The following is a 57671-nucleotide window of genomic DNA, read 5'->3' as shown; positions in this document are numbered from 1 at the left end:
GGACCGGCGGCACCGGGCGGTCGTCGCCATCTCCGCGAGTGAGCTGGACGCCGGGGCGCGGGAGAAGATCCGGGCGGCGCACGGGGGGCTGGTCGCGATGATCGTCGAGGCGCTCGGGGAGATGGGGCACGAGCAGCCTCGGCTGGCGGCGATGTTGCTGCAGGGGGTTGTGGATGCGGCGGTGCGGAGGATCGAGCTGGGGGCGGAGGAGCCGGCGGCGGTGACCGAGGCGGCTGTGGGGATGGCTCTGCGGGGCGTGAAGGGCTGACCTCGGCTGTCGCCGGGTGTGGTGGGTTTCGCCTGCCCGTGCCTGCGGGGTGCCGCTGCGAGATGACGGCCGCTGCCGGAGGCACGGCTGCCCTCGGCTACCGCGGAACCGGTACCCCCAGCACCGGCAACAGCCTCGGTGGCGCCCCGTGCACAAGCCACGGTGGGAGCAGGGACAACGGGTTCACATAGGTTTCGCCTCGCAGCAGGCCCCAGTGGACGCAGGAAGTCGCGCAGTGGGAAGCCGTTGGGCCGACGGTCCCCACCACATCCCCCGCTCTCAGCTCGTCGCCCTTCTTCACCGACGGGGTCACCGGCTCGTACGTCGTTCGCAGGTCCGTTCCCTTCAGTGCCACCGAGACCACCCCCACGCCCGCCACCCGGCCCGCGAAGGACACACGGCCCGGGGCGACCGTGCGTACGGGGGAACCGGGCGGCGCGGACAGGTCAACGCCGCGATGGCCGGGGCCGTACGGCGTGGACGGGGGCTCCCAGCCGCGCAGCACCAGGGGGCGGACGCCCACCGGCCAGATGCGGGCGAGGGGCGGGATCGGGGGCTGGGGAGCCGGTGCGGGGGGTGGGGGAGGGGTGTCCGCCCAGGCCCACGGGGGCGGCAGGGCCGCCCCCGCCAGACCGAGAAACAGCCCCGCCGACAGCAGGGCGTATCGCATCACTCGTCGCATGTGAAAACCCTCCCGTACCCCGTCGATCATGGCCGGAGACTGTGGACCGCACCCCGGTTGTGGACAGGGGCGTCACCTGCTGCCTCGCCGGTCCCGTACACTTCTTCTGGCGATCCGGGTCACCGGGTCGACTTCGCACGCCCCGACACCGGGCCGGTCAAGCGGTCGGTGTCAGCGCCTCTCGGTCCTAGCGGCAAGGCGCGTCGCGGGCGTCAGGCGCGGGAGCCGTCCGGCATCCGCGGCACAACCGAGAACCAAGGAGAATACGGCCATGGCCGTCGTCACGATGCGGGAGCTGCTGGAGAGCGGCGTCCACTTCGGTCACCAGACCCGTCGCTGGAACCCGAAGATGAAGCGCTTCATCTTCACCGAGCGCAACGGCATCTACATCATCGACCTGCTCCAGTCGCTGTCGTACATCGACCGCGCCTACGAGTTCGTCAAGGAGACCGTCGCCCACGGCGGCACGGTCATGTTCGTCGGCACCAAGAAGCAGGCGCAGGAGGCCATCGCCGAGCAGGCCACCCGCGTCGGCATGCCCTACGTCAACCAGCGCTGGCTGGGCGGCATGCTCACCAACTTCTCGACCGTCTACAAGCGTCTGCAGCGCCTCAAGGAGCTCGAGCAGATCGACTTCGAGGACGTCGCCGCGTCCGGTCTGACCAAGAAGGAGCTTCTCGTGCTCTCGCGCGAGAAGGCCAAGCTGGAGAAGACCCTCGGTGGTATCCGCGAGATGCAGAAGGTGCCGAGCGCCGTCTGGATCGTGGACACCAAGAAGGAGCACATCGCGGTCGGCGAGGCCCGGAAGCTGAACATCCCGGTCGTCGCCATCCTCGACACCAACTGCGACCCCGACGAGGTCGACTACAAGATCCCGGGCAACGACGACGCGATCCGCTCCGTCACCCTGCTCACCCGTGTGATCGCCGACGCCGTCGCCGAGGGCCTCATCGCCCGTTCCGGCGTGGCCGCCGGTGAGAAGGGCGAGAAGGCCGCGGGCGAGCCGCTCGCCGAGTGGGAGCGCGACCTGCTCGAGGGTGAGAAGAAGGCTGACGAGGCTCCGGCCGCCGCCGAGGCCCCTGCCGCCGAGGCTCCGGCTGCCGAGGCCGCTCCGGCCGAGGAGAAGCCCGCCGAGGGCGAGCAGGCCTGACGCACGCGTTGACGGCGGGGGCGGTACGGCATCCCATCGCGCCACCGGCGCGGTTAAGTCCGCCCCCGCTGTTCACCCGTAGGTCGGCACGACGGATGTGTTCCGCGGCTACATGTGGCATGCAAGACCGTGCTGACCTGAAGATCTTCCAGACTTCGAGAAAGACTCACAGACTCATGGCGAACTACACCGCCGCCGACGTCAAGAAGCTCCGTGAGCTCACCGGCGCCGGCATGATGGACTGCAAGAAGGCGCTGGACGAGGCCGAGGGCAACGTCGACAAGGCCGTCGAAGCGCTGCGCATCAAGGGCCAGAAGGGCGTCGCCAAGCGCGAGGGCCGCTCCGCCGAGAACGGCGCCGTGGTCTCCGTCATCGCCGACGACAACTCCTCCGGCGTCCTGGTCGAGCTGAAGTGCGAGACGGACTTCGTCGCCAAGGGTGAGAAGTTCCAGGCCGTCGCCGCCGCGATCGCCGAGCACGTCGCCAAGACCTCCCCGGCCGACATCGAGGCCCTGCTCGCCTCCGAGATCGAGGCCGGCAAGACCGTCCAGGCGTACGTGGACGAGGCCAACGCCAACCTCGGCGAGAAGATCGTCCTGGACCGCTTCGCGCAGTTCGCCGATGGCTACGTGCTCGCCTACATGCACCGCACCATGCCCGACCTGCCGCCGCAGATCGGTGTCCTGGTCGAGCTGGACAAGCCGAACGCCGAGGTCGCCAAGGGCATCGCCCAGCACATCGCCGCCTTCGCGCCGAAGTACCTCTCCAAGGAGGACGTGCCGGCCGAGGTCGTCGAGTCCGAGCGCCGCGTCGCCGAGGAGACCACCCGCGCCGAGGGCAAGCCCGAGGCCGCCCTGCCGAAGATCGTCGAGGGTCGCCTCAACGGCTTCTTCAAGGACGCCACGCTGCTCGGCCAGCCCTACGCGCTGGACAACAAGAAGTCGGTCCAGAAGGTGCTGGACGAGGCCGGTGTCACCCTGAAGCGCTTCTCGCGCATCAAGGTCGGCATCTGAGTCCGGACCACGATCGACTCGCGACCCACACCGAGATCCCGGAACAATCCCCGGTGAAATCCCGATAGGGTCGTAAGCAGTCGTCCGCGTACACCGCCACACCCCGGCGTGCGGCGGACGGCAGCAGATCTGACGAGGAGGCCATTGCCGCGCATGGGAGCGAAAAGCGACCCCATCGGCAATGGCCTTCTTCGTATGTGCAACACGTGAAAGAGGCGGGATCTTCCATGACCACCAAGGCCCAGAAGAGCGACGACGGCAAAGTACGCGGCCGGTTTCTGCTGAAGCTGTCCGGAGAGGCCTTCTCCGGCGGCGGGGGCCTGGGCGTGGACCCGGACGTGGTGCACAAGATCGCCCGCGAGATCGCGGCCGTCGTCCGGGACGGCGCGCAGATCGCGGTCGTCATCGGCGGCGGCAACTTCTTCCGCGGCGCCGAGCTGCAGCAGCGCGGCATGGACCGCGCCCGCTCCGACTACATGGGCATGCTCGGCACCGTGATGAACTGTCTCGCCCTCCAGGACTTCCTGGAGAAGGAGGGCATCCAGTCCCGGGTGCAGACCGCCATCACCATGGGGCAGGTCGCCGAGCCGTACATCCCGCTGCGCGCCGTGCGCCACCTGGAGAAGGGCCGTGTGGTCATCTTCGGCGCCGGTATGGGCATGCCGTACTTCTCCACCGACACCACCGCCGCCCAGCGCGCCCTGGAGATCGACGCCGAGGCGCTGCTCATGGGCAAGAACGGCGTGGACGGGGTGTACGACTCCGACCCCAAGACCAACCCGGACGCCGTCAAGTTCGACGCCCTCGGCTACGGCGAGGTCATCACCCGCGACCTGAAGGTCGCCGACGCCACCGCCATCACACTGTGCCGCGACAACAAGCTCCCGATCCTCGTCTTCGAGCTTCTCGCGGAGGGCAATATCGCCCGCGCCGTCAAGGGTGAGAAGATCGGCACGCTGGTGGGCGACCAGGGCAGCCGGGACTGACCGGCACACCCCCGTCGCCCGGGGTACGCCACCTGTCCGGGGGACGGACGGGACGCGCCCTGGCCGGGGGATGGACAATGTCCTGCCGGTCGGGAACCGTGCAGGAAGAAGACGCGACGCAGCCGGCCGCCGCCCGATAGAGGAACCGCAGCCGGGCCTTACTCAAGACACGCAGGAGCAAGTGGTGATCGAAGAGACCCTCCTCGAGGCCGAGGAGAAGATGGAGAAGGCCGTCGTGGTCGCCAAGGAGGACTTCGCCGCGATCCGCACCGGCCGTGCGCACCCGGCGATGTTCAACAAGATCGTGGCCGACTACTACGGTGCCCTGACGCCGATCAACCAGCTGGCCTCGTTCTCCGTGCCGGAGCCGCGCATGGCGGTCGTGACGCCCTTCGACAAGAGCGCGCTGCGCAACATCGAGCAGGCGATCCGCGACTCCGACCTGGGCGTCAACCCCAGCAACGACGGCAACATCATCCGGGTGACGTTCCCCGAGCTGACGGAGGAGCGCCGCCGCGAGTACATCAAGGTCGCCAAGCACAAGGCCGAGGACTCCCGGGTCTCCATCCGCTCCGTGCGCCGCAAGGCCAAGGACGCCATCGACAAGCTCGTCAAGGACGGCGAGGTCGGCGAGGACGAGGGCCGCCGTGCGGAGAAGGAGCTGGACGACACCACCGCGAAGTACGTCGCGCAGGTGGACGAGCTCCTGAAGCACAAGGAAGCGGAACTGCTCGAAGTCTGATGAGCGACTCTTCCTGGGGGGCGCCGCCACCGGCGGGGCCGGCCGGCTACTGGGGGCCCACCGAGGGCGGGCCTGTCCAGGGCGCCGCCCCGGCGGGTCCCGCGTACGATGCGCCTCAGGCGCAGCACACTCGCCCCATGCCCATCGTGCCCGACGAACCCGCGTATGGCGGAGACCAGGACGGCGACCGGGGAGCCGCCCGGCTGAGCGGCCCCTTGTTCCAGGACGAGTTCCGCCCCCGGCCCCCGCAGGCCCGGACCGCCCAGGCCGAGAACCAGAATCCGGAGCCCATGCCCGACGCCCACCAGCCGGCGCCAGCGCCGCAGAAGAAGAGCGCGGGCCGTGACCTGAGCGCGGCCATAGGGGTCGGGGTCGGGCTCGGTGTGGTGATCATCGCGTCGCTGTTCGTCAGGAAGGCCGTGTTCGTCGGGGTGATCGCGGTCGCCGTCGTCGTCGGCCTGTGGGAGCTGACCAGCAGGCTGCGGGAGCGCAAGCAGATCAAGGCGCCGCTGGTGCCGCTCGCGGTCGGCGGTGCGGGGATGGTGGTCGCCGGGTACGTCCGTGGCGCCGAGGGTGCCTGGGTCGCCATGGCCCTCACCGCCCTGGCCGCGCTGGTCTGGCGGATGACCGAGTCGCCGGAGGGCTATCTCAGGGACGTCACGGCGGGTGTCTTCGCGGCGTTCTACGTGCCGTTCCTGGCCACCTTCGTCGCGATGATGCTGACCGCGCAGGACGGTCCCTGGCGCGTCCTGACCTTCCTGCTCCTCACGGTCGTCAGCGACACGGGCGCGTACGCGGTCGGCTGGCGCTTCGGCAAGCACAAACTGGCCCCGCGGATCAGCCCCGGCAAGACCCGCGAGGGCCTGCTGGGCGCGGTGCTGTTCGCGATGGCCGGGGGCGCGCTGTGCATGCAGTTCCTGATCAGCCACGGCACCTGGTGGCAGGGCCTGCTGCTGGGTCTCGCGGTCGCGGGCAGCGCCACGCTGGGCGACCTCGGCGAGTCCATGATCAAGCGCGACCTGGGCATCAAGGACATGGGCACCTTGCTCCCGGGCCACGGCGGCATCATGGACCGGCTGGATTCACTGCTGCCGACGGCTCCCGTGGTGTGGCTTCTTCTGGTGGTTTTCGTCGGCTCGGGCTGAGTCTGCTGCCGTACGGCTTACGGGCCCTCGTCCTCGCTGGAGGGTGGGGGCCCGTTGTGGTGCGTACGGATGTCAGACCGTGGCAGTGATGCGGATCGCGGCGATGTCGAACTGGAGGCGGACCGTCTCGCTCACCATGGACCCGCCCTGAGCCAGCCGGGCGTCATAGGTAAGTCCCCAGTCGGAGCGGTTGATGGTGGTGGTGCCGTCGAAGCCGACCCGCTCGTCACCGAACGCGTCGGTCACATGACCGATGTAGGTGAGTTCCAGGTCCACCGGGCGGGTGGTGTCCTTGATGGTGAGATCGCCGGTCATCCGGTAGACGTCCTGGCTCGCGAGCTGCACGGTCGTGCTCGTGAACGTCATCCGCGGATGGGCGGCGGCGTCCAGGAACTGCCGGCCGACCAGGTGGGCGTCGCGCTGCTCGACGCCGGTGTCGACGCTGGCGGTGTACAGCACCAGGTCGGCCCGGGAGCGGGTCGGGTCGCGGCCGTCGAAGTGGAGGCGGCTCTCGTACTGCGTGAAGGCGCCGCGCACGGTCGTCACCATCGCGTGTCGCACGGAGAACCCGATCCTGCTGTGCGCGGGATCGATCAGCCAGTCGCCGGTGAGGCCCGCCAGCTCGGGATCGGGCAGGACGGCGGTGGCGCCGGCGCGGGCACTGGTCGCCGGGGCGGCGGTCGCCACGGGAGCGGCGGACGGCTGCGCGCGCCGGTGGAAGGAGTTGCGGCCGAAAAGGTTCATGGCTCATCTGGTTACGTCAGAGCCAGGAGGCGGGACAAGGCCCGACCAGGAAACCCGACCGTTCGTCAGCAGAACTTCACAGGCCGCCCGGCCCGTGAACGGGCGAAGCGGCCGGCTCAGGGGCCCAGCGGCGATGCGAAGGCGGCAGCGGGCCCGCGTGGGCTTCCGGCGCAGCCGACCGCGAGGGGCACCCGATTGGATCTGCGACACCGGTAAGGCCATGCCTAAGCCCGGAGAACTGGCAATGATCTGGCGGGACCGAGCGCCTACCTGCGTGTTTGACGCGGGAACGGCACTGGGTCACGCTGTCGGGCCGTCTCTGGGCCGTCAAATTCACTGGGGTCTCGACAGGGCGTCTGTCCGAGCGAGCCGACTTACTGATCCCTCGTTCATGTATTTGGGCCCCGGTCGACCGACACCGCGTCGATCACTCCAGGTCCTCCCACGTCCAGGGGGCGGCAGGCTGTCCGTCGGGCTCCCGCCCGAACCTGTATCGCTTCTCGTGATCACTGAGTTCGACGAATCGATCGATGTGACCTGCGGCAGGCAGACGTTCGATGAGCGTGCTGATCTGTTCCTCCGCGCCGACTGCCTGTAGAGCGTTCAGTAGCCAATTGACGGTGTTCGTGCCGTTGAGGACGACGTGGGTGGCGGGGTCGCGCGCCAGGAGTGCAGCGATCTGATCGTCTGCGCCGACCTTCACCAGCATTTCCAGGAGTTGGGCGACGCCGTCGGCGTTGTCGAGAGGGAGGTGGATGACAGCTCGCTCGGCCAACGTGGCGACCTGTTCGTCAGCCTGTGCGTTGTGCAGTTCTTCCAACAGCCTTGGCACAGTGGGCGGGTTGCCTATTTCAATATCGGCGTGGGTGGCGAGGTCGCGGGCCAGCAGCTTTGCAACCTGTTCCTCCGCTCCGACTTCCCGCAGTACCTGCAGCAGTACGGCCAAACCCCCGTTAAGCGCGACGTGGGTGGCGGGGTCGCGGACCAGCAGTCTGGTGACTTGCTCGTCTGCTGCCGTCAACTGGAATATCGACAGCAGCTGGCCAACGGCGTTCGCATCATCCATGGTGACATGGGTGGCGGGGTCGCGGGCCAGGAGTGCAGCGATCTGTTCGTCTGCTCCAGCCTCCCGCAGTTCCCACAGCAGTGTGGCCACTTGTTGCGCATCGTCGATGGCGACGTGGGTGGCAGGGTCGCGGGCGAGCAGCGCACTGATGAGTTCCTCTGCCTCAGATTCGTTCAGTTCGTTCAGCAAGCTGGCCACAGCAACGGGGTCGTCGAGAGCTACGTCGACATGGGGGGCTGGGGAACGGGTGAGCAGCGCTGTCACCTGCTTGTCCGCTCCAACCTGCCGAAGGGACTCCAGCAACGAGGGCACAGCGAATGGGTTGTCGAGAGGGATGTTGACGTGGGCCACGGGGTCGCGGGCCAGCAGTGCAGCGATCTGTTCGTCTGCTCCAGCCTGCCGCAGTTGCCACAGCAGCTCGGCCACCCCGCCCGGGTCGTCTAGAGCCGCGTATGCAGCGGCTCGCTCGGCCAGGGCCGTAACCTGTTCATCTGCCTCTGCCTCCCGTAGTCCCTTCAGCAGCCAAGCCACCGAGTCCAGGTCATTGAGAGCGATGTGGGTGGCGGGGTCGCGGGCCAGCAGTGCAGCGATCTGTTCGTCTGCCTCCACTTCCCGCAACTTGCTCAGCAGCGTGGCCACTTGGTCCGCATCGTCGATGGCGACGTGGGTGGCGGGGTCGCGGGCCAGCAGTGCGGTGATCTGTTCGTCTGCCTCCACTTCCCGCAACTTGCTCAGCAGCCTGGCCACTTGTTGCCCATCGTCGAGGGCGACGCGGGTGGCGGCTTGCTCGGCCAAGGCGGTTAGCTGTTCGTCCGCAGGACCCCCGTGAAATCTGCCGAGTAGCTTGATCACATGACCCGGGTCGTCAAAAGCGATGTTGACTGTGACCCATTGGGCCGGGCGGCGGTCATCGGGATGCAGGGTGTGGAGATGAGCGACGAGCGTGGGAGAGGCGTCTTGGGCGCCGTGGGTGATGGCGTGTTTGTGGAGCTGGGCGGCGTCGCGATAGAGGCCGCGCTGCCAGGCTGCGTTGCCGAGTGCTGTGAGGTCAGCGGGGTGGGCGTGGGAGGCGGCTGCGGTCCAGAAGGCGATGGGAGGGATGTCGTCGACGCGGTGGCGGCGGCCGTACTGGTCGAGGTAGTCAGCCAGCCGGTACAGCGTTGCGTGCCCGGATTCGGGCTGGCGCCCGGCAGTGAGGGTGCCCATGCGACGGTTGCGTTGGTTGGGAGGTGTACCGGCTTTGACGGGGATAAGGATTCCGGGGATGCCGTTGCATGCGGTGGCGGTGTACTCCAAGGCCTGTTGCAGCCAGTCGTCGCTGGTCTGATCCCACTCTAGGTCGGTGAGGTAACCAGGCGCGGCCTCTGCCAGCAGTGCCAATGGCAGCCGAGGGCCGGCGCCGAGACGACGGGCGTCCATGGCAGCCTGGACGAGTGCCTTGGTTGCAGGAGGGGCTTCGTGGTACCGGTCCAATAGGACCGGTACCCCGGCCAGGTACTGGGTGATCTGACCGTTGCGAGCGTTCTCGGCCGCCTCGCCGAGTCGGGGATCGAGATTGGCGTTGTCTGCCAGCTCGGCAAGGTCGTCGCCGGTGAATCCATCCGGCACTTTGATCTTGTGCCCGTCCAACAACTCTCGTGCGTGGGCATGCAGGTCCGGCTTGGTACGCGTAGTCAGCGTGCTCCAGTGCTCCGGCCACAAGGTAGCCAGCACGAGGATCGGCCCTCGCCCCGGCTCGCGTAGGAGATTCCGCAGCCCCGCGGCAACTTGCTCTCCGAGCCTGTCAGGCGCCAAGTAGAACTGGGCCTCGTTAAGCCAGACCACTGTATGTGGAGCGATGTTGGGTAGTTCAGCTAGGGCAGCGTCGGGTCGGGAGGGATCGATGGGGTGCCACAGCCGCCAGGGCTCATCTTGAGCGCGTAGCGTCTTCAGTGTTTCCCAGCAGGCTCGCGTCTTGCCGGTCGAGGACCCGCCCACCAGCACCGCGATCCGGCTCTCACCAGCGGCAGCCTGCGCCACTACCTTGGCCAGCCGGTAGTCGTGCTCGCGCGGAACGTATGGCGGAAGCATTGGCAGACCCGCAACCGAAGAGTCGATGGCGTGGTGTACTTCAAGATGAAAGGGGTCGGATATCGCGCCCAACGGTTGGCCCGGTCGCATACGCTCCAGCACCGCACGGCCCTGCTGAGCTGCCACCGCTGCGCTTGTCCCGTGCGCGCGCAGTTGAGCCTCGGCTTGGTACAGGAGACGCCACCGCTGCGCACTCAGGAGCTCCGTAGCCGTTGGGGCGTCGGCTAGCCCTGCGTGCTCAGCCTGTAACTGCACTGCCCGTACCAAGTCCAGCAGTAATTCGACCCGCTGGGGAAACCGGACGGCGCGCAACCAGTCCCCGATCGTGGTCGGGCTGACCCCGACGGCTTCAGCCAACGCACGGTCCGACGGTTGACGTTGCAGTTGGTTGTTTCGAAACGCGGCCAACTTGGCGATTTGCCCAGCGAATTCAGATGTGCCCGCAGCTGTCGGTTCTGTCATCACCACACGCTTTGCCACTCGCAGCTCAGGAGGGAGTGTCCAGCATGCCCCGTGGACATTGGGTGGACAAGAACGTCAGTCGAGCCGGGATCCGTAGCGACCTATCTGCGCAGCTTGGTGGTACGTGTCCAATCCGAGAGGGACTCCTCTTGGACGGCTACTTGGACAGGCAGCTTCGGACTCGTCGCGCACGGCCTGCCCTAGGCCGTCCTTGATCACGGGAGTCCACGTGATGAACCAAGTCCAGTTCCTGTCCCTACTGCTTGCCCTCTCTGTGGCTCTCAATATCGCGATCACAGCGGGCCTACTTGCTTACCGATCCGGCGCTAGCATGCCGAACGCACTCCTCACGGGCGCGGGCGCCGCAGCCAGCAGCCTTGGTGTCTACTTCGCCGCCCTCGCCGCATACAAATAGCGCATCACGACTTGCGCGGAGTTATCCCTGTGGGCCCCATTTTATGGGGCCCGCAGGCGTGCCACGGGTCTGTCAAACGAGCGGTGTAACTGGGTAGTTGATGGTTACTGGCGGGCCGCGGAGAGTCGGCCGTCGAAGGTGATGTCGAAGGCGTTCAGTGCGGTCTTCCAGCGCATGGTCCAGCGGGCCTGGCCCTTGCCGGTGGGATCGAGCGACGTGATCGCCATGTAGACGCACTTCAGGGCGGCCTGCTCGTTCGGGAAGTGCCCGCGGGCCTTGACTGCTCGCCGGATCCGCGCGTTGACGGACTCAATCGCGTTGGTGGTGCAGACGATCCGGCGGATCTCGGTATCGAACCGCAGGAACGGAGTGAACTCCTCCCACGCGTTCTCCCACAGTTTCACGATCGCCGGATACTTCCCGCCCCAGGCATCGGCGAACCCCGCGAACCGGTCCAGGGCAGCCTCCTCGGTCTGAGCGGTGTAGACGGGCTTGAGGAGCTTGGCGATCTTGTCCCAGTCCTGACGGGCGGCATAGCGGAAGGAGTTCCGCAACAGGTGGACCACGCAGGTCTGCACGATGGTGCGGGGCCAGACCGTCTCCACCGCCTCGGGCAGGCCCTTGAGCCCGTCGCAGACCAGCATCAGCACGTCGTTGACGCCGCGGTTCTTGATTTCGTTGAGGATGTGCAGCCAGTGCTTGGCGCCCTCGCCGCCGTCGCCGGCCCACAGGCCCAGGGTCTCGCGTCGGCCCTCCGCCGTGACGGCCAGGGCCACGTAGATGGGCCGATTGGCAACCGCGCCGTCGCGGATCTTGGTTCTGTCGACGATCTTGTGATCCGAGGGGTCGAGGCTCACCGTGCGAGCAGGACGCGTTTGCGAAGCAGATCGAGACTGGCCCTGCCGAACATCTGGCGCTTCAGCATCTTGAGTCGGTTGATGTTGCCCTCGACGGCGCCGGAACTGTGCGGCAGAGAGAGCCCGTTGCGGACGGCGTCAAAGTCGCGGCGGAGGTTGCGGGCGAAGCCCGCAAGCGGAGCCAGACTGTCCCGTTCGACGTCGGTGATCCAGTCTTCGAGGCGGTCGCCGTGGCGGCCGGTCATCATCGCGGCGAACTTCCTGATGTGAAGAGTGAGCCGGTCGAGTTCGGGATCGCGCTCACGCAGTCGGTGCAGCTTGTCGGCGTGCTCGTCCCGTAGGTGCTCGGGGTGGGTCATGTTCCAGGAGGTGACTTCGCGGACCGATGGAGGCTTCGGTCCCGGATCGGGTGCGTGTCCGCGCCCGGTCCGGTAGCGCCGCAGATGCCGCTGGACGGCCAGCTCTCCGCCTGGATAGCCGAGTTGTCTGATCTCGCGGTAGAGCTGGGCGGCGTTCCTGACGCCCTCGTTCCAGCGCCGGTGCAAGTAGCCGACGTATGGGTCCACGACATGCGCTCGTTGGAGGTTCTTGGCCACGACATCGTCGGCGGAACGGGCGTTGACCAGTTTGCGGACGGTTGCCTGGTGCAGCCCGACCTTCCGGCCGATCGCCGCCTTCGACATCCCCTGATGCCACAGGTCGTGGACGGCTGCGTGCTGCGCACGCAGCCGGATCACGATCTTCAGCTCTTTCGGCGGCTGGACCACCTCGGGCTCCACCTCCACGTGATCGGGGCTGGATGCCGAGCCGGGAGGCACTTCGGCCAGGCGGGAGCTATGGGCGTTGACCGTCTTCTCGACCGCCTGGCCGAGGTTGGCCCACAGGTGATAGCGATCCGCGACCTGTTGGGCCTGCGGCGCCCCGACCCGAGCGCCCTCCCCGTATCCGCTGGAACGGTCCCGGCAAATGACCGTCACCTCGGGGTGATCGCGGAGCCATGCGGCCAGGTCGTCACCTTCGCGGCCGTCGTAGAGGTGCAGCGGCCGGTGGGTGGCCATGTCGATCAATACCGTGCCGTAGTGGCGGCCCTTGCGGAAGGCGAAGTCGTCGACGCCGAGGATATCCACCTTGCCGATCTCCGGCTCAGGCAAGGACCTGACCAGCCGCAACAGCGTGTCCTTGCCTATGGTGAGGCCGACCGCGGCTGCCAGCCGGGCTCCTGCCCGGCCGGCCAGGGCCAGCCCGATCTGCGTCAACACCTCGCGCAGCAGGGGAGTATGCCGACTGTGCGGGGTGGTCAGTCCCGAGACCTGCTCGGCGAACGTCACTGCCGTGCAGGCAGGGTTCTCGCAGCGGAAACGGCGCACGCATAACTCGATCACGACACCGAGCCCGCCCACAGCGACATCACGCAGCCTGCGTACGTACCGACCGTGCACCCGGGCCGAGCTCTGACCGCACCGACACGATCCAGTCGTCGCCCGCACCCGCGTTCTCAGCACTACCTGGTCCGGTCGCCGCTCAACCTCCTCTATCAGCAACGTGGACAGGGACGGAAACAGCTCCAGGAGCACATCACGAGGGCACGCGATGCATGATCGCGAACAGCCGAAGCGACGTGCTCAGCCGTCCGGATCACAAGATCGTCGACAGAACCCGGATCTTCACGTGGATGGCGTCGATGAAGACCACCGGGTAGACGGCGTCGAGGGGGCGGCTTTGCCATTCGGCCATGCCCTCGAGGACCTTGTCGGTGATGGTGGAGATGGTCTGCCGGGAGACCTCGGCGCCGTAGACCTCCGCCAGGTGGGCCTGGACCTCTCCGGTGGTCAGGCCCTTCGCGGCCAGTGAGATCACCATCTCGTCGACGCCGGTCAGGCGCTTCTGCCGCTTCTTGACGATCTTCGGCTCGAAGGAGCCGTCCCGGTCGCGGGGCACGGCTATCTCTACCGGTCCCACGTCGGTCAGCACGGTCTTGGAGCGTTTGCCGTTACGGGAGTTGCCACCGTCTTTGCCCGCAGGGTCGTGCTTGTCATAGCCGAGGTGATCGGTGATCTCGCCTTCGAGGGCGGACTCCAAGAGCCTCTTGGTCAGCTGCTGCAGCAGCCCGCCCTCGCCGGTCAGCTGCAGACCCTCGGCCTGGGCCTGGGCCCGGCTCACCAGCTCGTCGATCAGCTTGTCGTCCACGGCGTTCACAGCCGCTGCCGACTCGTCGACCTCGTGCTCGGCCACGTTCTCACTGGTCATCGATGCATCTTCCATGATCGGGAGTTACACCGAACGATTTACAGTCCCGGGAATCGTGGCCTACCAACTCAGCTTCTTCTGCCGCTCTGGAGAAGACAGAGGCGACGAGGCGCTTGATCGCCTGCTGGACTACCTGCTGGAGAGCGGCGACCGCCTGGTGGGCGAGTGGTTGGGGCCGTTCGGGGATTCGGTGGCCGCGTTCAGGCTCGGTACTGGTTCCAGCGACAGCGACAGGCCAGTCGCGGACTTGCTGACCCTGGAAGTACACGTGGGCGTAGCAGAGATCGCAGAGTCTGTGATCACTGCATCGCCTAATGACGAGCAGGGCATCTGGGGATGCGACCTGCTAGCCACCGTCACCCTCAGCGGGGACAACCCCGACTGGGCGCTGCTGCACCGCATTTGGGCCGCCGTGGTGAGCCTGTGGGAGGCGGTTCCTTGGGACGAGTCCTCCGGGTTCGAGATCGCTGCCGGCATGCCGCAGCTCTGAGCTCCTACCAAGATCACGGCCAGTTGCGGCGCAGGTCAGCAACGCCCCAGGCCAGACACCATCCGCATACGCGATCTCCAGACTGGTGCTGAAGCACCCGGCCCACGGCGCTTGACTGGGTCATTAAGACTCCACCGGCCGCGTGGTCACCCGCGCCGCACCGGTCCACCCCACGCCTCACCTGCGCAATCGACACCGTGGGATAGGTGATGAGGTATGAGAGGGCGGTACGTGACGTATTGTCACATCTGTCGTCTCCGGAGCGTGCAGGAACGCGGCATCCGCACTTACCGGAGGGCTCGGTCGTGTTGGGGTGTCCCCGAAATGGGCGCAGATCCTCGATCTTCACTGCGTTGGAGGTATCGACGCGTCTCTGGCGGACCCAATAGCATGCGGCGCTCAATTCAACCGCGATCAAGCAAGGAGGGGGCGCGGGATGCTACTGACGTGTCGGAAGTGTCGGCAGCGTGAAGTTGCTTTTGACGGGATCAAAGGGCTGTGTCCGGTCTGTCAGCAGGAGAGCGACTTGTCGAAGCCGCCTCAGCGTCGCGGGCGCAACGCCAAGGCGGCGTTGCTGATCCAGTCCAAGGTGAGTCCGGGGAGGGTTTCGATGACGGGCCCACTACTCACGGTACTGGCTGCAGCCGCGGTGGCCATCGTCAGCGAGGTCGTGCGGTTCTCCGCCGAGCGCACGCGGGCCCACCAATGGGCCTTGGCCGCCGCTAACGACGGCTACGACCGGCAGGCTTTGCACAGCGCACTCCAAACGATCAACACCACGAACATGTTGCGCTTCGCAGCCTTCATGGCAGTTCTGTACGCCTACCAGCGGTGGGCGCGCGCCGGCCACGCGAACGCCATGTCACGCACCGACATCGGGCTGGGATGGACCAGGGCCCTGCCCGGCGGCCGCGGAGTCGTCTGGACCTACGGCGCGTGGCTCCTGTCGGTTTTCGCCGCGCTCTACCTCTCATTCGTGACCAACTCCAACCTTCAAACGCCCGGCGACTACGAGACCGCGGCGAACGTCGACGCCATCTACAGCCTGGTCCGAATAGCCCTGGCCGTCCTACTGAGCATGTTCGTCGTGCAGTTGACCCTTGGACTGAACAAGCTGCTGGCCACGCCACAGACCATGGACGTGGCCGACCGGCCCGTCGAGCTGCAGACCATCGACGAGGAGTAACGTGCCACGCCTGGCCACAGCGCCGAGGGGAGGGCGACCTGCGATGCCCCAGTTATCCGCAAAGGTGCAGTCCCCTGAAGGGATCTGCACCCAACCGCAATAGCAAAACGGGCATCAGCTCGCGTGCCGCCCTCTGAGTGTGGTGGGCGGATCTGTCAAGAGGGGCCCGGATGCCTGACATCAACGGCTGACATCAACAAGCGCGGACACCGGCGACCGACGCCGAACCTGACCGGACGATCAGCCGAGGACTTCAGCGGGTTGACCGATGTCGCCGACTCCCCGTGATCGACCTGACAAGGATGACGGCTGACCTCAAAGCCTGGCCGGCACCGTGTGCCGCCCTCACTGATGGGCGGCACACGGGCAGCTCGCCTGGCTGATCGAGACTCCGCCGACTGGTAGCTCAGCGGCGCAATTGGCAGGTAGTGTAATAGGTCTTATGGACAGCTGAACGCCAACCGGAGGCGGATATGTCTGAGATTTCCCGTAAGCCCCCTAGGGATGTGCTAAGGCGACTCCGTCAAGAAGTCGGATTCTGCTGCCCAGTAGAAGGTTGCGGTTCTCCGTATTTGACATGGCACCACTTTGACCCGCCGTGGCGGGCCGAGAAGCATCATCGCCCAGAAGGAATGGTAGCCCTCTGTCGAGAGCATGCAGACAAGGCCGATAACGGAGCATTTACCGATGATCAGGTTCGCACTCTAAAACGCGAAGGAAAGTCTCGGGCTTCTGTTGTACGGGGTCGCTTTGACTGGATGAGACACAAGATCTTGATGGTCGCTGCCGACAATTTCAGCTACGAGTGCTACACGGCACTTGAGATCGGAGGAGTCAAGTCTATTTGGTTCGAAAGGGACGAGGACGGTTACCTCCTATTGAATGTGAAGATGCCAACCCTGGCACGCCGTCCTCGGGCCGAGATTGAGCAAAACGTCTGGACTGTTACGCCTGGCGCCGACGAAGTAATCTGCCCACCAAACGGACGAATAGTCGAAGTTAACCATTCAAATGGTGACCGGTTCCGGGTCGAGTTCTTCACATTGGAAAATAGTGAAAAATTTGCCAGCCGATACCCTCATATGGTCAACTGTAAGGACATGCCGGAGTACCCGCTGACGGCTGTGGAAGTCTATGAAACCGTCGCGGGGACGGGTCTATCACTTACGCCGTATGGAATTTCAATGGGCGGAGGCCACATTGGAGGGAATTACTTTCAATGCCTTGCTGGACCCGCAATCAGTATCGACTTGGGTCCTGAACAGGGAAGTCGCCTCTTTCGTCGATGACGAGGACGGCGAGGCAGTGCACCGTGTCACTGTCTCACGCATTGCGTGAGAACGGTGCCTCCAGGAGTTGTTCAATGGCTTGCCAGAGCCTAGTGAATTTTCCCCTCCCTCTCAAAACTGGCACTCGGAAATTTTCGCCGATCCGGGACGGCTCCTCTTCGCTAGATGACTTGCTGCTGCCCCTGCTGTGGCTGATCAAGTTGCTGCTCTCGCATTCGCTGCTCGGCGCGCAATCCTTCTACGGTGGTTGCGAATAGTTCCAGGTTCCTTTCATCCTCAGTCATGTTGTACGGAGCAATTCCCAGCTCAAGAGCGTTAGCGTGCTGCTCGATACTGTCGGCCGTCTGCTGAAGGTTGAAAGCACGCTCTCGGGGTTTGAAGTAACCAGCTGCAGCAGTAATCACAGTCACGATGGAACCAAGGCCGATGAGAGCACCCTTTGCGGGCTGGGGCGGGTCATACCAAGCAGTAACAGCTGAAACAGCCGATGAGCTAACGAAGAGGAGCCATTGCATCAGGAGATGCACACGGCGATAATGCCGCGACTCTTCACGCAATCGAGATATCTCCCCCGGCAGTCTTTCCTTATAGGAAGACTGCCGATCCATTGGTGGAGGGGTACGCCGCCTGGCTTCGAGAATATGACGCTCTTCAGCCAAGGAAAGTTCGAGCTTGAGCTCTCGGACCGAGGTCTGTCGATCTCTCCATACGTCGCTGAAGTCGCTATGGAACTCAACTAGCGCCTGTGCGACAAAAGCCACGCCTAGTAGAAATGCCATACCGCCAAGGATTCCGTTGAGTGCACTTGGCATACTCGAATGCAGCCATAGAAGCATCTTCAAACCAGCCCACGCCAAGAGCACGGCAATGGCTAGAGGTGGAGTTCCGTACAGACCGATCACTTGAAGGCGGCGGTTCTTGATACGTTGCTTGAGATCTGCAATTTCACGACGATGCTGGATTAGCACGTCCGTGGTCATTGAGCCCGTGTTGGTGATGCCTGACTGCACCATCTTTCCGCCCTGTCGCCCCTACTTCACTCACAGCCCATTGCTGAACAAGACCATCTCCAGTAGATCTTACGGATGCCTTGAGCCCACGGAGCAAGATTGGGGCAACTTCCCAGTGAGCCTGGGGCGGCCGCCGTTCCTGGAGGTGCCAGCCGCGCACGCGGTGCGGAAGAGTTGGGCGGCAACCATCACAGCCGTGCCTTTGGAGGCCCGGATCACGGAGGAGGTCATTGGTCGCCAGCACTTCGGGGTGTTCAGACGTACCGATGGCGTTCCGGACGCCATAGCGCTCGCGTAGATCACATCCATGCCGCAGGGGACGGATCTACCGGCCCTCGGGGCCTTCGTCAGTGGTGAGGTCTGACACGCCGAAAACCCACCAGGTCAGAGTGGGCCTCGATGAGTGGCAGGCAGACCACGAGTGATCACCCTTGGGCCGTCTCTGGGCCGTCCGACGCCGCTCAGTGGCGACCGTTGATCCCTACTAACGACAGTCGTAGCGAGCCGCAGCCGCAGGTCACCCGATTGGATCTGCGACACTGGTACAGCCATGCCTAAGCCCGGAGAACTTACTTTCGTCGCACCGCGCGGAGCCAAGAAGCCGCCGCGGCACCTTGCCGATCTCTCGCCCGCCGAGCGCAAGGACGCGGTGGCCGAGATCGGGGAGAAGCCGTTCCGTGCCAAGCAGCTCTCGCAGCACTACTTCGCGCGGTACGCGCACGACCCGGAGCAGTGGACCGACATCCCCGCCGGGTCGCGCGGGAAGCTGCAGGAGGCGCTGTTCCCGGAGCTGATGACCGTCGTACGGCATCTGTCCACCGACCAGGGGACCACGCGCAAGACGCTGTGGCGGCTGTTCGACGGGACGCTCGTCGAGTCCGTGCTGATGCGGTATCCGGACCGGGTCACCATGTGCATCAGCTCGCAGGCCGGATGCGGGATGAACTGTCCCTTCTGCGCCACCGGGCAGGCCGGGCTGGACCGGAATCTGTCCACCGCTGAGATCGTGCACCAGATCGTCGACGGGATGCGCGCGCTGCGGGACGGCGAGGTGCCCGGCGGGCACGCGCGGCTGTCCAACATCGTCTTCATGGGCATGGGCGAGCCGCTCGCCAACTACAACCGAGTCGTGGGAGCCGTCCGGGCACTCACCGACCCCGCCCCCGACGGGCTCGGGCTCTCGCAGCGCGGGATCACTGTCTCGACCGTCGGGCTGGTGCCGGCCATCCACCGGTTCGCCGACGAGGGCTTCAAGTGCCGGCTCGCGATCTCCCTGCACGCCCCCGACGACGAGCTGCGCGACACCCTCGTCCCCGTGAACACGCGGTGGAAGGTGCGCGAGGTGCTGGACGCCGGGTTCGAGTACGTCGAGAAGAGCGGGCGCCGGCTGTCCATCGAGTACGCGCTGATCCGCGACATCAATGACCAGGCGTGGCGCGGTGACCGGCTCGGGCGGCTGCTCAAGGGCAAGCCCGTGCACGTCAATCTCATTCCGCTGAACCCGACGCCGGGCTCGAAGTGGACGGCCTCGCGGCCCGAGGACGAGAAGGCCTTCGTCGAAGCCATCGCCGCGCACGGCGTGCCCGTCACCATCCGGGACACCCGTGGGCAGGAGATCGACGGAGCCTGTGGTCAGCTCGCGGCCACCGAGCGGTAATCTGACCCGGTCCGGATATCTTCATAACTTCATATTCCGACAGGGGAGCGCCACAGCGCTGAGAGTGCGGCAATCGGGCCGCAGACCCTCTGAACCTCGCCCAGGTCATTCTGGGTAGGAAGTTCGGTCATCGCTCAAGCTGTCGTGCCCTGCCCGGGGTCCCGGGCGGGGCCGCGTTCTTCCTGGCCAACCCCCAGGAGGACATACCAGTGCACAAGAAGACCCTCGTGGCCGCTGCGGTCGGCCTCGGACTCATCAGCCTGTCCGCATGCGGTACCAGCGAGACGAAGTCGTCGTCCGCGGACTCCAAGACCGTCACCCTCGTCAGCCACGACTCATGGGCCGTCTCCAAGAGCGTGCTCGACGACTTCGAGAAGCAGAGCGGGTACAAGGTCCACGTCCTCAAGGACGGCGACGCAGGGCAGGCCGTCAACAAGGCGATCCTCACTAAGGACAACCCGCAGGGCGACGTCTTCTTCGGCGTCGACAACACCCTGCTGTCCCGCGCCCTCGACAACGGCCTCTTCGAGTCGTACACCGCCAAGGGCCTCGACAAGGTCGGCGCCGCCTACCAACTCGACCAGGCACAGCACCGGGTCACGCCCGTCGACTACGGCGACATCTGCGTCAACTACGACAAGGCCTACTTCGGCAAGCACAAGCTGACCCCGCCGCAGTCCTTCGCCGACCTGGCCAAGCCCGAGTACAAGAACCTCCTCGTCACGGAGAACGCCGCCACCTCCTCGCCCGGCCTCGGCTTCCTGCTGGGCAGCGCCGCGCAGTTCGGCGACCAGGGCTGGCAGGACTACTGGAAGAAGCTCAAGGCCAACGGCGTCAAGGTCGTCGACGGCTGGGAGCAGGCCTACTACCAGGAATTCTCCGGCTCCTCCGAGGGCAGGAAGGCCGGCGGTGACCGGCCGCTGGTGGTGTCGTACGCCTCCTCGCCGCCCGCCGAGGTGATCTACGCCAAGAAGCGGCCCAGCACCGCCCCGACCGGCGTGGCGAACGGCACCTGCTTCCGGCAGATCGAGTTCGCCGGACTGCTCAGCAACGCCAAGAACCCCAAGGGTGCCAAGGCGTTCATCGACTTCCTGGTTTCCAGGGAGTTCCAGGAGGACATGCCGCTGAACATGTACGTCTACCCGGTGCTGAAGGGCGCCAAGGTGCCCGCCGAGTTCACCGCGTACGGCCCGGCCGCCCAGCATCCCGAGACCATGGCCCCCGGCAAGATCGCCGCCAACCGCGACCAGTGGGTCAAGTCGTGGACCTCGCTCGTACTGAAGTAGCGCCCCGCAAGGGCCGTACGGGGAACGCGGCGCGGCTCGGGCTGATGGCCCTGCCCGTCGCGTTCTTCGCGCTGTTCTTCGCCTGGCCCGTGGCCGCGATCGTCGCGCGCGGACTGAAGGTGGACGGCGCCTGGCAGTTCGGGCGGATCACGGACGTGCTCACACAGCCGGACATCCGGCACGTGCTGTGGTTCACCACCTGGCAGGCGCTCGCCTCCACCGCGCTCACCCTGCTGCTCGCACTGCCCGCCGCCCATGTCTTCGCCCGCCTGGACTTCCCGGGCAAACAGCTGCTGCGGGCCGTGGTCACCGTGCCGTTCGTGCTGCCGACGGTCGTCGTCGGCACCGCCTTCCTGGCGCTGGTCGGCCGGGGCGGCCTGCTGGACGAGGTGGGGGGCGTACGGCTGGACACCACGGTGTGGGCGATCCTGCTGGCGCACGTCTTCTTCAACTACGCGGTCGTCGTACGGACCGTCGGCGGGCTGTGGGCCCAGCTCGACCCCCGGCAGGAGGAGGCCGCCCGGATGCTGGGCGCCTCGCCGTTCCACGCCTGGCGGAAGGTGACCCTGCCCGCGCTGGCGCCCGCCGTGGCCGCCGCCGCGCTGATGGTGTTCCTGTTCACCTTCACCTCCTTCGGCGTCGTCCAGATCCTCGGCGGCCCCGCCTTCTCCACGCTCGAAGTGGAGATCTACCGGCAGACCTCCGAGGTCTTCGACCTCTCCACGGCCGCCGTCCTGACCCTCGTCCAGTTCGTCGCCGTCGGCGCGATCCTCGCCGTGCACGCCTGGACGGTACGGCGCCGGGAGACTCCCCTGCGGCTCGTCGCCTCCGAGGTGACCGCCCGCCGCCCGCGCGGCGCCGGCCAATGGGCCCTGCTGGCCGGTGTCCTCGCCACCATCGCGCTGCTCCTCGTCCTGCCGCTCGCCGTTCTCGTCCGCCGCTCGCTCGACGCGCCCGGCTTCGGCTACTATCGCGCATTGATGAACGCCGACGGCGGTACGTTCCTGGTGGCGCCGATCCACGCGGTGTGGACCTCGCTGCAGTACGCCGTCGCTGCCACCGTCATCGCCGTGGTGATCGGAGGTCTCGCCGCCGCCGCGCTGGCCCGCCGGGATGCGGGACGTCTGGTGCGGGGCTTCGACGCGCTGCTGATGCTGCCGCTCGGCGTGTCCGCCGTGACCGTCGGCTTCGGCTTCCTGATCGCGCTCGACAAGCCGCCACTGGACCTCAGACAGTCCTGGATTCTCGTCCCGCTCGCACAGGCACTGGTGGGCGCCCCCTTCGTCGTACGCACCATGCTGCCCGTCCTGCGTGCCGTGGACGGACGGCTGCGGGAGGCGGCGGCCGTGCTCGGGGCCTCGCCGTGGCGGGTGTGGCGGGAGGTGGATCTGCCGCTGGTGCGGCGGGCGCTGCTGGTCGCTGCCGGGTTCGCGTTCGCCGTCTCGCTCGGCGAGTTCGGGGCCACCGTGTTCATCGCCCGGCCCGACAACCCGACGCTACCGGTCGCCGTGGCCCGGCTGCTCAGCCGTCCCGGCGATCTCAACTACGGCCAGGCGATGGCCCTCTCGACCATTCTGATGGTGGTGTGCGCCGCCGCACTGCTGATCCTGGAGCGGCTGCGCACCGACCGGACGGGGGAGTTCTGATGCTGCTCAGTCTCGCTGCCGCGACCGTGCGCTTCGGCGGGCGGGCCGTACTCGACGCGGTCGACCTCGACGTCGCCGAGCACGAGGTGGTGTGCGTCCTCGGGCCCAGCGGCAGCGGGAAGTCGACCCTGCTGCGGGCGGTCGCCGGGCTTCAGCCCCTGTCCGGCGGACGGGTCGTGCTCGACGGCCGGGACCAGACGGGCGTACCCGCGCACAAGCGGGGCGTCGGCCTGATGTTCCAGGACCACCAGCTCTTCCCGCAGCGGGACGTCGGCGCGAACGTGGCGTTCGGGCCGCGGATGCAGGGCGCCGCCAAGGGCGAACGGGACACGCAGGTCGGGCAGTTGCTGGAACTGGTCGGACTGCCGGGAGCCGCCCGGCGGGCCGTGGCCGGGCTGTCCGGTGGCGAGCAGCAGCGCGTGGCCCTCGCCCGCGCGCTCGCGCCCGAGCCCCGGCTGCTGATGCTGGACGAGCCGCTCGGCCAGCTCGACCGCTCGTTGCGGGAACGCCTGGTGGTCGAACTGCGGGAGCTGTTCGGCCGGTTGGGGACGACCGTGCTCGCCGTGACCCACGACCAGGGCGAGGCGTTCGCGCTGGCCGACCGGGTGGTGGTGATGCGGGACGGGCGGATCGCGCAGTCCGGCACGCCGCTGGAGGTGTGGCAGCGCCCGGCCGACGCGTTCGTGGCCCGCTTCCTCGGCTTCGACAACGTGGTCGAGGCGACCGTCGCCGGTGCGGCCGCCGACAGCCCCTGGGGAAAGCTCCCGGTGCCCGACGGCTCCCCGCAGGGCGCGCGCACCCTGCTGGTCCGGCCCGCCGGGGTACGGCTCGTGGCGGCCGACGCCGGCCTGCCCTGCACGGTGGCCGCCCGCACCTTCAAGGGCACCCATGTGGCCGTCCACCTCCGGCCCGGCGACGACGGGCCGCGCCTGGAGGCGGCCTGTGCGCTGCGGGACGCGCCGGAGGCCGGGGACGCGGTGGGCGTGGAGTTCGACGCGGCCGAAATCGTCGTGCTGGACTGATCATCCGGCCCCTAGGGTGAGGTCATGACGTTGCTCGCGCATGACCGTTACTGTGACGAAATCGCCCGCCAGGTAGAGCAGTTGAGAGCCGTGGTGACCTCCCGAGCCGACCTCTCCGCGACCGTGCCGACGTGCCCGGACTGGTCGCTGGAGGATCTCGTACGGCATATGGGTGGCGCCCTGCGCTGGGTCGATGCCCTGGTGCGGAGCCGGGCGCGGGAGAACATCCCGCCCGAGCGGATCCCGCTGCACGAGGGCCCCGAGAAGCGGGGTGACGCGGCCGCTCTGGACCAGTGGCTCGCTCAGACCGGGGACCTGGTCGTCGGCGCGCTGCGCGAGGCCGGGCCGGACACCGAGGTGTGGGCCTGGGCCGGGGTGGCGAACGCGGGGTTCTGGGCGCGCCGGATGACCCACGAGATCACCGTGCACCGCGCCGACGCCACGCTCGCCGCCGGGCTGCCGTACGAGCTCGCGCCGGACGTCGCCGCGGACGCGCTGGACGAGTGGCTTCAACTGGTGGAGTGGGTGCAGCGGAACATGCCGAAGGACCCGGCGCGGGACCTGAGCCGGCCGGGCAGCAGCATCCACCTGCACGCCACCGACACCGACCCGGCGCTGAACGCCGAGTGGCTGGTCGAGCTGGGCGAGGAGGCGATCGTCTGGCGGCGCGGGCACGAGAAGGCCACGGTCGCCCTGCGCGGCCCGGTCGCCTCCGTGCTGCTCGCCTTCTACGGCCGGCTGCCCCTGGACAGCCCCGGACTGGAGATCCTGGGCGAGCGGGAGCTGCTGGAGTTCTGGCTGGACCGGGCGAAGTTCGGCTGAGCGAGCCTCCGTACGGCCGTACGACTGTACGGCCGTGAGGCCACAGGGGCGTACGGCCGCGGCCCGTCCCCTGGGGATAGGGGGACGGGCCGCGGTGGAGCTGTTGTTACAGAGGCGAGGCGTCAGCCGTTGCCGCGGGTCCCACGACGGCGCATGCCGAAGAAGACCGCGCCACCGCCGACGGCGACCAGCGCACCCGCGATGCCGGCGATCAGACCGGTGTTGGAGTCGGCACCGGTCTCGGCGAGGTTCGAGCTGCCGGCCGCCGGGGACGGCGCGTTGCTCGGTGCCGCGCTCGCCGGGGCGGAGCTGGACGCGGAGGCCGACGGGGTCGGGGACTCGGCCGGGGCGGACTTCGACGGCGACGGCTTCGGCGTCGAGGAGGCCGGCGGGGTCGGGCTGCCGGTCTTGCAGCTTACGGCCGGGCTGCTGAGGATGGGCGTGATGTCCCTGTCGAGGATGGTGGTCGCCTTGACGTGGACGCGGTAGGTCGCGTTCGGCTGCCAGTTCTCCTGGAAGGTGACCTGGGCGCCCTCGGCCGAGCCCTTGACCTCCTGCTCGCCGATCTGCTTCTCGACCCCGCCCGCATTCTGGCGGAACACGGTGATGGTGGCAGGAGTGCCTGAGAGGTCGGTGTCGGTGACGACGATGATGCCCTTCTGGCCGTCGCACTTGGCTTCGGCGGAGAAGTCACTGATGTTGCACGCGAGCGCGGAGCCGGCCACTCCCAGCACGACCGCGGCAGAAGCGGACACAACACCCAGAGCGCGCACGGAACGGCGTACGCCACGGTGAGTTATGGACAACGTTTGTCCTTTACAGAGTGCATAACTGCGGGGGGCTGTGGAGGAGTTGAGGCACCGGATGAGGTGAGTGCCCCAGCACCCCCAGGAGGCTCACAGGTCTATAAGCGCTCCATAAGCAGTGTCAATGCATATGCCGCGAGCGGCCGTTGGCTTTACCTTCTTATTAACCACCGAGATGTTTGATCACGTTGGTGACGGAGGGCGGAACGAGGGTGCCCTGGCGAGGAGTTGGAGCGCGTCCTCCAGCATCCCGTCGTCGAGGGTCAGCCCTGGATCGCGGACGGGTCCATCCACATGACCTCCCAGGTGTGGCCGTCGAGGTCGTCGAAGGCGCGGCCGTACATGAAGCCGTGGTCCTGGGTCTGGCCGGTGGCCGTGCCGCCCGCCGCGATCGCCTTGTCGACCAGCTCGTCCACCTTCTCGCGGCTCTCGGCGCTCAGACAGACGAGCACCTCGCTGGTCGTGGTGGCGTCGGCGATCTCTTTCTTGGTGAAGGTCGAGTAGAACGGCTTGGTGAGCAGCATCGCGACGATGGTGTCGCTGATCACCACGGAGGCCGCGTTCTCGTCGCTGAACTGCGGGTTGATCGTGTAGCCGAGTTCCGTGAAGAACTTCTTCGAGGCGTCGAGGTCGTTCACGGGCAGGTTCACGAAGATCATCTGCTGGTACATGAGGGTCTCTCCCTGGTGATGCGTGCCGGGGTCAGCATGTTCGATGGGTAGACCGGGGGTCCCGGGAGAACTCATCGGTCGCCGGGAACTCTTTTTTCTCAGCGGACCTCAGCGGATCTCGGCGGTTCTCAGCGGTCCACGGGGAGGGCCGACAGGGCGGCGACGACGAGGGTGAGCGAGCCGAACAGCGCCAGCAGGGCCACCGCGCGGAGGGTTGCGGCCGTACGCAGCGTCCAGGCCGGAGCGCCGAGCCGGAGCAGCGCGGCGGTCGTGTCGGCCCGGCACTGGCGGGTCTCCACGGCCGCGGTGAGCACGGTGGCGACCGTGCAGCCGGTGACCAGCGTCGCGCCGAGGGCGGTCAGCGGGCCGAACGACGGTGCGGAGCCGGCGTACAGCGTGGTCATGGCGTAACCGGCGGACGTGACCGCGCTGACGACGCCCAGGGGGCGGCCGATGCGGGTGGCTTCCGTCATGAGGACCCGGCCGGCGAGGAGGCGGAGGGCGCCGGGGCGGGTGCACTGCAGGAAGCGGCCGCACAGGTGGGTGAGGCCGGGCGAGGCGAGGACCAGGCCGGCGGCGGTGACGAGCCAGCCGGTGAGTACGGCGATGTTCGAGCGGCCGGCGTAGGACTGGACGGTGAGGCCGGTGGTGAGGAGAGCGATGCCCCAGGGGAGGCCGGCTGGTGCGTCATGCGGGCGCCGGTGGGTGACGTCGGTCCAGTCGGCGTCCGGGGTCGGCGGCTCGGGGCCGGATTCGCCGCTCGGCGCTTTCCCGTCGCCGTCTGTCTCTGAGCCGGGAGCCGCTGTCTCTGAGTCGGGAGCCGCTGTCTTTGAGCCGGGAGCCGCCCCGGCGGCACGACCGCCCGCGGACGGACGACTGTCCTGCCCGCCGTCCTGGGCCGCTCGCTCGTCGTCGCCTGCGGACTCCCGGTCCGCTGCGGCCTCTCGGTCGGCCGTGGGCCTGCGGCCGGAGCGGGCGCCGAAGCGGCCGTACGCTCCGAAGGTCTCCCGTGCCGACGGGTGGCCGTACGCGCCGAAGCGGCCGTACATGCGCAGGATCGGGGTGGGGCGCGGGTCTTTCGGGCGCAGGGCCACGGCCACGGTCGTCGAGGCGACGGCCGGGAGGAGGGCCAGCAGGGTCATGGCAGCCGGGACGGGGAGGGACTGATCGGCTGCCAGGAAGTCCGCGGCCGCGCCGTCGAAGGGCATGCCCGTGAGGTCGCCGCGCAGATGCAGGAAGACAAGCAGGGCGAGCAGCGAGCCCAGGGTGCAGGACAGGGCCGTGGTGAGCGCGCAGACCGCCATCAGGCGCGCCGGACCGACGCCCACGGCGGACAGGCCGGGGCGCGGCCGGGTGCCGGGGTCGGTACGGGCGACGGCGAGCGCGAAGTACACCGTGGCGGCGAACGGCACCACACTCCAGGCGAGCCGCAGCGCGGCGGCGTCCGCCCGCTCCGGGTGGTGGAGGGCGTAGCCGAGGCAGGCCAGCATCAGGAAGCCGGTGCCGGCGGCCGCCACGGCGACCAGCAGGCGGCGCAGCTGGACGGCGGGCCTGGCCGCACGGGTCAGACGGAGAGCGAGCACGCGGCCCGGCCTTCCGTGTCGGGGGCGTCGGGCAGCAGCACGGTGCGCATGCTGCGGCCGTCCAGCAGGCCGATGGCGCGGTCGGCGAGGGCGGCGGCCTGGGGGTCGAGCGAGGCGAGGACCATGGTGATGCCGTGCGAGCGGGTGGCCGAGGTGAGCGTCCGCAGCACATGGGTGCGGTCGGAGCGGTGCAGTGGTGCCGTCGGCTCGTCGGCGAAGAGGACCATGGGGGCCGGGGCCAGCGCCCGGGCGATCGAGACGCGCTGCCGTTCGGCCTGGTGGAGGGCGTGCGGGCGGTTGCGGGCCTTGTCGCCGACGTCGAGCCGTTCCAGCCACTCCAGCGCGGCGACCTTCGCCCTGCGGCGGCCGGCGCCGCGCAGCATCAGCGGGAGTGCGACGTTCTCCCAGGCGTTCAGCTCGGGGACCAGGACCGGCGCGGGGTCGATCCAGCCGAAGCGGTCCCGGCGCAGCCGCTCGCGGCGCATCGGGCCCAGGGTGTGCAAGGGCGTGCTGTTGAACCACACCTCGCCCTCGCGCACCGGCACCAGACCGGACAGACAGCGCAGCAGCGTCGTCTTCCCGCTGCCGCGCGGGCCGATGACGGCGAGGATCTCGCCCTCGCGTACGGCGAGCGAGACCCCGGCGAGTCCGGGCGACCCGTCGGGGTGCCTGAAGTGCAGCGCGCGTGCCCAGAGCACGTCGTTGTCCGGCGGGGCCTCCATGGTCGTACACCTCGGTTCTGATCCGCTATTCCCGTGTTCGTTCCCTCGTGCGGGGGAACGAACGCTGGGCTGATCGGTCACTGGAACGCTAGGCAGCCATTACCGGAGGGCCGGACAGCACACGGCCCCGGGCCGCCGTTCTCACTCGAGCGGGGGCACCCGGGGCCGGCGTTGATCATCCGGAAGGATCAAAGGATCATCCGAACGTGATCAGAGCTTCGTCCACGCCTCCGTGAGGGTGGCGCGCAGGATCTGCTCGATCTCGTCGAAGGTCTCCTGGTTGGAGATCAGCGGCGGGGCGAGCTGGACGACCGGGTCGCCGCGGTCGTCGGCACGGCAGTACAGGCCGTTCTCGTAGAGCGCCTTGGAGAGGAAGCCGTACAGGACGCGCTCGGTCTCCTCCTCGTTGAAGGACTCCTTGGTGTTCTTGTCCTTCACCAGCTCGATGCCGTAGAAGAAGCCGTTGCCGCGGACGTCGCCGACGATCGGCAGGTCGTGCAGCTTCTGCAGCGTCTGCAGGAAGGCGCCCTCGTTGTCCAGCACGTGCTGGTTGATGTTCTCGCGCTCGAACAGGTCGAGGTTGGCGAGACCCACGGCCGCGGAGACCGGGTGGCCGCCGAAGGTGTAGCCGTGCAGGAAGGTGTTGTCGCCCTTGTAGAAGGGCTCGGCGAGCTTGTCGGAGATGATGCAGGCGCCGATCGGGGAGTAGCCCGAGGTCATGCCCTTGGCGCAGGTGATCATGTCCGGGACGTAGCCGAACTTGTCGCAGGCGAACATCGTGCCCAGGCGGCCGAAGGCGCAGATGACCTCGTCCGACACGAGCAGCACGTCGTACTGGTCGCAGATCTCGCGCACGCGCTGGAAGTAGCCGGGCGGCGGCGGGAAGCAGCCGCCGGCGTTCTGCACCGGCTCCAGGAAGACCGCGGCGACGGTGTCCGGGCCCTCGAAGAGGATCTGCTGCTCGATCTGGTCGGCGGCCCAGCGGCCGAAGGCCTCCGGGTCGTCGCCGAAGATCGGGGCGCGGTAGATGTTGGTGTTCGGCACCTTGTGCGCGCCCGGGACGAGCGGCTCGAACGGCGCCTTCAGACCGGGCAGACCCGTGATGGACAGGGCGCCCTGCGGGGTGCCGTGGTAGGCGACCGCACGCGAGATGACCTTGTACTTGGTCGGCTTGCCCTGCAGCTTGAAGTACTGCTTGGCGAGCTTCCAGGCGGTCTCGACGGCCTCGCCGCCGCCGGTGGTGAAGAAGACCTTGTTCAGGTCGCCCGGGGCGTAGTCGGCGAGGCGCTCGGCCAGCTCGACGGCCTTCGGGTGGGCGTAGGACCACACCGGGAAGAAGGCCAGCTCCTGCGCCTGCTTGAACGCGGTCTCGGCGAGTTCCGTACGGCCGTGACCGGCCTGGACCACGAACAGACCCGCGAGACCGTCGAGGTAGCGCTTGCCCTTGTCGTCGTAGATGTAGGTGCCCTCACCCCGGACGATGGTCGGGACCGGGGAGTTCTCGTACGAGGACATGCGGGTGAAGTGCATCCACAGGTGGTCGTACGCGGTGCGGCTGAGGTCCTTGGTGCTCACGGTTATCGGGTCCTCACGGTTATCGGGTTCCCCACATGTAGGTCTGCTTCTTCAGCTTCAGGTAGACGAAGCTTTCGGTTGAGCGCACGCCGGGCAGGGACCGGATGCGTTTGTTGATGACGTCCAGCAGGTGGTCGTCGTCCTCGCAGACGATCTCGGCGAGGATGTCGAACGAGCCCGCGGTCATCACCACGTACTCGACTTCCGACATGCCGGTCAGCGCGTCCGCGATCGACTCGACATCGCCCTCGACGTTGATCCCGACCATCGCCTGCCGGCGGAAGCCCACGGTGAGCGGGTCCGTGACGGCGACGATCTGCATCACGCCCTGGTCCAGCAGCTTCTGGACGCGCTGGCGCACGGCCGCCTCCGAAAGGCCGACGGCCTTGCCGATCGCGGCGTACGGCCTGCGGCCGTCCTCCTGGAGCTGCTGAATGATGGCGAGGGAGACGGCATCCAGCTGGGGGGTGCCGTTCCTGGACTCGCGGGACGAGTCCCTCTGGTCTGCGCTTCGACTGGCCACGGCCTCACTGTGCACGAGGTCTCGACAGTTTCGCAACCCCTCAGCGATGAAATTCGTTGTTTACGGCTCCGAAGCTTGCGGATTTCGCAGAACTGATGGCCATGGGGGTGTTGAAAACGTGGGCCTGACGACTAGGGTGGGTGTCTCAGCAATCGGACAGCGAGTACCTGATCAGGAGGCCGGCAGTGAGCACCGAGCTGCGTCGTCTGCGCAACTACATCGACGGTGAGTTCCGGGACGCCGCCGACGGACGGACCACCGAGGTGGTCAACCCCGCGACGGGCGAGGCGTACGCGACCGCGCCGCTGTCCGGACAGGCGGACGTCGACGCCGCGATGGCGGCCGCCGCTGCGGCCTTCCCGGCCTGGCGCGACACCACTCCCGCCGAGCGCCAGAAGGCCCTGCTCAAGATCGCCGACGCGTTCGAGGAGCGCGCCGAGGACCTGATCGCGGCCGAGGTGGAGAACACGGGCAAGCCCACCGGGCTCACCCGCTCCGAGGAGATCCCGCCGATGGTCGACCAGATCCGCTTCTTCGCGGGCGCGGCGCGGCTGCTGGAGGGCCGCTCGGCCGGCGAGTACATGGAGGGGATGACCTCGATCATCCGCCGTGAGCCGGTCGGCGTCTGCGCCCAGGTCGCCCCCTGGAACTACCCGATGATGATGGCCGTATGGAAGTTCGCCCCGGCCATCGCCGCGGGCAACACGGTCGTCCTGAAGCCCTCGGACACCACCCCGGCCTCCACCGTCCTCATCGCCGACATCATCGGCTCGATCCTCCCCAAGGGCGTCTTCAACGTCGTCTGCGGCGACCGCGACACGGGCCGCCTCATGGTCGAGCACTCCGTGCCGGCGATGGCGTCGATCACCGGATCGGTGCGCGCGGGCATGTCGGTGGCCGAGTCGGCGTCGAAGGACGTCAAGCGGGTCCACCTGGAGCTGGGCGGCAAGGCCCCGGTCGTCGTCTTCGAGGACACCGACATCGCCAAGGCCGTCGAGGACATCTCCGTCGCGGGCTTCTTCAACGCCGGCCAGGACTGTACGGCCGCGACCCGCGTCCTCGTCCAGGAGTCCATCCACGACGAGTTCGTGGCCGCGCTCGCCAAGGCGGCGTCCGAGACGAAGACCGGCCAGCCGGACGACGAGGACGTCCTGTACGGCCCGCTGAACAACCCGAACCAGCTCAAGCAGGTCTCCGGCTTCATCGACCGCCTCCCCGCCCACGCCAAGGTCCAGGCGGGCGGCCACCAGGTCGGTGACAAGGGCTACTTCTACGCCCCGACCGTCGTCTCCGGCCTGAAGCAGGACGACGAGATCATCCAGAACGAGGTCTTCGGCCCGGTCATCACCGTCCAGTCCTTCACGGACGAGGACCAGGCCGTCGAGTGGGCCAACGGCGTCGAGTACGCCCTCGCGTCCTCGGTGTGGACCAAGGACCACGCCCGCGCGATGCGCATGTCCAAGAAGCTCGACTTCGGCTGTGTGTGGATCAACACCCACATCCCGCTGGTCGCCGAGATGCCCCACGGCGGCTTCAAGAAGTCCGGCTACGGCAAGGACCTGTCGGCGTACGGCTTCGAGGACTACACGCGGATCAAGCATGTGATGACGTCGCTGGGCGAGTGACGCTCCGCGGGGGCCGGCCGCTTTTCGGGTGCGGGTGTGGGGGGCTGGTCGCGTAGTTCCCCGCGCCCCTGGGCCGGCTGGTCGACAAGGTGTCCGGCAGGCCCCGCCTTGCTCGACGCAGCGTCGATTGCCCCTTTGCCCGGCGGGACGACATGCTTCCGGGGTGTCTCAGACTCCTTCCCGTAAGCCCCTGTTGTCCCGCCGTTCCCTCCTGCGCGCCCTAGGCGGCACCGCCGCGTTCGGCGCGCTGGCCGGCTGCGGGGTGCCCGCCGCCTATGTGGCGCCCGGCGACCGGGCCGTCGCCGACGAGTCCACGGCCGACAAGAAGCTGACCTGGGCGAACTGGCCGCTGTACATCGACACCGACGACAAGAACCCGAACCGGCGGCCGACGGTGGATACGTTCGAGAAGCGCACCGGGATACGGGTGGACTACGTCGAGGAGATCAACGACAACGACGAGTTCTTCGGCAAGATCAGCCCCGCGCTGATGAACCACCAGTCGACCGGCCGCGACCTGATCGTCATCAGCGACTGGATGTGCGCGCGGTTCGTACGGCTCGGCTGGGTGCAGAAGATGGACCGGGCCCATCAGCCCAACGTGGCGAAGTACCTCGACCCGCTGCTCCGCTCACCGGCCTTCGACAAGGGCCGCCTCTTCACGGTCCCCTGGCAGTCGGGCATCACTGGCATCGCCTACAACCGCAAGAAGCTGGGCCGCGAGATCCGCCATGTGAAGGACCTCTGGGCAAGCGACTTGAAGGGCCGCGTGACCCTTCTCTCCGGCCTGGACGAGTCGTTCGCGCTGCTCATGCAGGGCAACGGCGTGGACATCACCAAGTGGACGGCGGACGACTTCCACAACGTCTGCGACGAGGTGGAGCGCGAGGTCCAGCGCGGCCAGATCCGCCGCTTCACCGGCAACGACTACACCAAGGACCTGGTCAGCGGCGACGTCCTCGCCTGCCAGGCCTACTCCGGCGACGTCATCCAGCTTCAGGCGGACAATCCGGACATCCGCTTCCTCGTGCCCGAGGAGGGCGCCGAGCTGTGGTCGGACTCCCTGATGATCCCCAACCGGGCCCGTCACAAGGCCAACGCCGAGCGCCTGATCGACTACTACTACGACCCTGGGACCGCCGCGAAGCTCGCCGCCTGGGTCAACTACGTCTGCCCGGTCCCCGCAGCGAAGGAGGTCCTGGCGGCCTCGAAGGATAAGGACACCGCGGCCCTGGCCGACAACCCCCTGATCTTCCCGGACTCCGGCATGCGCAAGCGCCTCGCCATCGCCCGGGACATCACCTCCACGGAACGGGTGGAGTTCGCCAAGCGCTGGAACAAGATCGTGGGGCTGTGACGCCGCTGCCTGCCTCGTCGAGGCCTGGCAGAAGGCGCCCGCCTTATCGCGGGTGGCCCTGATGCCCCAGAAGGCTGCGACCCTGATGCCCCAGAAGGCTGCGACAAGGGTTACTACGTCCGCCCTACCGTGTTCGCTGACGTGACTGCCGAGATGGACATCGCTCGCCAGGAGATCTTCGGCCCCGTACTCTCGTTTATGAAATGCGAGGACGAGGGGGACGCCTTGCGTATCGCCAATGACTCCCAGTACGGCCTCACGGGTCCGTCTGGGCGGCCGAGAAGCAGGCAATAGCCTTTGCACGCTCGATGGCATGTGGTCGAGTGACGGTCATCGGCGGTGCGTACAACCCGCTCGCTCCGTTCGGCGGCTACAAGCAGTCGGGCGTCGGACGAGAACTCGGCGCGCACGGTCTCATGGAATTTCTGCAAGCAACGTCGCTCCAGCTGTGACCTCGCGTCGCGATCAGGCCGACCGCGCAATGTGAGCGCTGAACGAGCCGACGAGGGGTGAAGCGTAGGCCCGAGCCACTTCCAGCAGGAATTCGGTCTCCTCCGCGAGATCGTCACCACCGATTGCCGTGAGGCCGATCGACTGTGCCTCGGGGGGACGCCCAGCCAGTCGAGCGCTGCAAGCCTCCTTGAGCAGACAGGCCACGAGCGCCGCCTTGGCCCTGTCGGGAGTGAGCGCCGCCGAGGTGCCGATGTGCCCGCGCGCGAGTTGTGCCAACTGCGGCGTGATGTAATCGCGCAGCACGAGAACCGCGTCCCGTATCTCTATGATCTTCCGATACTCGGTAAGCCGCCATGATCCTCGGGGCCACAGCAGCTCCACCAGTCGTGGGCGAGGCTTCGCCAGGGCTATGTGGGGGACGGCGTCCACCAGTTCCCGCCACAGTGGCCACAGGTGCCAGCACGTTCTGGCCTTGGTCGCCGCCCTGAACGTCGGTATGGCCAGAGCCGCAGCCCGGAGGAGTCCGTGGAGGCCCATGAGGATCGGCAGCAGCCCAGGGAGGTGAGAGCTGTAGCCGATCAGAAGGAGCAGGTATCCCGACCAGAAGGCTCCGGAGAAGGCCGTACCCAGCGCGAAGAGCGCCAGCATCGTCTTGAGCGGCTGGCTGGCACCGTGCCGGCCATGTCTGAGGAGGAGCCAGACGCACACCGTGTCCGCGGTGAGATGTGTCGCCACTGTGATCCACCAGAAGACAGCGGTGGGAGTGGGCCCAGCCGGGCTGGTGACCAGGTGCCTGCCGTGCGGGCCCGATGTGAGGTCGATGAACGACAGAACGGTCATGACGCCGGTCGCCGACGTGTACAGAAGGCGCCTGGACCATCGCTTGGCGGTGGCCACCATGGCGAAGTCGAGCACGGCGGCCGAAGAGAGCACTCCGCAGAGATTCGCTGCCAGATCCACGAGATGTGTCGGGCCGAACACATCGCGGACCGCACCCGAAATGTCCTGGAGATTCAGTGTCATGGCCAGGCCGGCCGTGGTGACTGCCAGCCACAGGATTCGTTGTTCGTACGAACGGATCGCCGCTGGGGCACGCAGCACTACGCAGATCCAGATGGCGAGCGCTCCGGCGGCTTGGAGCGAGAGGCCCAGCCCCGACGGTCGGAGGAGCAGAGTCAAGCGTCCACCCCTAGTGCCTCCGAGAGCTTGCGCAGCACCTCCGTCTGCTGGTCGTCCTCGGTCCGAAGGACGACGGTCTTGATCAGGCTGGCCAGCATTTCGGCTTCCTGCTCCTGGCGACTGATGTAGTTGGTGCGTGCCAGCAGTCGACGCACCGTCTCGGGATCCAGGTCGGTGAACAGGTGTTGGAGCGGGCCCGTCCCGTGGCTCGGGCCGATGTGGTGATGGTCGAGCAACATGTGCGCGATCTCGTGGAGAATGATGTGCTCCCGATGGAACCTGGTCGTCCGCGCCTCCGAGAAGATGTGGTCTTCCGTGTCGGTGGCCATCCATATGCCGCAAGCGCCACCGGAGGTCACCTGGGGAGGCAGAGGGTGCAGATACAAGGCGCGCCCTCGCTGCCGGGCCAGGTGTTCGCAGAGTTCCTCCACTGAAAGCTCTCGGGGAAGGCGTAATCGGTCCATCAGAAGCCGGCAGTGTCGACGCAGCCTTCTGTAGGTGAATGGCATATGAGTTCCTGCGGTTGGCGATTCGCTGGAGGCGGGCGGTGGGGACGCCTGGGCCGGAGCACATGACCGTCCTGCGCACTGAGTTGTCCGGTGAGCCCGTCCGAATGAGGAGGGTTACGCATCGGACGTCCCAGTCCGTTCGTCCCACTCCTCGATGGGCGAGAGGTTCTGCAGTTTTCGCGCTTCGGCCACCATGGCGAGCAGGGCGTCCAGGCTTTCGCCGGACAGTCCGTCGGCCCTCAGCGCCAGGTTGCGCACTCGGGTGTCGCGCAGCGCGGCGGCCAGCTTGAGCTGCGAGCTCACTCGCTCCGCCACGTCCTCGTTGAAGAAGTACGCCGGTGGGACGCCGAAGAACTCAGCCAGGACGGAGAGTTGTTCGAGGGTCACATTGCGCTTCTTGCCCGTGGCCAGTTCCCACAGGTAGGTGCCGGAGATCGCCCCACCCGTGGTTTCCCTGATCTCCTGGGCGAGCTTGGTGTACCCCGGGCGTTTGCGCTCGTCAGGGTAGAAGGCGGCGATGAGCTCGTTGAGGCGGACGTCGATCTTGCCCAGCAACGGTCGGGCGGCCTGGTCTGGGGTGTCATCGCCGCTGGTCATCCGCCGTCCTCGTCAGAGAGATGTCTGCTCGGCGGACTACCCGCCTGCGTGGATCGAAGCCTACCCGTCCAGGTGACCCGCCATCCGCTGTTGTTGACAGAAGCGCATGATTTCAGCTTACGATCGCATCACCAGCCGTCCGCTATAGCGGATGGCTGGTGCAACTCGACGCGATGTCACCGACCTTGGGGGGACCTTGCCCAGCCAAGCGATGCAGAAGGAAACCGCCCGGTCCGTGAGTGACGGTCTCACGGACCTGCCGTTCGGGCCCTACTTCGCGACACCGTGCGGAATTCTGGCTCCGCTCCTGGCCAGACTCGAAGGGCGTGACGACTACATGGTCATCGCCCGCGAGGACAATGCCGTCGGCGAAGCGGCAGGTGCGGCGCTCTGCGGGGCCAAGCCCGTCGTCCTCATGCAGAACTCCGGCTTCGGGAACTCGGTCAACGCACTGGCCTCCCTGGTCGCCCCGTACCGGATACCCATGCTGCTGATCGTGAGTATGCGCGGTACGCATGCGGACCCCACTCCGGAGAACGCAGGCATGGGGAAGCTCACCGAGCCCATCCTCCAGGGACTCGGCATCGGCTACCAGACCCTGGAGGCCGACCACGTCAACGATCAGCTGCTCGAAGCCCTGCGTGTCCTGGACGAGAAGCACGAGCCTTACGCCCTGCTCGTCAGGCCCGACTTCTTCGGGTGGTCCGCATGAACTCCTTCACCAAGACGCAAGCCATCACGGAGATCGTCCGATGCACACCGGGCTTACCCGTCGTCTTCACCACCGGGTACGCCTCACGAATCGGTGCGGGTGTCGCCGACCGTCCCCAGCACTTCTACATGACGGGGTCCATGGGGCTGGCCCTTTCCGTGGGGACCGGCGTCGCGGCCACGGTGGGCACACCGACCGTGGTCGTCGACGGTGACGGCAGTGTTCTCATGAACCCCGTCGGGCTCATATCGGTGGGGACCCGTCGCGAACTGCCCTTGGCGCACATCGTCCTCGACGACGGTCAGTACGCCTCCACAGGTGGGCAGGGCACGCCGAAGGCGGCATTCGACTTCGCCGCCCTGGCGCGCACCACTGGATACCGATCCGTGCACACCGTCACCGGCGTCGGGCAGCTGACCAGCCTGCTGGACGAATTCCTGGACCAGCCCGCAGGCCCCCGATTCGTCCATTGTGTCCTCCGGGGGATCGACTCCCCGCCGCCCGCCCGCATCTCGCAGCCACTGCCCGAACACGCGCGACGGTTCACGGAAGGCGTCGTCGGCCATCGCTCAACAGTGCCCAGGTGACCGACGTTTCGCTCGCTGATCGACCCCATGGAAGCGGATGGCATGAGACTGGCAATAGTAGGGGGTGGCGGCGCGGCGACAGCCCTGCTGGCCGCGCTCACCCGGGAACAGTTACCCGATATCGACGTCACGGTCTTCGAGTCCGCCAAGGACATCGGACCCGGCCGGGCCTATCACCCGGATTCGGACAGCGCACTTCTCAACGTCCCGGTGGGCCGCATGTCCCTGCTGCCCGACATGCCCGGTGACTTTCTCGAGTGGGTCACGACACAGGTTGCTGCGAACGGCACCGCGATCCGTGCGGCCGGACCACAGGACTTCCTGCCTCGTCGTCTGTTCGGTGAGTACCTGGCAGCGAGAGCAGACGACATCGTCGGCAGAATGGCAGACCACGGCCGACCGGTACGCGTCGTCACAGCCGCGGTGACGCGGGCGAGCATCGGCCCCGAGAGCATCTGTCTGCACACGGATGACGGGCGGCAGTTCGACGGCCAGGACCGGCTTGTGCTGTGCGTCGGCACGGGCGGGCCGGTCGACGTCCATGGGCTCGACGGACACGCCGGATACATCCAAGACCCCTACCCGCTCTGGGACCGTCTGGCTGCGGTGCCGAAGACCGCTCATGTCCTCGTGCTCGGAACGGGTCTGACCGCCGTGGACACCGTGCTCTTCCTCTTGGAGAACGGTCACCGCGGCGGTATCACCATGGCCTCACGCACCGGCCTGCTGCCGGCCGTACGCACCAACGTCCCGCCACCGCGATTGCGGCATCTGTCCCGGGAGGCGATGAGCGGAGCGCTGGCCACCGATCCCGTGATGACCTGCGCACGTCTGATGGCACTGGTGAGCAAGGAGATACGGGCGGCTGGCGCCGAACCGGGCAGGGCCATGGCCGACGCCGATCCGTCCGAGCCCTTCGCCTGCAGACTCAAGCGACAACTGCGCCAGGCCCGGGACGGACTCGGGGTGTGGCAGAGCATCGTCGTACAAGGGACGCTCGATTCCATCGAACAGATCTGGCACGCCATGCCCGGCCCGGAACGCCAGCTGTTCCTGTCCCACTGGCATCAGCGCTATCACAGCCTGCTCAGCCCCATGCCGCCACGGACTGCCGCCCGCCTGCTGGCCGCTGCCGAGGAAGGGCGATTGCACGTACGGCGCGGAGTGAGCGGCGTACATGAACGCCAAGACGCGTTACCCCGCTTCTCCGTATCCACCGCCGAGGGCCGTATGACAGCCGATGTCGTGGTGAACACCATCCGGCCGAACGCGGCGGCCGTGCCGGAGACGGCCGTACCGCTGGTGGACAGCCTGGTGCGGTCGGGCGCCGCGCGGATGCACCGCTTCGGAGGGCTCGACGTCGACCCCGGCACCAATCGCCTCATCACCGCGCCCGGACTTGAGGAACCCCGGGCCTATGCCTTGGGTCACCTGACGGCCGGCGTCCACTACTACACCAGCTCCATGCTCATGATCGGCCGGCGAGCCCGCGTCATCGCAGACCAATTCCTCGCCGAACTCACCCCTTGAACCGATCCGGCCGACTCAGTCGCATCTGAACCGATCAGAAAGGCAGGTCCCTTCGCGTGAGCTCTCAGATCTTCACCGAAAAGATCAAGACCACCGACTCGCACAGCCTCATCGTCCGGTACTACGCGGGAGTGAAGGAAGCTTCTCTCCGACTGCTGGGACAGTCTGCCACCAGCGGATTCGCCCCGGACTTCGACTACCCGCAACTGACCGACACCTGGGAGGAGTTCTTCGACGTCGCGCGGGCCGGCTGGGATCCGCTGGGCAGCCACGCGGGGCGACGCATCACACTGCTCGACCTGATGAAGAACCCCGGGACGCGCACGACCAAGACCACCGCCTCGTTACTCATGGTCGCCCGTGCCGTGCACCACATCGATCTCACCGGCGACTCGGTAATGATCTTTACGCCGTCCTCCGGCAACAAGGCCAACGCGCTGCGCGACGCTGTCGCCCGCGCCCTGGAGCTGGAACTCGCTACCCCCGACAAGCTGCGCATCGTCACTTTGACCCCCTCGTCCACGCTGTACAAGTTCCGCCGGAGCATCCTCACCGACGACGCCGAGCTGCGCTCCCGCAACCCGATCCTGGTCTACGACGGCCCCGAGGCCGGAGATGTCAAGCAGATCGGCACGGACTTCGCCCAGGCCTCGGCAGGACGCGACGAACGTGTCTGGTACTCGCTCGACATCGGCAACTACAAGGTCGCCGACGCATGCCGGGCCTTCTACGAGCGCGAGTTCGCCGACCCTGAGCCGGGCAAGCGTCGCCTGCACGCGCACGCCGTCTCCAGCGCATACGGACTCCTGGGCTATCAGCACGGGCTGAACACCATGGCCGACTTGGGAATCCCGTACCACCAGCCCGGCTTCCTCCTTGTGCAGCACCTCGCCACCAGCGACATGGTGCGCCACCACCTCCAGGCGAAGACCGGCGAACTTCCCCGGCTGAACTGGAAGTTGAACGACACCGACGGGATCTTCGAGCAGTACGAATCCGCTCACTTCCCGCAGGCGACGTGGGAGACCCAGGAAAACCTGGAACCGACGTTCTACACCCACAACCCACCGACAGCTCCCGAGATGACGTCCCTCATCGCCCGGCACGGGGGTTCCGGCATCGTCGTCTCCCTGCTCGAGTGCGTCCGACGCTACGGCGAGGTGCGGCGGCTGGTGAACGCCGGTGCGCAGTCGCTGCCCGTCGACCCGCGCCAACTCGGCGAGTGGTCCTTGGTGATGGGAATGACCGGGGTGCTGAACGGGCTTGAGCGCGGCCTCGCGGACGGATTCGACGAAGTCGTGCTGCACGGATCCGGAATGTACCTGGCCGACGCGAAAGGCTCTCCCGACCGCAGCCAGGTCACGACGGTACGCAACGCCGCCGATGTGGCCGCGGCCGTCTACTGAGCCTCGCCTCAGGCGCATGCTCCGGCCCAGAACCCCCCAACACCCCCGAGGACGGAAAGGACCACCCTGTGCGGCTCGGAGTGATCATTCTCCCGGAGCATCCCTGGCCCGAAGCCGGTCGCCTGTGGAAGCGGGCCGAGGATCTCGGTTTCGATCACGCCTGGACCTATGACCATCTGTCATGGCGCTCGTTGCGGGACAGCTCCTGGTACGACTCCATGACGACCCTCACCGCGGCGGCCTGCCACACCCACCGCATACGTCTCGGAGCTCTCGTGGTCACCCCGGACTTCCGGCACCCGGTCACCACGGCGAAGCAGATCATGAGCATCGACCAGGTCAGCAACGGCCGTTTGATCGTGGGCCTGGGCGCCGGAGCGGGTGGCCCGGACAGCAGCGTCCTCGGCTGGCCCGAGCCGACACGCGCCGAACGCACCGCTCGCTTCGAGGAGTTCGTCGCACTGAGCGACACGCTGCTCAGGCAACCGCGCACGACCTGGCGGGGGCGGCACTTCGAGGCCCATGACGCCCGCAACATCCCGGGCTGTCTGCAGCGGCCGCGGGTCCCCTTCGCCATCGCCGCCGCAGGGCCGAGAGGGATGCGGCTGGCCGCGCGCTTCGCGGAGGCATGGGTGACCATCGGCCTGGCGGCCCCGGGCGAGCACACGGAGAGCGCACAGTTCAAGGCCCTCGCGACGCAGGCCGCCGCGCTGGAGGAGAACTGCCGGGAGGTCGGCCGGAACCCCGCGGACCTTCGCCGCATCGTCCATCTGAGCCGTGTCGCACCCGATCCCTATGCCTCTGCGGAGCGCTTCGCCGACCTCCTCGGCCGGTGCGCCGAACTCGGTTTCACCGACGCCGTCGTGGGTCATCCCCGGCCGTCGGGGATCTTCGCCGGCGATCCCGACCGCTTCGAACGCGCCGTCAGCGACTACGCACACCTTCACGAGGGAAACTGAACAGAGAGTGATGACATGACCGACACCCCGTTGTCCCCCACCGAACGGAGCACCGTACTGCGCCACAGCGAACGGGCACGGGCGGACAGGCAGGCACTGTACGACGTACTCGACGCGGGCCTGGTGTGTCACCTCGGGTTCGTGGTGGACGGATGCCCGGTGGTGCTGCCCACCCTCTACGGCCGTGAGGGCGACACCCTGTACATGCACGCGTCGAGCGGAGCACGCAGCTCCCGCCTCTTCGCTGAAGGGGCCGACGTCTGCGTGACGGTGACGCATGTGGACGGCGTCGTCTACGGACGCTCGGTGTTCCACCACTCCGTGAACTATCGCTCGGCAGTCGTGCACGGAAGGGCGCGGACGATGCCGAGTGAGGACGCCAAACGGCACGGGATGAAGGTGCTGGCCGAGCACGTGGCCCCCGGCGCGTGGGACTACGCACGACGACCCGACGCAAAGGAACTGGCTGCTGTCGCCGTCACGGCACTCGATCTGACCGAGTCATCGGTGAAGGTCCGCACCGGCCCCCCGCGCGATCGCGACGACGAGGTCACCCCGGACATGTGGGCCGGAGTACTCCCCGTCAGCCTCGGGGTCGGCGCACCGTGGCCGGATCCTCGGGTACCGGAGGGCGTGGCGGTGCCGGAGCACGTGCGGGCGCGGCGACTTTGAGACCGCACGGACGGGTCGCCTCGGACGACCTCCGGTAGGTTCCGGGCGCCTGACTCCACAGGGGTCGTTCACAGCGGTCATTCGTGGGCCCGGGACCGGCTCCAGCGTTTCGCGGCCGCGACGAAGTGGGCCGTGTGCGGGTGGGAGTCCAAGCTCCGCCAGGCGATGAGGACGCTCACCGGAGCGGCGTCCGCCAAGGGGAGGTAGACGACACCGGGGTGGGGGTGGAGGGTCGCGGTGGAAGAGGTGGAGGCACCGATGCCGCGGCCGGCGGCAATGGCCTCCAGCCACTCGTCGACGTTGTTCACCTCGACCACGGGACGCCCTGGAGCCGCTGTGGCCCACAGGCACGGCGTACCACTGCCGGAGATGACGTTGACGACGAGGGGATCGTCCTTGGTCTGGGCCAGTGAGGCCGTTCCGCTCCCGGCGAGGGGATGGCTGAGAGGCAGGGCCACAACGCGTTGCTCGTCACGGAAGCGGAAGAAGTCGATGTCCCCGTCGGGGGCGGAGCGCAGGATGGCGAGGTGGGAGCGTCCGTCGGTGAGACCGGCGAGAGGGTCGTCGTCGCAGCGTCGCAGATGCACGATCGCGCCGGGGTGTTCGGCCTCGAAACGGTTGACCAGGGGGCCGGTGTCCTTGCCAAGGGCGTTCCATGTGAAGCCGACACGCAGCGGCAGCCGCATGGCGCGGGCCTCGTCGAATGCCTCTGCCGCGGCTGCCACCGCGCGGTGCGCGTAGGGGAGGAAATGCTCCCCCGCGTCGGAGAGCCGAATGACGTGCCGGTTTCTCTCGACCAGCCGCTGGCCCACGCAGCGTTCCAATGCCGCGATAGTACGGCTGAGCGATGACTGGGAAACCTTGAGGGCGCTCGCGGCACGGGTGAAGTGTCTGTGTTCGGCGACCGTCAGAAAGGCCCGTAAATGCCGGAGTTCCATACCGGAAAAGAAGGGGTCCGTGGTCATGTACTGCTCCTACCAGCTGTCATGCGGATGACGCAACACGCAATCCGTTATCGGCATTTCCCTCGCCCGATGTGCCAGGAATAGCGTACCTACGGACAGTCGAAGCAAACGCAAGTCCACTGAGATCACAAGGGCGTTCACCCTATGCCGCATACCCACAGTGCTGTTATTGACCAGAATTCGGCCCCGGTGCCGGCCGGTCGGGACTCACCGCGCGCCTGGCTGGCTGCCGCCGGTGCCATGGTCGCCGTCTGTGTCGCCTATGGACTGGCCTACAGTTACGGTCAGTTCTTCTCCCCCATGGCCGCGTCGTTCGGTGCCGGCAACGGCGCGGGGGCGGCGATCTTCTCGATCACCTCCCTCTTGTTCTTCAGTCTCGGGGCGGTGTCCGGCCCGTTGGCAGACCGGTACGGGCCCCGGACGGTGCTGGCGGCCGGCGGGGGACTCCTCGGGCTCGGGCTGTTCCTCACCGCCCATGCGACCGCCCTGTGGCAGGCGTACCTGGCCTACGGGTTGGGTACCGGACTCGGCGTCGGCTGCGTCTACGTGCCCGTCATGACCGCCATCGGAAGGTGGTTCGACCGCCAACGCGCGCTTGCCACGGGCATCGTGGTCAGCGGAGTCGGCGTGGGCACGGTGGTCAGCTCTCCGTTGTCCGCCTGGATGGTCGACACGTTCGGTTGGCGCCGCTCGTACGAGTACTACGCCCTGGGAGGCGTGGTGCTGCTTCTGCTGTGCGCAGCCCTCGTCCCCCGTCCTCCCCAGCACGAGCCGATGGCGGCCGCGGCACCGGAGACGGGCCGTGCTCGACGGGGCTTCGGCACCCTCTACCTCGCGGCGCTCCTCATCAACATCGTCATCTACGTGCCCTTCGTGCAGCTCTCCCAGTACGCCCGGCACCACGGCGTGTCCAGCGTCGCCGCCGCAAGCCTGGTCTCCGTCATCGGGGTCAGCAGCATCGTCGGACGCCTGGCACTGGGCGCGGTGGCCCGGAGGATCGGCACGCTCAACCTGTTCAAGGCGTGTCACGTGGTGATCGCCGCCAGTCCGCTGCTGTGGCTGGCCTCGGACGGATTCGGCGGGCTGCTGGCGTTCGCCCTCGTCCTGGGCGTCAGCTACGGGGGCTATATCGCCCTCATCCCCGTCGTGCTGGGGGACCAGTACGGGCTCGCCCGCCTGGGCAGAATCCTGGGTGTCCTCTACACCGCGGTGGGCATCGGCTCCGCCGTCGGACCGGCCGCAGCCGGGGCGTTGATCCAGGAGACCGGCAGCTACGCGCCCGCTTTGATCACGCTGACGGTGCTCGGCTCGCTGGGAGCGGCGACTGTGATGGCCTACCGGGGGAAGGACAGCTCATGACACGCACGTCGACACTTGCGGACGAGGTATGTGCGGCCCTCGCGGACTCGGGGTTCCGGCTCGCCGCCTCCCTGGAGGAGCGCGAGGGGGAGGCGGGTGTGTATGTCGAACAGGATTGGGTGGGCGACGGCGCGTTGGTGCTGTGGAACGGGCAGGACCCGGACGAGGGCGGGAACGCCCAGGCGCGTCCGGACGGCAGGCAGCTGAGCCAGGTCGTGTACCGGGCGCTCGCCGAGGTCCTGATGGCCCGTGGCTTCGAGGTCACCCACCATCCTGGAACCGAGCTGCACCCGCCCCAGCTCACGGTCGTGGGACGCCGCGGTTAGGGCCTGTCGTCAAACTCTTCGCCGCTGACGGCTGATTGACGCATGGTTGGCGGCGTGTCCTTGCTCCTACGATGGAAGCCACCGTCGGGGGAGGGTGGACGTGACGAGCAGTACGCCGCAGGGGGCCGGGCGCCGGCTGGAGAACGGGATCGCGTGGGCGGTCCGGAACGCGGACGGGGTCGTTGCCATCGTCGTCGCCGTGGTGGTCGGTCTGATGGACGTCCTGAACCAGAACATGGACCCCAACATCGTCTCCGGCGCCACGCTGCTCGTGCTCGCCGCGCTGGTGTACGGCTCGCTCACCGAGCGCCGGCGCCGGATGGCCGACCTCCGCGCCGCGACCTCCGGAACCAGCCGGGCCATCGAGGACCTGGCGATGGTGCGCGCGCTCTCCGGCGCCGAGACCGCCCTCGCGCACGAGCGGGCCCGGCGTACGACCAGCCGCTGGGTGTTCAAGGGCGGCACCGGCACCTATCTGCGGGCCGTCACGCTGCCCGAGTGCGTGCTCGAAGCGCAGCGCCAGCGGCGCTCCCTCAGCATGAAGATCGACATCATCAACCCCGCCGACGACCATGTGTGCGCCGCGTACGCCCGCTTCAGGAGCACGTTCGGGCCAGGGTCCGGCGGCGGCCACGCCGAATGGACCGTCGAACGCACCCGCAAGGAGGCGTACGCCACTGTCGTGGCCGCCTGCTGGCACCGGCAGCGGCTGGACACCCTGGAGATCGACGTCCACCTGTCCTCGGTGGCACCGGCCCTGCGCTTCGACCTCTCCGACACCTGCCTGATCATCACCCAGGACGACCCCAGCCGGGTCAGCCTCTGCGTGGAGCGCGACCGGCCGCTCTACGACTACTACGTCACCGAGCTGCACCAGAGCCGCGAGCAGGCGGTCAAGCTCGATCTGCGTGAGGCCGTCCCGCTCACCGAAGAGCCCACCGTGGACGAGGTCAGACGCCTGCTCGACCGGCTCGGCCTGCCACTTGCGCCGAGCTACACCGACCGTGACGTCGGCGACATCATCGACAAGGCGCTGCGCGCGGAGAACCCGTACCGCAGATGAGCGCCATGTTCCGGCCAAGGCGGACAAGGGGGAAAGGAACATGGACTACCCGGCCCTCGAACGGGCCGCCCGGCGGCACGCCGCCGCCGAGCTGATACGGCACGCCGTATCGGAACTGGACCGCATCGTCTCGGGCCGCCGCGCCCTGCACGCGGTACGCCATCCGCTGGGGTTCGTCTGTCTGCCCGTCCTGCGCGACGGCGACGACGGCGTCTGCGTCCACGTCTTCGGCATCCCGGAGGCGGAGCCCGACGGATCCGTGCCCCAAGTGCATTGCCACAGCTGGGACTTGACCAGCACTGTGCTCTACGGGCGGCTCGACAACCGGCGCATGGACGTGGACGACGACACCGGCGAGCCCACGCACCGGGTCTTCGAGGTGCTCAGCGATCCCTCCGGCGTGGACGAACTCCGGCCCACCGAGCGGCTGGTGCGGCTGCGGCCCGGCGTGGAACAGGCCAGCGCGCGGGGCCAGAGCTACACCCTCCCGGCGGGTGAATTCCACACCAGTGTGGTGCCGGACGACCGCCCCACCGCCACCCTGGTCCTGGGGCGGACTCTGCCCGGCCGCATGGACCTCTCCCTGGGCCCGCCGTCCGCCCCGGGCCACCGCATGGTCCGCCGGACGTGCGACGCGACCCAGACCGCCCGGATCGCTCGGGCCGCCCTCAGGAGGATCCATGAGCCCGAACCCTGACCCGTCGTCCGGCCCGTCGTCTTCGCCCGCCGGTTACGCCGTTGAGCACCGTACGGCCGTGGGCGCCGCCGAGGAGGCCGGGGCGCTGCTGCGGTCCCGGTTCCCGGACGGGTTCGCCGCCCGGTCCAAGGGGCAACTCGGCGATGTCGTGACCGACTTGGACGTTGCCGCCGAGCGACTCGTGGTCGGCCGGATCCGCGACCGCTTCCCCCGCGACCGCATCCTCGCCGAGGAGTCCGGCGAACTCGCCGGTGACGGCGGCGGCCGCACCTGGCTGATCGACCCGCTCGACGGCAGCAACAACGTCGTCATCGGGCTCCCCGTCTACGTCGTCGGTGTCGCCCTGTGCGTCGATGACACGCCCGTCGTCGGCGTCGTCCACGATCCGATGACCGGCCGTACGTGGTCCGCGCTGCGGGGCGGCGGAGCCCAGGGGCCCGGCGGGCGCCTCGCCGCCCCTCCGCCCGCCCGCCCGCTTTCCGCCGCGGGCCCCCTGCTGGCCTGGACCCAGGGCCACGCCGTCTCCCGCGACGACCCCGTCGCCTGCGCCCTCCGCCACAGCCTCGAACTCCGCTCCCGCCGCCTGCTCCAGCTCTGGGCGCCGCTGGTCGCCTGGGCCATGCTGGCCCGCGGCGACATCGACGGCTTCATCGGCTACCGCGCCGAGGCGATCGACCTCCCCGCCGGTGCGCTGCTCGCCCGCGAGGCCGGCATCTCCCTGCGGCACCTCGACGGGGCGGAGTTCGGCGGCGGCTTCGGAGGCCCGGACACCGGGCGTTCCTTCGTCGCCGGGCGCCCGGAGATGCTGCCGCACCTCCTCGGCCTCGTCAGCCCTTTCTCTCCCGGCACCGAGGGCACGCACACGGCGGAAACCGCCCCGACAGGTCCAGCGGCGCGGCGTTCTTCGGCGGCCGGTACGTCACCGTCGGGCCCCACGTCCGTCCACTGTCCCGGGAGACCGTCAGCGTGAGATACACGCGGACGAAGCCGTCCTCTTGCTTGTCCTGCATTCCAGCGCCCTTCACTTTCTGTGGCGTTACGTGCACAGAGTGAGGTGGGCGGCAGTACCTTCGGAAGATGACGGAGCGTGACAACGGAGTGCGCAAGAGGGGGAGTTGAAGGTGGCTGTCGAGGACAATCCGATCTCGCGGGAGCGGTACGGGGAGGAACTCAGGCGACGGAGGGAGGCGGCCGGGCTCACGCAGGAGCAGCTGGCCCAACGTGCGCTGATGTCCCGCACGCACATCGCCCACATCGAGGCGGGGCGGCGCAGGCCGGATGTGAAGGACGCGCGGCGGCTGGATCGGGCGCTGGGGACGGATGGGTTCTTTGAGCGGTTCCTGCCGGCATTGGACGGCAAGAAGGTTGCGGAACACTTCAAGGAGGCGTTGGAGTTCGAGGGCAAGGCGACAGTCATCAAGGAGTACGCCCCGAGCCTTGTGCCAGGTCTCTTGCAGACGAAGTGGTACGCGTACGAAGTGCTCAGCACCGGCTATCCGCGCCAAAGCGACGAGGACCGCGACAAGCTGGTGGCTACTCGCCTCGAACGATCAAGTATCCTTGGCAACTTCCGCGCACCCGAGGTCTGCTACCTCCTCGACGAAGCGGTGCTGCGGCGTGTTGTCGGCGGGCCAGTTGTGATGTGCGAGCAGCTCCGGCACATCGCTGAGTTGGGGACGAGCCGCCGTATCCGCGTCCACGTGCTCCCTTATTCTGTGGGTGCGCACGCCCTCCAGGAGGGTTTCCTCTCCCTCATGTGGTTCGAGGACATGCCGCCCATCGCGTACGCGGAGGGTGTGAACAGCGGGCGCATCCTGGAACTTCCGTCTGCGGTACGAGAGTGCCAGGAACTCTATGATCAAGCCCTGGGTGACGCCTTGTCGCACCGAAAGTCCCTGGACTTGCTCCGGGCCGTCGCGGAGGATTACGAACATGAAGCCCAGCGAGCCGACCATACCTGACGCCTCGGCACTGTCCGGCTGGCGCAAATCCAGTTACAGCGGCGGAAGCAGCGGTAACTGCCTCGAAGTAACCACCTGGCGCAAGTCGAGCTACAGCGGCGGTAGCGGCGGTGATTGCCTCGAAGTCAACGACACCGCCGCCCCCACCCACGTCCCCGTCCGCGACAGCAAGAACCCCACCGGCCCCGCCGTGGTCTTCTCGGCGCCCGCCTGGTCGGCTTTCGTCCACCGGGCCTCAACTCAGCGTCTGACAGCCTGAGTTACGGCTGGTGACCGGCGCCGGTGCACCGGATTGGGGCGAGGGCACGAGCACCACTATCACGGGCCGGTGACCCACCCCGCCCCCACCATGGCGGACCGCCCGGCAAGAGGCAGACGCGCACCGGTCTGGATCGCCTCCACGGTCGTCGTCGCGCTGGTCGCGCTGGCCGGCGGCGGCTTATGGCTGAAACTCACGTCGTCCGACACCACCGCGGCCGGGAACAAGAACCCCCGTTCCGTACCAGCACAGGCGCCCGCCCCCGGCGCATCGTCGGCCTCCCCCTCCGCGAAGAAGCGGAGCACCACACCCGAGGACCTGGTCCACGTTCGTCGGTGCTGTCAGGGACTAGCCGGTGCCGCCGTTACGGGGCTTCGCCGGCTGCTGCGGGTCGTAGCCGGGGAAGGGACGGTCGAGGAGCCAGTTGTAGAGCATCTCCCGGCAGATCTGCGGCTGAAATGCCGGTACTTGGTGTCCGGAGTCGGGCACGCTGACCTGCGTCAGGTTCCCGAGACTGCGGACGAAACCCTTCGGGTTGCCCTGTGCCTGAGTCCATACGACGCGGGGCGCGTTGCGCCACTGGGCGTGCTCGTGCTCGCCCTTTTGTCTCATGAGGTCGTCCAGGATCTCTTCCGTGCTCCGGTACCCGCAGGCGGTGTCGAAGTTCCCGGTGTAGAGCAGGGTCTTGTATCCCTTGTCGATGACGTCCCTGTACCGCCAGGAGCCGTCGGCCATGTTGTCCTGCACCAGGGCCTCGGCCACCGGGCCGTTGTCGTCGGCGCTCTGCCAGGCGACGTTCGCGGGAATGTGGAGTGAGGCCTTTACGGCCTCGCTGTTCAGGTAGGCGTTCAGCGCCCCCATGGGCAGGTCGTCCCAGCGCCGTACGTCGTAGACGTCGAAGTGGCCCCCGTACATACCGGTCGCGGTCACCAGGGCGTTGCCCAGCTTGGTGGCCTGCTCCATCTCCTGCTTGTGAAGGGCGTCCTGGAACTCGGCGTAGGACTTGTCGAGGGAGTCCTTCTGGCCCATGCCGATGAACCCGGTCGTATAGGCGTAGTCGATCAGGACGCGCAGGGACAGTTCGGGCTTGATCCAGCCGTTGCCGACGGCGATGCCCTTCAGGTTGATGCGTTGCTCGGCCGGGACCTGGCCGTTCTGCTTGTCGATCTCCAGGGCGATCGCCGGGACGTACTTGCCGGCGTAGCTCTCACCGCAGACGTACAGCGGGCACTGCGCGTACTCGGGGTGCAGGCTGAAGAACTCCTGGAGGCTCCTCCAGAACATCTCGCCGAGGGCGGTCTCGCTGTGGACGCACTCGCCGGTGTCGGAGTAGCTGTATCCCGTGCCGATGGGCTGGTCCCAGTAGACAACATGCGCTTCCTGGTTCCAGGAGCCGGCGCTCACCGATATCGTCCCGATGGCATCGTCGCCGATGGACAGCGGCCCGTTCTCCAGGAACAGGCCGAGGAGCGAGGAGGCGCCGGGTCCGCCGTTGAGCCAGATCAGCAGCGGCGTCCGGCTGATCAGCTCCTGCTGGTCGCAGACCGCGACCTCGGGGTTGCAGGTCTGGCTCTCGAAGAACCAGTAGAAGAGATGGTTCCTGGTGTTCGGATGCTCTGTGCTGTCGATGTGCACGTGACCGGCGTAGGAGCGCACCTTCTTGGTGCCATCGGTGGAGAAGTCGATGCGCTGGGTGTTGAGGACGTTCGCCGGAATCGAGGCGACAAGGTCGTCCGACATGGCTCACCTTCCGTTCGGCAGCAGGGTCAGGGAGCCATACGACCGTGCCGCCGGGACCGCCTGAAGTCGGCGCCGCGGAACAGCTTGGCCGTCCTGTCCGTCTGCTCCCGGACCCCGATGCGCTGCCCCTGGAGCAGTTGCAGCGCGGGGAACCGGTCCTTTTCGAACAGCAGGATGTTGAGCGAGCCGCCGTACTTGAAGTTGCCGATCCTTTCCCCTTTCTCCACCATGACGTGGTCCTGGAGCGGTGGCTTGAACTTGTCCAGGAAGTTCACGGAGGCGATCGAGTTGAGGCCGACGGGCACCATTCCGACGAATCCTTCTCCGTCCGGCCCTCCGGAGGCATTCAGATACGTCGTCTTGATGATGAGGTATCCCCGGCGGAACTTCTCGAAGTCCGAGTAGTCGTAGCCGTAGCCGACGTTTCCCTTGTCGAGCAGGTCAGGGAGGCTCCGGAACCCGTAGTACGCGCCGTCGACGTCCTCGCAGGCCTCCACCACCTCGCCCGCGATCGGCGCGTGGTACCAGTGGTATCGGTCGGGCATCAGGATGCACGACACCGCCGTACCGCCGATGAACTTGGCGGTACTCGGAGTTGGCGAGCAGCTGGTTGATGTTCATGGAGACCGTCTTGACCGGGATCTGCGTGGTCGCGGTCAGGTCATCGACGATCATGTTGATGACGCAGTCGGCCGGGGCGACCACGACGTCGATCTCGTCCTTGGCATCGACCGGCCGCCTGTCCTCCTTGATCTCCCGGACGAAGAACTCGTTGAAGGTCTGCCAGTCCTCGATCTTGTACTCATCCATGCGCTTAGGACCGAGTTCTTTGATCCACGTCTCGATGAGGTGCTTCCACTGTTCTTTTCTTCTTCGATCTTCCCGTCCATCTGCAAGCCTTGCAGATGCGTGAAGTCGGCGGTCATCTCGCGGCCCGGGCCGGAGAGTACGAAGTCCAAGCCGGCCTTGTTGTTGTAGCTGAGCCAGCTGAACTTCTCTATGTACTCCAGCCCGTTGCGGACATGCGGCTCCCAGCTGTACCAATCGCGGAAGAACCCACACAGACACTCGATACCGCTCTTCCAGGGGTACGTCACGTCATCCGGCGTGCCGTCCGGGTACGGCTTTAAGCCCTGGATCGCCATCTCGTACTTGGTCTTGAACTGCTCGTGGTCGTTCTTGTACCAGTCCCTGATTTTGGCGAGGAACTCGTCGATGTTCTTTGAGAACGGTTCAGTGCCCTGGGTCACTTTCCTGTCTCCTCCAGAGTTCAAGGAATGTGCCGGGCTGAGCCCGGCCGTGCCGGACAAGGCTGGACCGGACCCGAACCGCGGTGAAAGGTGGACCCGGGGCGCGAAGATCGTTCTCTGCCACGCGGACACTCGACGAGCTCCGCATCAGCTGAATCATCTGCCACACGGGCACCATGCGAACTCTGCGTAGCAGCACCATGCGCCCTGTAGTGCCACATGCACCCCAGCCGTAACACCCCGGGGCTCCACGCCGCCGCGGGACACAATGACCGGGACCCGCTCGGACGAAACAAGCCAGCGCCTGCACAGGCAGGGCGCAGCTGAGCAGCAGCCCGGCGGACCGTGTCGCAGCTGAGCGGAGCGGCTCCGCTCCTGCGGACTGGACAGACCTCCGCCCGGCGTGAGACAGCAGAGTCGGGTTCCCATCGCTGAAGGGGAGGCTCTGTCATGAGCCGAACACGCGCGTGCCCAAGGGTGCTGATAGTCGGGGCGGGACTGGCCGGCACCGCCACGGCGATCCGACTGCTCCGCTTCGCCCGCAGACCGCTTGAGGTCGTCCTTCTCGAGAAGCGTCCCGACTACCGGTCCGCCGGCGTCGCCTACCACCGGGAGGGGAACCCCTGGGACCATGTGTTCAACATCCAGGCCGGTCGGATGTCGCTGTTCCGGGAGGACGTTCTCGACTTCGTCCGCTGGGCCAACCTGGAGGCGGACCGCCGGGACTGGCCGGCGCAGTGGGCCGAGCACGAGTTCGTGGAGCAGGGCCCGGCGCCGAGGAGGATCTTCCAGGACTACCTGATCGAGCGGCTGGCCGAGGCCCGGCGGGAAGCCTGTCCCGGCGTCGTACTCGTCGAATGGGACGGCGAGGCGGTCGACATGGACGTACGCCCAGCGGGAGTCGATGTGACGGTCTGCCGGCTGTCCGCGAGCGGCTTCGGGACCGGGCCAGGGGCGGAACCGACCCTGCTGTCCGCGCTGTCCGCCGATCACGTCGTACTCGCGACCGGTCTCGAACTCAGGGAACCGCCCTACGCCGCCGAGGTGCTCACGCACCCGTCCTTCGTGCGGAATCCGTTCTCCGAGGCCGGCGTGCGCAAGCTCGTGACGCTCCCGTCCGAAGCGACCGTCGCGGTCGTCGGATCCGTGCTGAGCGCGTACGACTCGGCGGGGCTTCTGCTGCGCCAGGGGCACACCGGGAGGATCCATCTGATCTCCAGGACCGGGACGATGTTCCGGACGTACCCGGCCGGTCATGAGCACGGAGTGTTACGACTGCCCTGCCCGAGAGCGCTGCTGGAGCCGTACCGGAATCGGGAGGAGTTCGTCGCCCGGGTCCGGTCCGAGTGGGAGGCGGCGTGCTCGACGGTCGCCCGGGAGCACCCCGGAGTTCACCCGTCGGTGATCGCGGAGCGGGTGGCCAAAGCGTGGGAGCCGTATCTTCCCGAGGTCATCGAGCGGATTCCCTCGGCGGAACTACGGCTCCTGCTGGACGAGTTCAGTACCGCGATAGCCGCGTTCCGGGTCGGCGTGGTGGAGTACACGATGGCGGTCATCGAGCGCGCGATGCACCCAGCGGACGGGCCGGTGAAGCTGGTCGTCGGAGCCGTGGAGAGGGTCACTCCGGTGGAGTCGAGTCGGCTGGTCGTCTCGGTCGCGACCGCGGAGCGGAGACAGTCCATCGAGGCCGACCTGGTGGTGTCCCACTTCGGCAGGGAGTGGGACTACAGCAGGGTCGGCCGGCCGCTCTGGCGCAATCTCCTCCGGAAGGGGATCGCGGTACCCCATGAGCGCACCGGGCGCGGCTTGGAGGTCGACGCACAGGGGACACTCCTGGGCCCCGACGGGGAGCCGGTCGGCCCGATCTCCGCGGTCGGTGTGCCGAGAGAGGGTGACGAACTCGTGCGGAACGGCCGGACCGGTGCGTTCGCCTTCAATCTCGCTTCCATCAAGAACCAGTCGATCGCGGTCGCCGCGCGCGTCGTCGCGGAGCTGGAACTGCGGGAAGACGGGCTGGCCCAGGACTTGGCCCAATTCCACGGCGGCGCCGGCGATATGGAGGATGCCGGGCGGGGTGGATTCGAGGAGGCGGTACTTCTGGAGGTGAGGAGGCTGGCCACGCGGGCGCGACGTGGGCGGGAACTGCTCGATTCCCGAGTGGACGCCTGCATTCGGGCCATGGGCGGACTTCCGGACCTTCCGGCTCTTGCGAAGGATGCCTTCCGGCGCGACCGGCTGATGAGGGTGGTCGTCAACCGGGCGGCCGTCGGGCGGCTCACCGATGTCTCCGTGACACCACTCCAACTGCGTCGACAGCTGGGGATAGCGGACGAACCGGGGACCGCGAACGCCGAAGATCTGAGGGACTGACAGTCCCAGAAATCCGCCATTTGCTCGCCGCTGTCTTCCATGCGAGCGCCATGGCAGCTGCCAGACTGCTGGTCAGGGCACGAAACCGCACTGGAGTACCAGGTGAACGGGCGACGGATTCAAGGGTTCCTGCTGGCCGGCGGGGCACAGAGTGTGCTGCGCGGCACCTGCAACCGCACCAGAAGTCCACGCGAGGGATCCATCCTCGTCGCCCCTGGCCTCGACGTGGGTCTGTACGAGGCGATCGTGACGGCGCGGGCCGTCGTCTGCGGCTCGGGTGGGCTGACCGGCCATATGCAGTCGCTCTGCCGAGGCAGAGGAATTCCCGTGCTCCGCGTCGACCAGGCGGATCTCGCCGACCTGGTCGGCGACGTGACGCTGGACCTGGAGAGCCGAACGATCGTCATCGGGGCCGACGCGAGGGCCGAGGCTTCGGGGTCGTGGGCCCCGGGCCCCGGACCGGCCGATCTCGGCTCGGCGTGTGCGGTCATCGCGGACCTGCAGGACATCCGGACCATCAACTCGTGCGGGCCCGTCGCGGAGCGGGTCGACTGCTTCTTCATCCGGGAGGAGTTCCTCTGCCTGGCGGCAGCCCTGCGTCCGCTGGACTCCTTGGCCGGCGGCCCCGCCGAGATCGCGGTCTACGGGCAGTCCGTCGCGGACCGGCTGTGCAGCTACGTCGACGCACTCCTGCCCGACCAGCGACTGGTCCTGAGACTCCTCGACCTCCGCTCCGACCACGCGGCCGGCGTCACCGAGCTGGCCCCGGTGCCGGTCGAACCGAACCCCGAGCTGGGCCTGCACGGCGCTCGCTGGCTCCTGGGTTCGACCGCCTACCGGGACGCGCTGCACACCGTGCTCGGGTCCCTGCGGGCGCGGCTCGGTGCGGATGCGGGCCGCGTGCACCTCTCCGTTCCCTTTCTCACGGATGAGCGGGAGTTCGCCCGGATCAGGACGCACCTGCAGGTGCCGGGGGACGTGCCCTTGTCGGCATTCGTCGAGACACCCGCGGCGGTGCACGCCGCCGCGGCGCTCTGTGCGGCAGGCGCCGGCGAACTGTTCGTCGGTACGAAGGACCTGGTGCAGTTCTATCTCGCCGCGGACCGGACCAACCACCTGGTCGCCGACTCCTACCAGACCCGGCACCCCGCCGTCCTGGACGGAATGCGCAGGGTGGTGGAGTCGGCGCATGCCGCGGATACCCCGGTGCGGGTGTTCGCGCTGGGTGCGGATCTCGCCTACTACCTGGAACGCCTGCCGGCGCCGGACGGCTACATGATGTGCACCGCCGAACTCCAGCAGATGCTCCTCCAGGGGCGGCCCTGACACCGGGCCGGCAGGCGGTGGCGGTCAGAGGGCAGGCGACGGCGACACGGCTCAGCGCGTCAGCGCCAACGTCCCCACCGCCGCGACCACCGCCGCCGTCGCCAGCACGGCGCCCGTGCCCATCAGCCGCGCCACCGGCACCCGTACGCCGTACGCAAGGCAGCGCTCGTACCAGAGGAGGGTCGCCAGGGACGCCCAGGGGGTGATCACCGGCCCGGCGTTGGTGCCAATCAGGAGGGCGAGCAGCTGGTCATGGTTGCCCACCGGCACGGCCGCCTCACCCGCGAGATAGACGGGGAGGTTGTTGAGGGCGTTGGAGAGGCCGCCGCCCACCGCCGCCGCGCGGAACATGCCCAGGGTGCCGCCGTCGTGGCCGACCGCCGAGGCGAGCAGATGGTGCAGCCCGTGCGCGTCGAACGTCTCGACCACCAGGAACATGCCAGGCACCATCACCAGCAGCCGCCAGGGGATGAGCGACAGCCGGAGCGCGGAACGGTCGCGGACGACGAAGGCCGCCACGGCGACCAGCGCGGCCGTCGCCGAGGCCATCCACAGCGGTACGTCGGCCACCAGGATGGCGATCAGGAAGCCGGCGCAGGCGAGCGCGCAGGCGCGGAAGAGCACCGGGTCGGCGGGGTGGTGACGGGCGGGCGGTGTGTAGCGGTCGGCCGCGTCGGGGCGGACGTCCGCCGCGCGCGCCGCACCGGGCCCCGACACCGGCACGGCGGTCATCAGGCCCGACTCGTCGACAACAGGCCCCCCACGCCTGCCCCGCCGCCAGAAGAACAGCCACAAACAAGCCATCGTCACGACGACCGCAGCGAGCTGCGGGGCCCACATCCGGCCCGCCAGGCCCAGCGGGGAGAGCGCGACGCGGTTGGCGGCCAGCAGGTTCGTCAGGTTGGACACGGGCAGGAGGAGGCTCGCCGTGTTGGCGAGCCAGACCGTGGTCATCGCCAGCGGCACCGGCGCGATGCCCACCCGGGAGGCGAGCGCCAGCATCACCGGGGTCAGCAGGACAGCCGTCGTGTCCAGGTTCAGGGCGATCGTCGTGACGGAAGCGAAGGCCACGCAGAGCAGGAACAGGAGCGGATAACTGCCCCGGCCCGCCCGCGCCACCCGGGCCGCCAGCACGTCGAACACCTCGGCCCTGCTGGTCAGTTCGGCCAGCACGATCACCGTGCCCAGGAAGCCCAGGAGCGGTGCGATGCGGGTCATCGCGTCGTGAGCGGAACCGGTGGGCAGCAATCCCGTGGCCACACAGAGCAGTCCGGTCGCCAGCAGACCGATCGCCACCCGGTCGAGGACATGCAGACGCAATATGACACGCACGGTTGGAAGGGTCGCACAGTTGTGCCCTCCTGTGGCCTGCGCGCCGTCGAACGCCTGGAAACGACCGGTATCGGCCTGTCTTCTCACGGCACAATGGATACATGGTGGCTCGTCAGAACACCCCGGGGGACACCGACACCGGGCCATTGGACTTCTTCATCAGCTACTCACCCGCCGACGAACGCTGGGCGTCCTGGATCGCCTGGACCCTGGAGGAGGCCGGGTACCGTACGGTTCTGCAGGCCTGGGACTTCGTCCCGGGCACGAACTTCGTCGACTTCATGGACCGCGGCGTGAGCGAGTCCGCCGCCGTCATCGCCGTACTCTCGCGGAACTACGAGCGTTCCCGGTACGGGCGGATGGAGTGGCAGGCCGCGTTGCGCGCCGACCCGGACGCACCCGAGCGGCGGCTGCTCACCGTGCGGGTCGAGGACATCCCCGTGGAGGGGCTGCTCGCCACGATCACATACGTCGATCTGGTCCCGGTCGCCGATCCGGCGGCGGCCCGGGAGCTGCTGCTCGCCCGGGTCCGGCAGGCACTCGACGGGCGGGCCCGGCCCAGCGTCCGCCCGGAGTATCCGGGTGGGAGGCCGGCAGTGCCGCATGCTGCCGCCGTGCCCTCCGCCCCTGGCCCCGGGCGGCCGCTCGGCGGGCCCGGGTGGGCGGGGCGCCGTAGACCGGCTGCGGCGCCGTCGTATCCGCGGGTGTCGGCGGAGGTCCGGGAGCGGGAGGCAGTCACCGTGCTCCAGCTCGCCGGGCCCGCCTTCGGACGGGGGCAGGACCCCGCCGAGCTGCAGGCCGCGATCTGGGGCGACCTGGTCGAGCTGGCCGACGCGGGGGCGCCCGCGCCCGATCTGCTCGTCGTCACCGGGGATCTCACCGCCTCCGGCAGCCGGCGCGAGTTCGAGCAGGCCCTCTCCTTTCTCACCGGGCTGCGGGCCCTGCTCGGACTCGAACCGCACCGGGTCGCCCTCGTCCCCGGCGGTCAGGACGTCAACCAGGCCGCCTGCCAGGCCTACTTCAGCACCTGCGAGGCCGACGAGATGCCGCCCCGGCCGCCGTACTGGCCCAAGTGGCGGCACTTCGCCCGGCTGTTCCAGGAGCTGTACCAGGGCCTCGACGTCGTCTTCGACAGTGACCAGCCGTGGACCCTCTTTCCCGTGCCCGAACTGCGCACCGTGGTCGCGGGGTTGAACTCGTCCATGGCCTACAGTCATCGGCGCGACGACCAGTACGGGCTGATCGGACGTGAGCAGGCCGCCTGGTTCGCGCAGGCGCTGCGGCCGCACGAGACCGAGGGAT

Annotated in this window: 51 protein-coding genes and 4 pseudogenes (1 of these 55 cut by a window edge); 33 read left to right on the top strand and 22 right to left on the bottom strand. The window is 67.8% G+C overall.

Going from position 1 to position 57671, the window contains the following annotated elements:
• Positions 1–268, top strand: the end of a protein-coding gene (locus M878_RS61225) for a TetR/AcrR family transcriptional regulator (protein ID WP_023546454.1). 287 nt of this gene lie to the left of the window's left edge; the window shows 268 of its 555 coding nt (coding positions 288–555); its start codon lies off the left edge, out of view; the stop codon is at positions 266–268.
• Positions 269–365: 97 nt separating this feature from the next.
• Here M878_RS61225 and M878_RS61220 read toward each other — a convergent pair whose 3' ends face one another.
• Positions 366–950: a M23 family metallopeptidase gene (locus M878_RS61220; protein WP_106962701.1), complete on the bottom strand. Its 585-nt coding sequence runs from the start codon at positions 948–950 to the stop codon at positions 366–368.
• 271 nt (positions 951–1221) lie between these two features.
• On the opposite strand from M878_RS61220, the gene rpsB reads away from it, so the two are divergent.
• The 5 genes from rpsB to M878_RS61195 all read left to right on the top strand — a co-directional run bounded on the left by rpsB (position 1222) and on the right by M878_RS61195 (position 5986).
• Positions 1222–2100: a 30S ribosomal protein S2 gene (gene rpsB, locus M878_RS61215; protein ID WP_023546452.1), complete on the top strand. Its 879-nt coding sequence runs from the start codon at positions 1222–1224 to the stop codon at positions 2098–2100.
• Positions 2101–2276: 176 nt separating this feature from the next.
• Entirely contained in the window at positions 2277–3113 is an 837-nt protein-coding gene (gene tsf / locus M878_RS61210) for a translation elongation factor Ts (protein ID WP_023546451.1), read from the top strand.
• 227 nt (positions 3114–3340) lie between these two features.
• The gene (pyrH, locus tag M878_RS61205; RefSeq protein ID WP_014675284.1) at positions 3341–4099 is read left to right on the top strand and encodes a UMP kinase; all 759 of its coding nucleotides are present in this window, start codon (positions 3341–3343) and stop codon (positions 4097–4099) included.
• Between the two features lie 184 nt (positions 4100–4283).
• Positions 4284–4841, top strand: coding sequence for a ribosome recycling factor (gene frr, locus M878_RS61200; protein WP_031224736.1), 558 nt, complete (start codon positions 4284–4286; stop codon positions 4839–4841).
• A complete protein-coding gene (locus M878_RS61195; RefSeq protein ID WP_037730105.1) occupies positions 4841–5986 on the top strand; it encodes a phosphatidate cytidylyltransferase in 1146 nt (381 codons plus the stop codon). Before frr ends, M878_RS61195 begins: the two co-directional genes overlap by 1 nt.
• 72 nt (positions 5987–6058) lie before the next feature.
• Here M878_RS61195 and M878_RS61190 read toward each other — a convergent pair whose 3' ends face one another.
• The 5 genes and pseudogenes from M878_RS61190 to M878_RS61170 form a co-directional block, all read right to left on the bottom strand.
• On the bottom strand, positions 6059–6730 hold the full coding sequence (locus M878_RS61190) for a YceI family protein (protein ID WP_023546448.1): 672 nt from the start codon (positions 6728–6730) through the stop codon (positions 6059–6061).
• Positions 6731–7157: 427 nt separating this feature from the next.
• The gene (locus M878_RS92205) at positions 7158–10328 is read right to left on the bottom strand and encodes a hypothetical protein (protein WP_158692685.1); all 3171 of its coding nucleotides are present in this window, start codon (positions 10326–10328) and stop codon (positions 7158–7160) included.
• A 519-nt stretch (positions 10329–10847) separates the two neighbouring features.
• A pseudogene (locus M878_RS61180) lies at positions 10848–11558 on the bottom strand (IS256 family transposase); the annotation flags it as partial.
• Between the two features lie 38 nt (positions 11559–11596).
• Positions 11597–13087: an ISL3 family transposase gene (locus M878_RS61175; protein ID WP_078630604.1), complete on the bottom strand. Its 1491-nt coding sequence runs from the start codon at positions 13085–13087 to the stop codon at positions 11597–11599.
• Between the two features lie 169 nt (positions 13088–13256).
• Positions 13257–13847 (bottom strand): annotated as a pseudogene (locus M878_RS61170) (IS256 family transposase); the annotation flags it as partial.
• A gap of 55 nt (positions 13848–13902) precedes the next feature.
• Here M878_RS61170 and M878_RS61165 point away from each other — a divergent pair.
• From M878_RS61165 to M878_RS97460, 3 genes are all read left to right on the top strand, one after another.
• The gene (locus M878_RS61165; RefSeq protein ID WP_023546442.1) at positions 13903–14337 is read left to right on the top strand and encodes a hypothetical protein; all 435 of its coding nucleotides are present in this window, start codon (positions 13903–13905) and stop codon (positions 14335–14337) included.
• Positions 14338–14863: 526 nt separating this feature from the next.
• Entirely contained in the window at positions 14864–15523 is a 660-nt protein-coding gene (locus M878_RS61160; RefSeq protein WP_158692684.1) for a hypothetical protein, read from the top strand.
• Between the two features lie 758 nt (positions 15524–16281).
• Positions 16282–16812 carry a hypothetical protein gene (locus M878_RS97460; RefSeq protein WP_158692683.1) on the top strand — a complete coding sequence of 177 codons (531 nt, stop codon included), beginning with the start codon at positions 16282–16284 and terminating at the stop codon, positions 16810–16812.
• Positions 16813–16973: 161 nt separating this feature from the next.
• Here the strand turns inward: M878_RS97460 and M878_RS97455 are convergent, their stop codons facing one another.
• Entirely contained in the window at positions 16974–17792 is an 819-nt protein-coding gene (locus M878_RS97455; RefSeq protein WP_158692682.1) for a DUF4231 domain-containing protein, read from the bottom strand.
• Between the two features lie 580 nt (positions 17793–18372).
• Between M878_RS97455 and rlmN the strand changes: the two genes are divergently transcribed.
• From rlmN to M878_RS61130, 5 genes are all read left to right on the top strand, one after another.
• A complete protein-coding gene (rlmN, locus tag M878_RS61150) occupies positions 18373–19479 on the top strand; it encodes a dual-specificity RNA methyltransferase RlmN (RefSeq protein ID WP_031224732.1) in 1107 nt (368 codons plus the stop codon).
• 209 nt (positions 19480–19688) lie between these two features.
• Entirely contained in the window at positions 19689–20765 is a 1077-nt protein-coding gene (locus M878_RS61145) for a thiamine ABC transporter substrate-binding protein (protein WP_023546438.1), read from the top strand.
• A 44-nt stretch (positions 20766–20809) separates the two neighbouring features.
• Complete coding sequence (locus tag M878_RS61140; RefSeq protein WP_023546437.1) at positions 20810–22411, top strand: ABC transporter permease; 1602 nt, start codon at positions 20810–20812, stop codon at positions 22409–22411.
• Positions 22411–23433: an ABC transporter ATP-binding protein gene (locus tag M878_RS61135; RefSeq protein WP_023546436.1), complete on the top strand. Its 1023-nt coding sequence runs from the start codon at positions 22411–22413 to the stop codon at positions 23431–23433. The genes M878_RS61140 and M878_RS61135 overlap by 1 nt, the downstream gene beginning before the upstream one ends.
• 24 nt (positions 23434–23457) lie before the next feature.
• On the top strand, positions 23458–24255 hold the full coding sequence (locus tag M878_RS61130; protein WP_031224731.1) for a maleylpyruvate isomerase family mycothiol-dependent enzyme: 798 nt from the start codon (positions 23458–23460) through the stop codon (positions 24253–24255).
• A 122-nt stretch (positions 24256–24377) separates the two neighbouring features.
• Here the strand turns inward: M878_RS61130 and M878_RS61125 are convergent, their stop codons facing one another.
• The 6 genes from M878_RS61125 to M878_RS61100 all read right to left on the bottom strand — a co-directional run bounded on the left by M878_RS61125 (position 24378) and on the right by M878_RS61100 (position 30150).
• A complete protein-coding gene (locus M878_RS61125) occupies positions 24378–25028 on the bottom strand; it encodes an LAETG motif-containing sortase-dependent surface protein (protein WP_031224730.1) in 651 nt (216 codons plus the stop codon).
• Between the two features lie 296 nt (positions 25029–25324).
• A complete protein-coding gene (locus tag M878_RS61120; RefSeq protein WP_023546433.1) occupies positions 25325–25732 on the bottom strand; it encodes a VOC family protein in 408 nt (135 codons plus the stop codon).
• A 128-nt stretch (positions 25733–25860) separates the two neighbouring features.
• The gene (locus M878_RS61115; protein WP_023546432.1) at positions 25861–27315 is read right to left on the bottom strand and encodes a hypothetical protein; all 1455 of its coding nucleotides are present in this window, start codon (positions 27313–27315) and stop codon (positions 25861–25863) included.
• Complete coding sequence (locus M878_RS61110; RefSeq protein WP_023546431.1) at positions 27297–28037, bottom strand: ABC transporter ATP-binding protein; 741 nt, start codon at positions 28035–28037, stop codon at positions 27297–27299. The genes M878_RS61115 and M878_RS61110 overlap by 19 nt, the downstream gene beginning before the upstream one ends.
• Positions 28038–28247: 210 nt before the next feature.
• A complete protein-coding gene (locus M878_RS61105) occupies positions 28248–29612 on the bottom strand; it encodes an aspartate aminotransferase family protein (protein WP_023546430.1) in 1365 nt (454 codons plus the stop codon).
• A 19-nt stretch (positions 29613–29631) separates the two neighbouring features.
• Positions 29632–30150 (bottom strand): Lrp/AsnC family transcriptional regulator, encoded by a 519-nt coding sequence (locus M878_RS61100; RefSeq protein WP_031224729.1) that lies wholly within the window; start codon positions 30148–30150, stop codon positions 29632–29634.
• A gap of 170 nt (positions 30151–30320) precedes the next feature.
• On the opposite strand from M878_RS61100, the gene M878_RS61095 reads away from it, so the two are divergent.
• From M878_RS61095 to M878_RS94095, 3 genes and pseudogenes are all read left to right on the top strand, one after another.
• Positions 30321–31760, top strand: a complete 1440-nt coding sequence (locus tag M878_RS61095) for a gamma-aminobutyraldehyde dehydrogenase (protein ID WP_023546428.1) — start codon at positions 30321–30323, stop codon at positions 31758–31760.
• Between the two features lie 163 nt (positions 31761–31923).
• The gene (locus M878_RS61090) at positions 31924–33117 is read left to right on the top strand and encodes an ABC transporter substrate-binding protein (RefSeq protein ID WP_031224728.1); all 1194 of its coding nucleotides are present in this window, start codon (positions 31924–31926) and stop codon (positions 33115–33117) included.
• Positions 33118–33135: 18 nt separating this feature from the next.
• Positions 33136–33569, top strand: a pseudogene (locus tag M878_RS94095) (aldehyde dehydrogenase family protein); the annotation flags it as partial.
• Between the two features lie 13 nt (positions 33570–33582).
• On the opposite strand, the gene M878_RS61085 reads toward M878_RS94095, so the two are convergent.
• The 3 genes from M878_RS61085 to M878_RS61080 form a co-directional block, all read right to left on the bottom strand.
• Complete coding sequence (locus M878_RS61085) at positions 33583–34749, bottom strand: MAB_1171c family putative transporter (RefSeq protein WP_023546424.1); 1167 nt, start codon at positions 34747–34749, stop codon at positions 33583–33585.
• Complete coding sequence (locus tag M878_RS47630) at positions 34746–35078, bottom strand: hypothetical protein (RefSeq protein ID WP_023546423.1); 333 nt, start codon at positions 35076–35078, stop codon at positions 34746–34748. The genes M878_RS61085 and M878_RS47630 overlap by 4 nt, the downstream gene beginning before the upstream one ends.
• A gap of 294 nt (positions 35079–35372) precedes the next feature.
• Positions 35373–35855 (bottom strand): hypothetical protein, encoded by a 483-nt coding sequence (locus tag M878_RS61080; RefSeq protein WP_023546422.1) that lies wholly within the window; start codon positions 35853–35855, stop codon positions 35373–35375.
• 235 nt (positions 35856–36090) lie between these two features.
• On the opposite strand from M878_RS61080, the gene M878_RS47625 reads away from it, so the two are divergent.
• The 6 genes from M878_RS47625 to M878_RS61060 all read left to right on the top strand — a co-directional run bounded on the left by M878_RS47625 (position 36091) and on the right by M878_RS61060 (position 41721).
• Positions 36091–36567 (top strand): thiamine pyrophosphate-binding protein, encoded by a 477-nt coding sequence (locus M878_RS47625; protein ID WP_158692681.1) that lies wholly within the window; start codon positions 36091–36093, stop codon positions 36565–36567.
• Positions 36564–37154 carry a thiamine pyrophosphate-dependent enzyme gene (locus M878_RS92200; RefSeq protein WP_023546420.1) on the top strand — a complete coding sequence of 197 codons (591 nt, stop codon included), beginning with the start codon at positions 36564–36566 and terminating at the stop codon, positions 37152–37154. Before M878_RS47625 ends, M878_RS92200 begins: the two co-directional genes overlap by 4 nt.
• A 42-nt stretch (positions 37155–37196) precedes the next feature.
• Positions 37197–38684 (top strand): FAD/NAD(P)-binding protein, encoded by a 1488-nt coding sequence (locus M878_RS61075; protein ID WP_023546419.1) that lies wholly within the window; start codon positions 37197–37199, stop codon positions 38682–38684.
• A 56-nt stretch (positions 38685–38740) separates the two neighbouring features.
• A complete protein-coding gene (locus M878_RS61070; RefSeq protein ID WP_023546418.1) occupies positions 38741–40090 on the top strand; it encodes a DUF6002 family protein in 1350 nt (449 codons plus the stop codon).
• Between the two features lie 68 nt (positions 40091–40158).
• Positions 40159–41049: an LLM class flavin-dependent oxidoreductase gene (locus M878_RS61065; RefSeq protein WP_023546417.1), complete on the top strand. Its 891-nt coding sequence runs from the start codon at positions 40159–40161 to the stop codon at positions 41047–41049.
• A 15-nt stretch (positions 41050–41064) separates the two neighbouring features.
• On the top strand, positions 41065–41721 hold the full coding sequence (locus tag M878_RS61060) for a pyridoxamine 5'-phosphate oxidase family protein (protein WP_023546416.1): 657 nt from the start codon (positions 41065–41067) through the stop codon (positions 41719–41721).
• A 77-nt stretch (positions 41722–41798) separates the two neighbouring features.
• Here M878_RS61060 and M878_RS61055 read toward each other — a convergent pair whose 3' ends face one another.
• Entirely contained in the window at positions 41799–42686 is an 888-nt protein-coding gene (locus tag M878_RS61055; protein WP_031224721.1) for a LysR family transcriptional regulator, read from the bottom strand.
• A gap of 189 nt (positions 42687–42875) precedes the next feature.
• On the opposite strand from M878_RS61055, the gene M878_RS61050 reads away from it, so the two are divergent.
• The 7 genes from M878_RS61050 (at position 42876) to M878_RS94090 (ending at position 48351) form a co-directional block, all read left to right on the top strand.
• A complete protein-coding gene (locus M878_RS61050; RefSeq protein WP_031224720.1) occupies positions 42876–44045 on the top strand; it encodes an MFS transporter in 1170 nt (389 codons plus the stop codon).
• Positions 44042–44371: a hypothetical protein gene (locus tag M878_RS61045; RefSeq protein WP_023546413.1), complete on the top strand. Its 330-nt coding sequence runs from the start codon at positions 44042–44044 to the stop codon at positions 44369–44371. The genes M878_RS61050 and M878_RS61045 overlap by 4 nt, the downstream gene beginning before the upstream one ends.
• Before the next feature lie 100 nt (positions 44372–44471).
• Complete coding sequence (locus M878_RS61040; protein WP_245238079.1) at positions 44472–45434, top strand: hypothetical protein; 963 nt, start codon at positions 44472–44474, stop codon at positions 45432–45434.
• Between the two features lie 40 nt (positions 45435–45474).
• On the top strand, positions 45475–46131 hold the full coding sequence (locus M878_RS61035; RefSeq protein ID WP_023546411.1) for a hypothetical protein: 657 nt from the start codon (positions 45475–45477) through the stop codon (positions 46129–46131).
• Complete coding sequence (locus M878_RS61030; protein WP_078630258.1) at positions 46115–47101, top strand: inositol monophosphatase family protein; 987 nt, start codon at positions 46115–46117, stop codon at positions 47099–47101. Before M878_RS61035 ends, M878_RS61030 begins: the two co-directional genes overlap by 17 nt.
• Before the next feature lie 151 nt (positions 47102–47252).
• Positions 47253–48092 (top strand): helix-turn-helix domain-containing protein, encoded by an 840-nt coding sequence (locus M878_RS61025; protein WP_023546409.1) that lies wholly within the window; start codon positions 47253–47255, stop codon positions 48090–48092.
• Positions 48064–48351: a DUF397 domain-containing protein gene (locus M878_RS94090; RefSeq protein ID WP_078630257.1), complete on the top strand. Its 288-nt coding sequence runs from the start codon at positions 48064–48066 to the stop codon at positions 48349–48351. Before M878_RS61025 ends, M878_RS94090 begins: the two co-directional genes overlap by 29 nt.
• A 59-nt stretch (positions 48352–48410) precedes the next feature.
• Here the strand turns inward: M878_RS94090 and M878_RS61020 are convergent, their stop codons facing one another.
• From M878_RS61020 to M878_RS99765, 4 genes and pseudogenes are all read right to left on the bottom strand, one after another.
• On the bottom strand, positions 48411–48659 hold the full coding sequence (locus M878_RS61020) for a hypothetical protein (protein WP_023546408.1): 249 nt from the start codon (positions 48657–48659) through the stop codon (positions 48411–48413).
• Positions 48660–48699: 40 nt separating this feature from the next.
• Positions 48700–50091, bottom strand: a complete 1392-nt coding sequence (locus tag M878_RS61015; RefSeq protein WP_023546407.1) for a S10 family serine carboxypeptidase-like protein — start codon at positions 50089–50091, stop codon at positions 48700–48702.
• A 26-nt stretch (positions 50092–50117) separates the two neighbouring features.
• Positions 50118–50844: pseudogene (locus M878_RS98870) on the bottom strand (phosphatidylserine decarboxylase).
• Positions 50763–51341, bottom strand: a complete 579-nt coding sequence (locus tag M878_RS99765; RefSeq protein ID WP_245238077.1) for a hypothetical protein — start codon at positions 51339–51341, stop codon at positions 50763–50765. Before M878_RS99765 ends, M878_RS98870 begins: the two are co-directional and overlap by 82 nt.
• Positions 51342–51791: 450 nt before the next feature.
• Here M878_RS99765 and M878_RS61005 point away from each other — a divergent pair, with 450 nt between their 5' ends.
• Complete coding sequence (locus M878_RS61005) at positions 51792–53711, top strand: FAD/NAD(P)-binding protein (protein WP_031224717.1); 1920 nt, start codon at positions 51792–51794, stop codon at positions 53709–53711.
• 102 nt (positions 53712–53813) lie between these two features.
• Positions 53814–55037 carry a putative PEP-binding protein gene (locus M878_RS61000; RefSeq protein WP_031224716.1) on the top strand — a complete coding sequence of 408 codons (1224 nt, stop codon included), beginning with the start codon at positions 53814–53816 and terminating at the stop codon, positions 55035–55037.
• 51 nt (positions 55038–55088) lie between these two features.
• On the opposite strand, the gene M878_RS60995 is transcribed toward M878_RS61000, so the two are convergent.
• On the bottom strand, positions 55089–56369 hold the full coding sequence (locus tag M878_RS60995) for an ArsB/NhaD family transporter (protein WP_023546402.1): 1281 nt from the start codon (positions 56367–56369) through the stop codon (positions 55089–55091).
• A 101-nt stretch (positions 56370–56470) separates the two neighbouring features.
• Between M878_RS60995 and M878_RS60990 the strand changes: the two genes are divergently transcribed.
• Positions 56471–57671: TIR domain-containing protein (locus M878_RS60990; RefSeq protein WP_031224715.1), on the top strand; the 1201-nt coding region annotated here is incomplete at its 3' end.

Source organism: Streptomyces roseochromogenus subsp. oscitans DS 12.976, from assembly GCF_000497445.1.
GTDB lineage: Bacteria > Actinomycetota > Actinomycetes > Streptomycetales > Streptomycetaceae > Streptomyces > Streptomyces oscitans.
This window is presented reverse-complemented; position numbering and strand designations above follow the sequence as displayed.

Bases quoted from the DNA above. Each gene is read 5' to 3' on its own strand.
- tsf (WP_023546451.1), top strand. From the start codon at position 2,277: ATGGCGAACTACACCGCCGCCGACGTCAAGAAGCTCCGTGAGCTCACC.
- M878_RS61110 (WP_023546431.1), bottom strand. From the start codon at position 28,037: ATGGAGGCCCCGCCGGACAACGACGTGCTCTGGGCACGCGCGCTGCAC.
- M878_RS61120 (WP_023546433.1), bottom strand. From the start codon at position 25,732: ATGTACCAGCAGATGATCTTCGTGAACCTGCCCGTGAACGACCTCGAC.
- M878_RS61075 (WP_023546419.1), top strand. From the start codon at position 37,197: ATGAGACTGGCAATAGTAGGGGGTGGCGGCGCGGCGACAGCCCTGCTG.
- M878_RS61060 (WP_023546416.1), top strand. From the start codon at position 41,065: ATGACCGACACCCCGTTGTCCCCCACCGAACGGAGCACCGTACTGCGC.
- M878_RS61080 (WP_023546422.1), bottom strand. From the start codon at position 35,855: ATGACCAGCGGCGATGACACCCCAGACCAGGCCGCCCGACCGTTGCTG.
- M878_RS61135 (WP_023546436.1), top strand. From the start codon at position 22,411: ATGCTGCTCAGTCTCGCTGCCGCGACCGTGCGCTTCGGCGGGCGGGCC.
- M878_RS61015 (WP_023546407.1), bottom strand. From the start codon at position 50,091: ATGTCGGACGACCTTGTCGCCTCGATTCCGGCGAACGTCCTCAACACC.
- M878_RS61005 (WP_031224717.1), top strand. From the start codon at position 51,792: ATGAGCCGAACACGCGCGTGCCCAAGGGTGCTGATAGTCGGGGCGGGA.
- M878_RS97455 (WP_158692682.1), bottom strand. From the start codon at position 17,792: ATGACCACGGACGTGCTAATCCAGCATCGTCGTGAAATTGCAGATCTC.
- M878_RS61035 (WP_023546411.1), top strand. From the start codon at position 45,475: ATGGACTACCCGGCCCTCGAACGGGCCGCCCGGCGGCACGCCGCCGCC.
- M878_RS61220 (WP_106962701.1), bottom strand. From the start codon at position 950: ATGCGACGAGTGATGCGATACGCCCTGCTGTCGGCGGGGCTGTTTCTC.
- M878_RS61055 (WP_031224721.1), bottom strand. From the start codon at position 42,686: ATGACCACGGACCCCTTCTTTTCCGGTATGGAACTCCGGCATTTACGG.
- M878_RS61030 (WP_078630258.1), top strand. From the start codon at position 46,115: ATGAGCCCGAACCCTGACCCGTCGTCCGGCCCGTCGTCTTCGCCCGCC.
- rpsB (WP_023546452.1), top strand. From the start codon at position 1,222: ATGGCCGTCGTCACGATGCGGGAGCTGCTGGAGAGCGGCGTCCACTTC.
- M878_RS47630 (WP_023546423.1), bottom strand. From the start codon at position 35,078: ATGGCCACCGACACGGAAGACCACATCTTCTCGGAGGCGCGGACGACC.
- M878_RS92200 (WP_023546420.1), top strand. From the start codon at position 36,564: ATGAACTCCTTCACCAAGACGCAAGCCATCACGGAGATCGTCCGATGC.
- M878_RS97460 (WP_158692683.1), top strand. From the start codon at position 16,282: ATGAGACACAAGATCTTGATGGTCGCTGCCGACAATTTCAGCTACGAG.
- rlmN (WP_031224732.1), top strand. From the start codon at position 18,373: ATGCCTAAGCCCGGAGAACTTACTTTCGTCGCACCGCGCGGAGCCAAG.
- M878_RS61045 (WP_023546413.1), top strand. From the start codon at position 44,042: ATGACACGCACGTCGACACTTGCGGACGAGGTATGTGCGGCCCTCGCG.
- M878_RS61130 (WP_031224731.1), top strand. From the start codon at position 23,458: ATGACGTTGCTCGCGCATGACCGTTACTGTGACGAAATCGCCCGCCAG.
- M878_RS61190 (WP_023546448.1), bottom strand. From the start codon at position 6,730: ATGAACCTTTTCGGCCGCAACTCCTTCCACCGGCGCGCGCAGCCGTCC.
- M878_RS92205 (WP_158692685.1), bottom strand. From the start codon at position 10,328: ATGACAGAACCGACAGCTGCGGGCACATCTGAATTCGCTGGGCAAATC.
- M878_RS61140 (WP_023546437.1), top strand. From the start codon at position 20,810: ATGGCCCTGCCCGTCGCGTTCTTCGCGCTGTTCTTCGCCTGGCCCGTG.
- pyrH (WP_014675284.1), top strand. From the start codon at position 3,341: ATGACCACCAAGGCCCAGAAGAGCGACGACGGCAAAGTACGCGGCCGG.
- M878_RS94090 (WP_078630257.1), top strand. From the start codon at position 48,064: ATGAAGCCCAGCGAGCCGACCATACCTGACGCCTCGGCACTGTCCGGC.
- M878_RS61195 (WP_037730105.1), top strand. From the start codon at position 4,841: ATGAGCGACTCTTCCTGGGGGGCGCCGCCACCGGCGGGGCCGGCCGGC.